This is a genomic window from Spirosoma panaciterrae DSM 21099 (genome assembly GCF_000374025.1).
Lineage (GTDB): Bacteria > Bacteroidota > Bacteroidia > Cytophagales > Spirosomataceae > Spirosoma > Spirosoma panaciterrae.
The window spans coordinates 230,686-288,356 of the sequence record NZ_KB893172.1 but is presented as its reverse complement, the minus strand read 5'-3'; the positions used below and the strand labels follow the sequence as shown (position 1 = coordinate 288,356).

54 protein-coding genes (2 of these 54 only partly in view) are annotated in these 57,671 nt (G+C 49.8%); 38 read left to right on the top strand and 16 right to left on the bottom strand.

Features of this window, described 5'->3' with window-relative positions:
* The 14 genes from B153_RS0101125 to B153_RS0101060 all read left to right on the top strand — a co-directional run.
* On the top strand, positions 1 to 452 hold the end of the coding sequence (locus tag B153_RS0101125) for an aldo/keto reductase (RefSeq protein ID WP_020594809.1). The gene continues 520 nt to the left of window position 1, outside the view; 452 of the gene's 972 nt are visible here — the last part of the coding sequence; its start codon lies beyond the left edge, outside the window; the stop codon is at positions 450 to 452.
* A 140-nt stretch (positions 453 to 592) separates the two neighbouring features.
* Positions 593 to 1,276, top strand: a complete 684-nt coding sequence (locus tag B153_RS0101120) for a response regulator transcription factor (RefSeq protein WP_020594808.1) — start codon at positions 593 to 595, stop codon at positions 1,274 to 1,276.
* Entirely contained in the window at positions 1,273 to 2,544 is a 1,272-nt protein-coding gene (locus tag B153_RS0101115) for a sensor histidine kinase (RefSeq protein WP_020594807.1), read from the top strand. Before B153_RS0101120 ends, B153_RS0101115 begins: the two co-directional genes overlap by 4 nt.
* Before the next feature lie 214 nt (positions 2,545 to 2,758).
* Positions 2,759 to 3,178 carry a PqqD family protein gene (locus B153_RS0101110; RefSeq protein WP_020594806.1) on the top strand — a complete coding sequence of 140 codons (420 nt, stop codon included), beginning with the start codon at positions 2,759 to 2,761 and terminating at the stop codon, positions 3,176 to 3,178.
* Positions 3,160 to 4,245, top strand: a complete 1,086-nt coding sequence (locus B153_RS36430) for a phosphoenolpyruvate carboxykinase (ATP) (RefSeq protein WP_020594805.1) — start codon at positions 3,160 to 3,162, stop codon at positions 4,243 to 4,245. The genes B153_RS0101110 and B153_RS36430 overlap by 19 nt, the downstream gene beginning before the upstream one ends.
* The gene (locus tag B153_RS34445; RefSeq protein ID WP_083928153.1) at positions 4,226 to 4,969 is read left to right on the top strand and encodes a glycosyltransferase family 2 protein; all 744 of its coding nucleotides are present in this window, start codon (positions 4,226 to 4,228) and stop codon (positions 4,967 to 4,969) included. Before B153_RS36430 ends, B153_RS34445 begins: the two co-directional genes overlap by 20 nt.
* Entirely contained in the window at positions 4,966 to 5,658 is a 693-nt protein-coding gene (locus tag B153_RS0101095; RefSeq protein WP_020594803.1) for a glycosyltransferase family 2 protein, read from the top strand. Before B153_RS34445 ends, B153_RS0101095 begins: the two co-directional genes overlap by 4 nt.
* A gap of 2 nt (positions 5,659 to 5,660) precedes the next feature.
* The gene (locus B153_RS0101090) at positions 5,661 to 6,797 is read left to right on the top strand and encodes a nucleotidyltransferase domain-containing protein (protein ID WP_020594802.1); all 1,137 of its coding nucleotides are present in this window, start codon (positions 5,661 to 5,663) and stop codon (positions 6,795 to 6,797) included.
* 3 nt (positions 6,798 to 6,800) lie between these two features.
* A complete protein-coding gene (locus B153_RS0101085) occupies positions 6,801 to 7,607 on the top strand; it encodes a lipid II flippase family protein (protein ID WP_020594801.1) in 807 nt (268 codons plus the stop codon).
* 68 nt (positions 7,608 to 7,675) lie between these two features.
* Complete coding sequence (locus B153_RS0101080; protein WP_020594800.1) at positions 7,676 to 9,865, top strand: TonB-dependent receptor; 2,190 nt, start codon at positions 7,676 to 7,678, stop codon at positions 9,863 to 9,865.
* A 310-nt stretch (positions 9,866 to 10,175) separates the two neighbouring features.
* Positions 10,176 to 10,562 (top strand): hypothetical protein, encoded by a 387-nt coding sequence (locus B153_RS0101075; protein WP_026261824.1) that lies wholly within the window; start codon positions 10,176 to 10,178, stop codon positions 10,560 to 10,562.
* Between the two features lie 343 nt (positions 10,563 to 10,905).
* The gene (locus tag B153_RS0101070) at positions 10,906 to 11,568 is read left to right on the top strand and encodes a Dps family protein (protein WP_026261823.1); all 663 of its coding nucleotides are present in this window, start codon (positions 10,906 to 10,908) and stop codon (positions 11,566 to 11,568) included.
* Positions 11,569 to 11,704: 136 nt separating this feature from the next.
* Positions 11,705 to 14,002, top strand: a complete 2,298-nt coding sequence (gene katG / locus B153_RS0101065) for a catalase/peroxidase HPI (RefSeq protein WP_020594797.1) — start codon at positions 11,705 to 11,707, stop codon at positions 14,000 to 14,002.
* A gap of 158 nt (positions 14,003 to 14,160) precedes the next feature.
* Complete coding sequence (locus B153_RS0101060; RefSeq protein WP_020594796.1) at positions 14,161 to 14,646, top strand: hypothetical protein; 486 nt, start codon at positions 14,161 to 14,163, stop codon at positions 14,644 to 14,646.
* 30 nt (positions 14,647 to 14,676) lie between these two features.
* Here B153_RS0101060 and B153_RS34440 read toward each other — a convergent pair whose 3' ends face one another.
* Both B153_RS34440 and B153_RS0101050 read right to left on the bottom strand, forming a co-directional pair.
* A complete protein-coding gene (locus B153_RS34440) occupies positions 14,677 to 15,963 on the bottom strand; it encodes a sensor histidine kinase (RefSeq protein WP_020594795.1) in 1,287 nt (428 codons plus the stop codon).
* 214 nt (positions 15,964 to 16,177) lie between these two features.
* Positions 16,178 to 16,900, bottom strand: a complete 723-nt coding sequence (locus B153_RS0101050) for an SDR family oxidoreductase (protein WP_020594794.1) — start codon at positions 16,898 to 16,900, stop codon at positions 16,178 to 16,180.
* Between the two features lie 97 nt (positions 16,901 to 16,997).
* On the opposite strand from B153_RS0101050, the gene B153_RS0101045 reads away from it, so the two are divergent.
* The 3 genes from B153_RS0101045 (at position 16,998) to B153_RS0101035 (ending at position 21,151) form a co-directional block, all read left to right on the top strand.
* Positions 16,998 to 17,924: a tryptophan 2,3-dioxygenase family protein gene (locus B153_RS0101045; protein WP_020594793.1), complete on the top strand. Its 927-nt coding sequence runs from the start codon at positions 16,998 to 17,000 to the stop codon at positions 17,922 to 17,924.
* A gap of 192 nt (positions 17,925 to 18,116) precedes the next feature.
* Positions 18,117 to 18,485 (top strand): hypothetical protein, encoded by a 369-nt coding sequence (locus B153_RS0101040; protein WP_020594792.1) that lies wholly within the window; start codon positions 18,117 to 18,119, stop codon positions 18,483 to 18,485.
* 191 nt (positions 18,486 to 18,676) lie between these two features.
* A complete protein-coding gene (locus B153_RS0101035; protein WP_020594791.1) occupies positions 18,677 to 21,151 on the top strand; it encodes a TonB-dependent receptor in 2,475 nt (824 codons plus the stop codon).
* A gap of 117 nt (positions 21,152 to 21,268) precedes the next feature.
* Here B153_RS0101035 and B153_RS0101030 read toward each other — a convergent pair whose 3' ends face one another.
* Both B153_RS0101030 and B153_RS0101025 read right to left on the bottom strand, forming a co-directional pair.
* On the bottom strand, positions 21,269 to 21,808 hold the full coding sequence (locus tag B153_RS0101030; protein ID WP_020594790.1) for a YdeI/OmpD-associated family protein: 540 nt from the start codon (positions 21,806 to 21,808) through the stop codon (positions 21,269 to 21,271).
* A gap of 70 nt (positions 21,809 to 21,878) precedes the next feature.
* A complete protein-coding gene (locus tag B153_RS0101025; protein ID WP_020594789.1) occupies positions 21,879 to 22,976 on the bottom strand; it encodes a helix-turn-helix transcriptional regulator in 1,098 nt (365 codons plus the stop codon).
* A gap of 213 nt (positions 22,977 to 23,189) precedes the next feature.
* On the opposite strand from B153_RS0101025, the gene B153_RS0101020 reads away from it, so the two are divergent.
* The 6 genes from B153_RS0101020 (at position 23,190) to B153_RS0100995 (ending at position 28,184) form a co-directional block, all read left to right on the top strand.
* Positions 23,190 to 23,585 carry a pPIWI_RE_Z domain-containing protein gene (locus B153_RS0101020; RefSeq protein ID WP_026261822.1) on the top strand — a complete coding sequence of 132 codons (396 nt, stop codon included), beginning with the start codon at positions 23,190 to 23,192 and terminating at the stop codon, positions 23,583 to 23,585.
* Between the two features lie 130 nt (positions 23,586 to 23,715).
* Positions 23,716 to 25,074, top strand: a complete 1,359-nt coding sequence (locus tag B153_RS0101015; protein WP_157634538.1) for an ADP-ribose polymerase — start codon at positions 23,716 to 23,718, stop codon at positions 25,072 to 25,074.
* 1 nt (position 25,075) lies between these two features.
* Positions 25,076 to 25,324, top strand: a complete 249-nt coding sequence (locus B153_RS0101010; RefSeq protein WP_020594786.1) for a hypothetical protein — start codon at positions 25,076 to 25,078, stop codon at positions 25,322 to 25,324.
* 109 nt (positions 25,325 to 25,433) lie between these two features.
* Positions 25,434 to 25,886, top strand: a complete 453-nt coding sequence (locus B153_RS0101005; RefSeq protein ID WP_020594785.1) for a pPIWI_RE_Z domain-containing protein — start codon at positions 25,434 to 25,436, stop codon at positions 25,884 to 25,886.
* Between the two features lie 143 nt (positions 25,887 to 26,029).
* Complete coding sequence (locus B153_RS0101000) at positions 26,030 to 27,643, top strand: amidase (protein ID WP_020594784.1); 1,614 nt, start codon at positions 26,030 to 26,032, stop codon at positions 27,641 to 27,643.
* 178 nt (positions 27,644 to 27,821) lie between these two features.
* Positions 27,822 to 28,184 carry a VOC family protein gene (locus B153_RS0100995; RefSeq protein ID WP_020594783.1) on the top strand — a complete coding sequence of 121 codons (363 nt, stop codon included), beginning with the start codon at positions 27,822 to 27,824 and terminating at the stop codon, positions 28,182 to 28,184.
* 148 nt (positions 28,185 to 28,332) lie between these two features.
* Here the strand turns inward: B153_RS0100995 and B153_RS0100990 are convergent, their stop codons facing one another.
* Together B153_RS0100990 and B153_RS0100985 are read right to left on the bottom strand one after the other, a co-directional pair.
* The gene (locus tag B153_RS0100990; protein WP_020594782.1) at positions 28,333 to 29,706 is read right to left on the bottom strand and encodes a neutral/alkaline non-lysosomal ceramidase N-terminal domain-containing protein; all 1,374 of its coding nucleotides are present in this window, start codon (positions 29,704 to 29,706) and stop codon (positions 28,333 to 28,335) included.
* A 62-nt stretch (positions 29,707 to 29,768) separates the two neighbouring features.
* The gene (locus B153_RS0100985; RefSeq protein WP_211221644.1) at positions 29,769 to 29,972 is read right to left on the bottom strand and encodes a Wadjet anti-phage system protein JetD domain-containing protein; all 204 of its coding nucleotides are present in this window, start codon (positions 29,970 to 29,972) and stop codon (positions 29,769 to 29,771) included.
* A gap of 321 nt (positions 29,973 to 30,293) precedes the next feature.
* Between B153_RS0100985 and B153_RS37520 the strand changes: the two genes are divergently transcribed.
* The 5 genes from B153_RS37520 (at position 30,294) to B153_RS0100960 (ending at position 35,936) form a co-directional block, all read left to right on the top strand.
* Positions 30,294 to 30,482: a hypothetical protein gene (locus tag B153_RS37520; protein WP_157634536.1), complete on the top strand. Its 189-nt coding sequence runs from the start codon at positions 30,294 to 30,296 to the stop codon at positions 30,480 to 30,482.
* Positions 30,483 to 30,551: 69 nt separating this feature from the next.
* Positions 30,552 to 30,974, top strand: coding sequence for a hypothetical protein (locus B153_RS0100975; RefSeq protein ID WP_020594779.1), 423 nt, complete (start codon positions 30,552 to 30,554; stop codon positions 30,972 to 30,974).
* A gap of 569 nt (positions 30,975 to 31,543) precedes the next feature.
* Positions 31,544 to 32,533, top strand: coding sequence for an AAA family ATPase (locus B153_RS0100970; protein WP_020594778.1), 990 nt, complete (start codon positions 31,544 to 31,546; stop codon positions 32,531 to 32,533).
* Positions 32,534 to 32,725: 192 nt separating this feature from the next.
* Positions 32,726 to 35,077, top strand: coding sequence for a S8 family peptidase (locus B153_RS0100965; protein ID WP_020594777.1), 2,352 nt, complete (start codon positions 32,726 to 32,728; stop codon positions 35,075 to 35,077).
* A 4-nt stretch (positions 35,078 to 35,081) separates the two neighbouring features.
* Positions 35,082 to 35,936: a DUF3037 domain-containing protein gene (locus tag B153_RS0100960; protein WP_020594776.1), complete on the top strand. Its 855-nt coding sequence runs from the start codon at positions 35,082 to 35,084 to the stop codon at positions 35,934 to 35,936.
* Positions 35,937 to 36,104: 168 nt separating this feature from the next.
* Here B153_RS0100960 and B153_RS37965 read toward each other — a convergent pair whose 3' ends face one another.
* The 7 genes from B153_RS37965 to B153_RS0100925 form a co-directional block, all read right to left on the bottom strand.
* Positions 36,105 to 36,269: a hypothetical protein gene (locus B153_RS37965; protein WP_020594775.1), complete on the bottom strand. Its 165-nt coding sequence runs from the start codon at positions 36,267 to 36,269 to the stop codon at positions 36,105 to 36,107.
* The gene (locus B153_RS38670; protein ID WP_020594774.1) at positions 36,266 to 36,394 is read right to left on the bottom strand and encodes a hypothetical protein; all 129 of its coding nucleotides are present in this window, start codon (positions 36,392 to 36,394) and stop codon (positions 36,266 to 36,268) included. The genes B153_RS37965 and B153_RS38670 overlap by 4 nt, the downstream gene beginning before the upstream one ends.
* An 88-nt stretch (positions 36,395 to 36,482) precedes the next feature.
* Entirely contained in the window at positions 36,483 to 37,301 is an 819-nt protein-coding gene (locus B153_RS0100945; protein WP_020594773.1) for an RpnC/YadD family protein, read from the bottom strand.
* A gap of 98 nt (positions 37,302 to 37,399) precedes the next feature.
* Positions 37,400 to 37,915 carry a DUF3375 family protein gene (locus B153_RS0100940; RefSeq protein WP_020594772.1) on the bottom strand — a complete coding sequence of 172 codons (516 nt, stop codon included), beginning with the start codon at positions 37,913 to 37,915 and terminating at the stop codon, positions 37,400 to 37,402.
* Positions 37,916 to 37,929: 14 nt separating this feature from the next.
* Positions 37,930 to 38,106 (bottom strand): hypothetical protein, encoded by a 177-nt coding sequence (locus B153_RS37515; RefSeq protein ID WP_020594771.1) that lies wholly within the window; start codon positions 38,104 to 38,106, stop codon positions 37,930 to 37,932.
* 68 nt (positions 38,107 to 38,174) lie between these two features.
* The gene (locus tag B153_RS0100930) at positions 38,175 to 39,527 is read right to left on the bottom strand and encodes a sensor histidine kinase (protein ID WP_020594770.1); all 1,353 of its coding nucleotides are present in this window, start codon (positions 39,525 to 39,527) and stop codon (positions 38,175 to 38,177) included.
* A gap of 3 nt (positions 39,528 to 39,530) precedes the next feature.
* Positions 39,531 to 40,511, bottom strand: coding sequence for an acyl-ACP desaturase (locus B153_RS0100925; protein WP_026261820.1), 981 nt, complete (start codon positions 40,509 to 40,511; stop codon positions 39,531 to 39,533).
* A 152-nt stretch (positions 40,512 to 40,663) separates the two neighbouring features.
* Between B153_RS0100925 and B153_RS0100920 the strand changes: the two genes are divergently transcribed.
* The 3 genes from B153_RS0100920 (at position 40,664) to B153_RS38820 (ending at position 42,013) form a co-directional block, all read left to right on the top strand.
* The gene (locus B153_RS0100920; RefSeq protein WP_020594768.1) at positions 40,664 to 41,416 is read left to right on the top strand and encodes a lysophospholipid acyltransferase family protein; all 753 of its coding nucleotides are present in this window, start codon (positions 40,664 to 40,666) and stop codon (positions 41,414 to 41,416) included.
* Positions 41,417 to 41,478: 62 nt separating this feature from the next.
* Positions 41,479 to 41,703, top strand: coding sequence for a hypothetical protein (locus B153_RS0100915; RefSeq protein ID WP_020594767.1), 225 nt, complete (start codon positions 41,479 to 41,481; stop codon positions 41,701 to 41,703).
* Positions 41,672 to 42,013: a type II toxin-antitoxin system RelE/ParE family toxin gene (locus tag B153_RS38820; RefSeq protein ID WP_425423138.1), complete on the top strand. Its 342-nt coding sequence runs from the start codon at positions 41,672 to 41,674 to the stop codon at positions 42,011 to 42,013. Before B153_RS0100915 ends, B153_RS38820 begins: the two co-directional genes overlap by 32 nt.
* Before the next feature lie 3 nt (positions 42,014 to 42,016).
* Here the strand turns inward: B153_RS38820 and B153_RS0100905 are convergent, their stop codons facing one another.
* Complete coding sequence (locus B153_RS0100905; protein WP_020594765.1) at positions 42,017 to 43,408, bottom strand: sigma-54-dependent transcriptional regulator; 1,392 nt, start codon at positions 43,406 to 43,408, stop codon at positions 42,017 to 42,019.
* 221 nt (positions 43,409 to 43,629) lie between these two features.
* On the opposite strand from B153_RS0100905, the gene B153_RS0100900 reads away from it, so the two are divergent.
* Positions 43,630 to 45,321 carry an ArnT family glycosyltransferase gene (locus B153_RS0100900; RefSeq protein ID WP_020594764.1) on the top strand — a complete coding sequence of 564 codons (1,692 nt, stop codon included), beginning with the start codon at positions 43,630 to 43,632 and terminating at the stop codon, positions 45,319 to 45,321.
* A gap of 202 nt (positions 45,322 to 45,523) precedes the next feature.
* Complete coding sequence (locus B153_RS0100895) at positions 45,524 to 46,771, top strand: efflux RND transporter periplasmic adaptor subunit (protein ID WP_020594763.1); 1,248 nt, start codon at positions 45,524 to 45,526, stop codon at positions 46,769 to 46,771.
* Positions 46,772 to 46,879: 108 nt separating this feature from the next.
* Here the strand turns inward: B153_RS0100895 and B153_RS0100890 are convergent, their stop codons facing one another.
* The gene (locus tag B153_RS0100890; RefSeq protein ID WP_026261819.1) at positions 46,880 to 47,242 is read right to left on the bottom strand and encodes a four helix bundle protein; all 363 of its coding nucleotides are present in this window, start codon (positions 47,240 to 47,242) and stop codon (positions 46,880 to 46,882) included.
* A gap of 95 nt (positions 47,243 to 47,337) precedes the next feature.
* Between B153_RS0100890 and B153_RS0100885 the strand changes: the two genes are divergently transcribed.
* Positions 47,338 to 48,015: an ABC transporter ATP-binding protein gene (locus tag B153_RS0100885; RefSeq protein ID WP_020594761.1), complete on the top strand. Its 678-nt coding sequence runs from the start codon at positions 47,338 to 47,340 to the stop codon at positions 48,013 to 48,015.
* A 58-nt stretch (positions 48,016 to 48,073) separates the two neighbouring features.
* Positions 48,074 to 50,434 carry an ABC transporter permease gene (locus tag B153_RS0100880; RefSeq protein WP_020594760.1) on the top strand — a complete coding sequence of 787 codons (2,361 nt, stop codon included), beginning with the start codon at positions 48,074 to 48,076 and terminating at the stop codon, positions 50,432 to 50,434.
* A 104-nt stretch (positions 50,435 to 50,538) separates the two neighbouring features.
* Here the strand turns inward: B153_RS0100880 and B153_RS0100875 are convergent, their stop codons facing one another.
* Complete coding sequence (locus B153_RS0100875; RefSeq protein WP_020594759.1) at positions 50,539 to 50,982, bottom strand: hypothetical protein; 444 nt, start codon at positions 50,980 to 50,982, stop codon at positions 50,539 to 50,541.
* Positions 50,983 to 51,016: 34 nt separating this feature from the next.
* Here B153_RS0100875 and B153_RS0100870 point away from each other — a divergent pair, with 34 nt between their 5' ends.
* The 3 genes from B153_RS0100870 to B153_RS0100860 form a co-directional block, all read left to right on the top strand.
* Positions 51,017 to 53,434: an ABC transporter permease gene (locus tag B153_RS0100870; protein WP_020594758.1), complete on the top strand. Its 2,418-nt coding sequence runs from the start codon at positions 51,017 to 51,019 to the stop codon at positions 53,432 to 53,434.
* Between the two features lie 87 nt (positions 53,435 to 53,521).
* The gene (locus tag B153_RS0100865) at positions 53,522 to 55,960 is read left to right on the top strand and encodes an ABC transporter permease (RefSeq protein WP_020594757.1); all 2,439 of its coding nucleotides are present in this window, start codon (positions 53,522 to 53,524) and stop codon (positions 55,958 to 55,960) included.
* An 87-nt stretch (positions 55,961 to 56,047) separates the two neighbouring features.
* Positions 56,048 to 57,671, top strand: partial view of an ABC transporter permease gene (locus B153_RS0100860; RefSeq protein ID WP_020594756.1) — the 5' portion only. The gene runs 797 nt beyond the window's last position; 1,624 of the gene's 2,421 nt are visible here — the first part of the coding sequence; the start codon lies at positions 56,048 to 56,050; the stop codon falls past the right edge of the window.

Here is a 57,671-nt window from a genome sequence, read left to right as displayed (position 1 = left end):
CCGGGCTGATCGATGCCGTTCAGGTGATTTACAACATCTTCGACCAGAACCCCGAGGACAACCTCTTCCCGCTTTGCCGCGAACTGAACATTGGTGTCATTGCCCGTGTACCGTTCGACGAAGGCACGCTGACCGGCACCTTTACCAAAGAAACCACCTTTCCGGCCAATGACTGGCGTTCTACGTATTTCGTCCCCGAAAACCTCAACAGCAGCGTCGACCATGCCGATGCCCTGAAACCGCTCATTCCGAACGGCATGACCATGCCCGAAATGGCGCTACGGTTTATTCTGAGCAACCCCGACGTACACACTACCATACCCGGCATGCGGCAGATCCGGAACGTAGAAGCCAACATTGCAGCCAGCGACGGAGCGGGTCTTTCGCCCGAACTTCTGCATGAACTGAAAGGCCACCGCTGGGACCGGACACCCACCGAATGGAGCCAATAGCGGAAGAGAGGTAGAATGTAGGATATAGGATGTAGGATGTATAGTATAGGATATGGGGCCGTTTTGTAGATACCCTTATATCATATATCATACATCCTATACCCTATATCATACCTCCTACTTCTCTCTTACATTTGTTTATGAAAATTCTTTTGGTTGAAGACGAACCTGCGTTGCAGCGATCGGTACAACATTACCTCGAATCGGAAGGCTACACCGTTACGACGGCCCTGACCTACCACCAGGCCGCCACCAAAGCGAATGATTATGACTACGATTGTGTAATAGTCGATTTAATGCTGCCCGATGGCCATGGACTTGACCTGGTTCGCGAACTAAAAAATCGGCAATCGGCAGCCGGTATTATTGTGATCACAGCCCGAGATGCGCTGGCCGATAAACTGACCGGACTCGATGCCGGGGCCGACGATTACCTTACCAAACCGTTTCATCTGCCCGAACTCAATGCCCGCTTACGATCAATATTACGTCGACGCCTGTTTGGCGGGCAGGCCTCCGTACGAGCGGGCGAGCTTACCCTTTGGCCCGACCAGCAGCGGGTCTGTATTCAGGAAGTCGATATTAAGCTGACGAGTAAAGAATATGAACTGCTTCTGTTTTTTGTTACCAACACCGACCGAATCTTATCGAAGTCGGCCATAGCCGAACACATTTGGGGCGATGCCATGGATACAGCCGACTCGCATGAGTTTCTGTACACACACGTCAAAAATCTGCGCCGGAAGCTGATGGCCGCTGGTTGCCCCGACTACGTTCAGACGCGCTATGGAGCTGGTTATGTTTTCTCGACACGCCCGCTATGAGCCTGCTTGGTCAAACTGCCCGTTACCTGTTGCTCTCGGCCTTTGTCATTGCCCTGATCGGCTCGGTTGGCTTTTACATTCTGATTCATCGAACCATTCAGCGGGAAGTGGATGAAATTCTGATGAACCAGGTCGACCAGGTAAGGCAACAACTCCGGAAACTGGCCCCTGATGCCGTTTTGCGAGCCGATTGGGACGACAATCCACACATCGACCGTATTGCGCTTACCCCCCCCTCCGCTCCGGTCTTTTCGGATATTATGCTTCCCAATCCGCTGGATTCGACCGAGGCATCGCCCGTCCGGCAGGTAAAAACGATCATTACAGAACATGGACAAACGTATCAGATAACCGTCCGGCAGGCCTATTACGAATTCAACGAATTAGCCCGAATCATATCGGTAGGGGTCATCTGGAGCTTTTTATTGCTTATGGGCTTATCGGTACTGATTGGCCTGGGGCTGTCGCGTCGGTTGTGGCGTCCTTTTTATGCCACGATCAATCAGCTTGGCCAGTTTCAACTCGACCAGGCGACCCATCCCTCATTCCCAGACAGTCGGATTCGGGAATTTGACCTGCTGAGCCAATCCCTACAGATGCTGACCCAGAACGTACGGAAGCAGTTTTTGCTACAGAAACAGTTCACCGAAAACGCATCACACGAGCTGCAAACGCCTTTAGCTATAGCCCTGACCGAACTGGACACGCTGATGCAATCCGACAATCTACGCGAAGCCGATCACCTCCATCTACAGCGGGCTACCGACGCACTGAGCCGACTAAGCCAGCTAAACCGATCGTTATTACTACTCGCTCAGGTCGAAAACGATCAGTTCTCTACTAGCCAATTACTGAATATTAGTGAGCTGGTCACGCAGTATACCGACGAGTATGCGTCTTTTTTTGCCCACAAAGGCATGAGCGTAGAGCGAGCCCTATTTCCACAGGTTACGCTACAGATGAATCCGCAATTAGCGGGTGTGCTATTGAATAATCTCTTTAAAAATGCCGTTCGGCATGGGACACCAGACGGTATTGTTCGCATCGAATTAACCGACCGAACGTTACGTATTCAGAATACCGGCGAGCCACTTCCCTTTGCCGATAGTCAGCTTTTCAATCGGTTTGTCAAAAACCCGGCCCGGCCCGACTCAACGGGATTGGGCCTTGCGCTTGTCAAACAAATCTGCGATCGGTACCAGTTAGGTCTTCAGTATACCTATGATACCACGACGGCTTCTCACTGCTTTCAACTTACCTGGCAATAGCTAATCAACTACTAGTCAACCTTTTTAATAAACCTTTAAGCTGAGGTGATATAAATACCGATACATTTATTGGTATTTACTAGCCAGATTAACCGATTTTTGCTTTTAATGTAATGTTAGTGCCTGAAGTAGCATAATCTTTGATAGAATCTCTATACAAGAAGTTCATCGAAAGGCCAATTTTATACCGTAATACTGTCACCTATCCCTCTGTATGCCTACCAATCAATACTGTATTTCTCCCGCCATCGTCAGCGAGCATTTCGATGATGAGGTCATCATCGTCAATATGAGTCGAGGCCATTACTACAGCCTTCGGGGTTCGGCCGCCGTGGTGTGGCAGGGGCTTGAAGCAGGAACGTCTAAAGATGGCCTTCTTGCCTACCTGGCAGGCACCTACGCGACCAATGAAGCGGAGCTTAGTAAACCGCTCAACAGCTTTCTCGACCAACTGGTCGATGAAGAGCTTGTGCTGGAAGGAACTCCTTCCCAGACCTCTCCCCTTCCAGTTCGTACACTATCTAAACCATTTACGCCCCCCTTACTGGAGATCTATACCGATATGGCCAGTCTCCTGACGCTCGACCCAATCCACGACGTTAGCCCGGTTGAAGGATGGCCCATCAAAAAATAGATGCACATCAGCCTTCTACTCGCTCGTCAGGTGAAGCGCATTTTACTCAGTTACTGGCCGACCGCTGCCGATCCTTTCAGCCGCAATTATCGGCTCGTTCATTTGGCTTTGATAGTCTGTCTTTAAGGGTCATATTCATTGGCGAAAGTCATCAGGATTTTTTCACAAAAGCAATTGCTCATCGGGCAAGCCCCCCGCTCCCGAATGGTTTAACCGTTTACGTTATTAATCATAAAACTTCGGGCGTGATGCTTCCTCAGCCCTGCTGGGACTGGCAACAGGCCGATGGGCATGGGATTATTTATGGACTGGCAGCAGGCTACAGCGCTACCTTTCAGCAGGATACAGGCGTGTTTACCTGGATAGCCCATACCGAACAACTGGCTTTTGTATGGGGAACTGACTTTGCTACAGTACCCGAATGGGAACGTAGTTTTCCGTTTCGGTACATCCTGCATAAATGGTTTGAAGAGCAGAATCGGTATGTACTGGTACATGCCGGAGCGGTTGGCACAACAGCCGGTGGTGTGCTGCTCACAGGCCGTGGTGGTTCAGGTAAATCGACCAGCACGCTGGCCTGTCTGCAAAGCAGGCTTCAGTATGCGGGCGATGATTTTGTGATGATTGATCTGGAGGCCCTGTTTGTCCACAGCCTGTACAACGTTGCTAAACTCGAACCTGGCAACCTGAGCCGTTTCCCCGCTCTTCAGCCCCTGGCCAACGAATACCCCGCAACAGACGGACAGAAACTTCAGTTCTATCTGCATCAGCATTACCCCAGCGTTGTCACGAAAGGCTTCCCCTTAAAGGCCATTATGCTGCCTCATTTTACGGGTGGTACGCACACTAGCCTTCGCCCGGCTACCCCTGCCGATGCGCTGAAAGCCCTGGCCCCGTCGACGCTGGCCCTTCTCCGCGCCGATCAGCGGACTTTTCAGAAAATGGCTCGTTTGGTCCATCAGATACCCTGTTTCTGGCTGGAAACCGGCACCGACCTGACCCAGATCCCCGAAGCTATTGACTCAACCTTACAATCGCTGCCAACCGATGCAACCGCCCCTTGTTAGCGTTATTATGCCGGTGTATAACGCCGAGCGTTTTGTGGCCGAAGCCATTACCAGTGTACTGAACCAGGGAATGGATGCCATTGAGGTCATTTGTGTTGATGATGGTTCTACTGACCGATCGGCCGAAATTATACAGAGCTTCGATTCGAGAATCCGCTATGTACGGCAGGAAAACCGGGGCCCTGCGGCTGCCCGCAACAAAGCCTTTTCGTTTGTAAATGCCCCGTTTGTTACCTTCCTCGACAACGACGATGTATTCCCTGATTATAAACTCAAACGTCAGTTGGCCCTATTCACTGAAGACCCATCGCTGGATGTCGTTTTCGGCAAAACCCAGTACGTTTTTCTGGATGGGTCTAATCCCGAACGCTTTCACTTTCCCGATCAGACCCAGACCGTATGGAATATCCTGCTTGGAGCCGGTTTGTTTCGGACGAGCGTCTTTGAGCGGATTGGCCTGTTTAATGAAGAGCTGAAAATCGGTGAAGACCTGGACTGGTATAATCGGGCCAAAGAGCAGGGCGTTCGTATGCGTACAACCGATGACGTGATGCTCTACTATCGACACCATAGCGCCAACTACACCCGCGATCAGGACCTGGTCAAAAGTACACTGCTTAAAGCGATCAAATACTCCCTTGATCGGCGCCGAAGTGAGACGGGCGTGCAGGCACTCCCCCAGTTTTCGGACTTTCAGCAACCTATGAACAACGATACTCTATGAGCTTGTCTGTCAGCGTAGTTATTCCTGTCTATAATGCCGCCCCCTACATCAAGGAATGCATCGAATCGGTTTTGGCACAAACGCATCAGCCACAGCAGATTCTTGTGATAAACGATGGCTCTACCGACCAATCGATGGAAATGTTGCTGCCTTACGCACAAAAAGGGCTGATCCAATTACAAACGCGTGAAAACCGGGGAGTCGCTTCCACCCTGAATGAAGCCATTGACCTGGCCGAAGGCGACCTGATTGCGTTTCTGGATGCAGACGATGTCTGGCTGCCTCATAAATTACAACAACAGGTTGACTGTCTACAAACGAACCCATCGCTCGATGCCTGCTTTGGGTACGTCCGGCAGTTTATCAGCCCCGATCTCCCTCCAGCCGTTCAGGCAGGAATTCAATGCCCGTCTGAGGCTCAACCGGGCTGGCTAAAGCAAACGATGCTGATTCGCCGGAGCGCTTTTCAGCAAACAGGGCTCTTCAGTACTAAGTACCATACCGGCGATTTTATCGACTGGTTTATGCGGGCTACAGAGGCTGGTTTCGCCTACACCATGCTCCCCGTCACAGTAACCCTCCGCCGATTGCACCGAAGTGGGCTGGCTTCGCAGCAACAATATCAAAAAGAGTTTGTGCATATCCTGAAAGCCGCCCTCGATCGACGCGCAAGCCATTCCTCCCGATAACCATGGCCATCAACAGCCCTACATTTGCCATTCAGCCTGAACAGATTCTTTTGCTGAAAGCCGCCCTTTTTCCAGCTCAGGAAGCGCTTTCCTATTGGCATCAATGGAAAAAAGAGCGTGGACTGGATCAGTTTATTCCGACCAATATCAATTTGTTGCCCAGCCTGTTCGACCCTCTGGATGGTGACTCACAACGATTGATGCCCCTCGTGTATCGTAACCTGGAAAAATCCGGCGATCCACTCGTTGTCCATCTGCGGGGTATTTATCGGTATACCTGGATGAGTAATCAGCGATTCTTACTCAAAATGAGCCAGGTTATCCGTGTTCTCCATCAGAATGAGATCGAAACCATTGCCCTGAAAGGGATTCCGCTTTCGTTGCTGTACTATGGTGATATGGGGGTTCGGCTGATGTATGATCTGGACGTACTGGTACCGACAGCCCAGGCCGAACAGGCGTTACAAGCCCTTCAGGCTCCTCCACTCTCCCTTCAATCGAGTCCATTTGAAACAAAACACCGCCACACCCTTCATGCCATGCATTTATGGGACGCCAATGGTGTGGATGTTGATCTGCACTGGAACCTGCTCTATGAACATAGTTACGCTAAGGCTGATGTGCCTTTCTGGCAAGCTCGCCAACCAGTCAAATTAACGGATCGTCAATCAACCTATGCTTTATCGCCAACCCATCAGCTATATCATAATCTAGTGCATGGCTATGATTGGAGCGAAACGCCTGCCATTCGCTGGATTGCGGATAGTTATGTAATCTATACAAATCCGGCCTTATCCATCGACTGGCACGCTTTACTCGACCTGGCTAGGCAATATAATGTCAACTATCCTGTTCAACAGGCGTTAAAATTGCTGGAGAGCGAATTCCGCTTAACCCTACCTTCCGATGTTAAGGAACGGCTAAAATCCATGACGTTGAGTACCGCCGAAACAACCTATTTTTCCTTAGTACGAAAACGCTCATCCAACAAGGCCATAAAGGCCATTCGCTATGTACAGAAAAACTGGCTGGCTTACCGTCTGTTCCGCAAGGGCAAGTCCGAGCTTTCAATGAGCCGCTGGATGTATCGCCAGGTACGGCTCCGACTCGATTGGAACAAACGCGATTTGCCTTTCTAGCTCATGAGTTCCCAAATTTTACTGGTTGCCCTGTTTACGTTTGTGATTCACCTCGTCGCTACGCTGTCGTTGAGCGTTCGGGTGGTAGGGCTTCAAACGTTACGATGGGCGGTCTCGTTTTCGTTATTCAATGTTATGGCCCTCGTTTCCCGGTTGGCCAATACCTTACAGGCTCCGTTGCTGGCCAAAACTGTGGAATTAAATATTCAGGCGGGCCGCTTTGATCAGATTGCCGATTTTCGGTGGATACTTGCCTTTACTACGCTAGCCACAGTAGCGGGCGGTCTGGTATTTCCGTCGTTTCAGCGGCTGATGACCCGCCTGGTCGAGAGCTATTATCAACACCGTTCATTCAGCAAATTAGTCGTTCGTGGTCTATCTGTATCGAGTGTTCGAACCCTTCCTGCACATTTGAAGTGGCCCGATGCTGCCAACTGGCAGGCCATTCGGCAGAGCCCCAATGTTCCGATACGCATCTTCGTGCTCAATGCTCTGGCCAATGCCATTATCACGGTTGGGGTTTTGGCTACCCTGTACGCGGGCTACATTAATCCCGATTTACGAGCAACAGCAGCCTCTATGTCGGGCTTGATCAACGGCATTGCCACCATCATTCTGGTCCTCTTTGTTGATCCAGACATTGCCCTCCTGGCCGATGAAGTAACGGCAGGGCAGCACAGTACGGGGTATTTCCGACGATACATCATTCTGATTTTGCTGGCTCGTTTAACCGGAACCCTACTGGCACAGTTTCTGCTGGTTCCCTTTGCCCACCTGGTTATCTGGCTGGCGCAGCATCTGTACGCTTAGCCATAGAATCCGCTTCTTCAAATTCTCTTCATAATTGCTTCCGAAACTTGCCGGAAATACAACCAATTATGAAGAAACTCATCCTGCTTTTATTAGGGGCACTAGCCATACTACCGGCTTTCAGCCAGCGGATTATCCGGGTTGAAGATAGTCTGACCCACGAACCCGTTATTGCGGCTACCATTCGCACCCCGTCAACCATCAAGCCGATTGTGGGAGCCGTCACCGATGCGCGTGGCTTTGCTAAAATGCCCCCACTCCCAACCTATGCAACCACGCTCACCGTCAGTGCCGTTGGGTACAAAACCACCAGCTTTCCCATCGAGATGGGAAGCGATACGCTGATTTTCCAACTGCACAGCGAGGAAGAATCGCTCGATGAAGTAACGGTTACGTCCACCCGTACCAATTCACGTATCGAGGATTTGCCAATCAAAGTGGAAGTGCTGGGCCAGGAAGATATGGACGAAGAAAGCGCCGTAGTGCCGGGAAACGTCAGCAGTATTCTGGGCGATATTTCAATCATCCATGTCCAGCGAACCTCAGCCGTCAACGGTAATCAGGCCATTCGGATGCAGGGGCTTGATCCAAAATACACGCAGATTCTGCGCGATGGACTCCCGCTTTACGAAGGTTTTTCGGGCAATCTGGGTGTACTGCAAATTCCACCGCTCGATCTGAAACAAATTGAAGTTGTGAAAGGCTCCGTCTCGACGCTATACGGTGGTGGCGCTATTGGGGGGATGATCAATATCGTGTCGAAAGCCCCGACCTCCGACACACCCGAATTTACGGCCCTACTCAATCGGTCGAATCTGAAAGAAACAAATCTCAATGCCTACTATTCGCAACGGTATGGCAAAACCGGCCTGACCCTTTTCACAGGCTATACCAACCAGCAAGCTGTCGATGTAACGGGTGATGGGTACACCGATAGCCCGGAAATCAAGCAGTTCAATTTTCACCCCAAATTTTTCTGGAATCCGTCCGACCATACCCGGCTGAACGTTGGGTATGCCTTTACTACCGAACACCGCGAAGGCGGGTACCTGCCTGCGCTGGAAGGAACACAGCCCAACGCCTATAAGAACATCACCGACTTACAACGCCACACTGTCGATTTCGATGCCAGCCACAACACCTCCGAAACCAATTCACTGACGTTCAAAGGTGCGTTGAGCACCTTCCATCGGCAGAACACCGATTATCGGAAATTGTCGGATGGGAAGCAATCGTCGGTTTATCTGGAAGCGAATGATCTGGTTCGTTTTGGTAAAAACCAGTTGATTATGGGCGCCAATCTCACCGTCGAGGCCTTCCGCAAGAATCCCGACAGCACCCGGCTGGTCGATTATACCTACAATACAATCGGAGCCTTTGTCCAGGACGATTATCAGGTATCGGAGAAGGTGGCTTTACAGGCTGGTCTGCGTCTCGATCACCACAACACGTTTGGCAATTTTCTTCTACCCCGACTATCGGTAAAAATTAAGCCGTCCGATCCGTGGACAGTCCGACTAAGCGTTGGTACGGGTTACAAAACCCCGAACCTGTTTGTCAATCAAACACCAGGGCAGTTGGGGGTCAGCCTGATTTTCCCACGGTTATTGCCGATTGATGTGAACGCCGTAAAAGCCGAAAAATCGGTCGGTACCAACCTTGACATTGCGTACTCCAAAACCTTCGAGAGCGGTTTTTCGGTACAGGTCGATCAGGCATTTTACTACACGTATGTCAACTCGCCAGTTGTGTCAGCCTTTGCCAGCGTTTCCGGTAACCTGGGGGCTTATACGCAGCTCATCAATGCCCCTTACAACCTGTTCAGCCTGGGCACCGACACCTACGTACGGCTTGAATACAAAGCCTACGAACTTTATTTTGGGTATAACCACACCCTCGCTCGTCGCGACGGCCCGACCGACAACAGCTACCTACCCCTGGCTCCACAGGACAAATTCTCGACCACCGTTGCCTGGGAGAACGAGCATTTTCGCTTGGGCATCGAGAGCAGCTACGTAGGAACGCAGTACCTCTACAACAACGAAAAAGTGCGGAACTACTGGTTCTTTGCCGGGGCTGCCGAATACCACTACAACGACCACTGGCGACTGGTACTGAACGCGGAAAATCTGTTCAACATCAAACAGGCTAACTACGAAACCGTCGTTACCGGCCCGGTCAATCAACCAAGTTTCCGCCCCATCTGGGCACCCCTCGAAGGCCGAATTGTGAATGTAGCGCTGAAGTATACGTTATAGAGGTAGGAAGCGGAAGGCAGAAAGGGCAAGAGGATTTTAAACCGACAGTGGCTAGCCAGATGGCTACTCATTGTCGGTTTTCGCCATACAAGAATCTATTAAAGATAACCACTCCTATCCGTTCTAAAGATCGGGGCCCCAACGGCGCAAGGCCAATATCATAAAAACCTTTGGCTATCAACGAAATACACAAGAGACACAGTTAGCCTTGTTGGTATATGTAATAAGAATACTTCCAAATTGCAGGGATTACTGATTTTCAAAAAACATTCAACCGAACACCTTGTTAGTTGGAAATACTCAGAAAATCATGAAGTCATTCGTTGCGTTTATGTTGGCCTGCCAGATGTTGGGAAGCAGTCTCTTACCCGGCTTCGGCATCGATCAGTCTACCCGGCTGGTCGATCTGGTACAGCATTATCGGCAACACCGGCAAACCGAACCAGACTTAAGTTTTCTTGATTTTATGGTGATGCATTACGGCGCTAATTCAGAGCATCAGAAGCACCCAAAGCATAGTCATCACAATTTACCAACCACGGGGCACTCCCTATCTGTGTTCATGCAGGCATCGCTCCGACTGATACCCACAACAGCCATTCAGGAAACTATATACGTAAAATCGATCTTTCCCGCTAAGGCCGATTTGTATTCCTTTATGATTGCTTTCGCCCTGATCAATCCGCCCCGACGGTAGGCAACGATACATCCTGGCCGCATTGCGTCCAGACAGCAAGGGTAGTGCTCTGCCGTTTATGAGCATGATTCAATAGGTTGTCCGTGTAGCATCAACCCGTCCTCTAGAGGCCTGTATCGATCCAATTTATATTCCCAGACGAGGGTTAACAGCCTCAAATCTGGCAGAGTCGCTCTTCTTACAGCGTTTTATCGAATTGGCTTTCCGGTGCTATTCCGTCGAATAGGCATATGGCATTGCCCTACAACAACCCCTGACCGATTGCGCCCTATACCCATTCGATCGTTCCTGATTCACATTACCAGGTTTCTTTTTTCATATATCGTTTAATATCCAATTTCTAATGCTTACTCAACAAAACACGCTGAAAATAACAGCCCTTGGCGGTCTGTTATTGATGTCTCTTATGGCTCAACCAGTACGCGCACAAAGCCGTCGTTCGCCCAGTCAATCTCCGGCTGCGCCCTCTACAACTACTCCCGCCAATCAGGGTACGGCTTCAGGCTCTGAACTGGGTAACTACCGGAATGAGCGGGCCGATGCCTGGATTCCGCTAGAGGCCGAAAAACGGCAGGCCATCAATACTGATCTACAAGCCACTGTTGTCGAGCTACTTGAGCTCTACCACGACGCTAAACAGTCGCACTGGAATTTGCGGGGGCCGCTGTATTTTCCCTTGCATGAAACCTTGCAGGCATATGCGGATCTGTACCTCGACCAGGCAGATTTACTAGCCGAACGACAGCTCCAGATTGGTATGCCAGCCGATGGGCGAACCGAAACAATTACCCAGACCGCCAACCTGCCTAAATTCCCAGGAGGTCCTTTATCTGATCGGCAGGTGCTGGAGATCATGACCGAACGAATCTATACCATCGCCAAACGCGTGCGGGCCCGAATCGAAAGTACAGGTAAAAACGGCGACGAAGTTACATCGAACAAGTTTCAGGACTTGAGCTACCTATTGGATAAACAGGTTTGGCAGTTCCGGGTGCATATGCAATAAAGAGCCTGCCGTATCAACAAACCGTTTTCGTTCGATCGGTACACAAGGAGCCTAACTCACCAGCTCCTGCGGACTCTTCTATTCCTCAATCCATTACAGACTAATTCACAGGTTTCATTTAATAGACAGATTCACCATGAAAGACATGCAGAACCCAGAGGGACTTGCACAATGCCCATTCAGAGGAACACGAATCGGAGGGGCCCTCGGAACGGCGCCACAAATTGATGACTGGTGGCCGAATCGGTTACCAGTCGAGTTGCTTCATCAGGAACAGCCAGCAGCCAATCCCCTGCAGGCAGAGAATTATAAGGAACTGTTCAATAAAATCAATTTTCAGCAGCTTAAGCAAGACATTAAAGCATTGCTGGTCGACTCGAAAGACTGGTGGCCGGCAGATTATGCCAACTATGGCCCGCAGATGATCCGGATGGCCTGGCACTCTGCAGGAACGTACCGGATTGCGGATGGCCGAGGGGGCGCAGGACAGGCCATGCAGCGGTTTGCACCGATCAATTCGTGGTGGGACAATGGAAACACCGACAAGTCGCGTCGGCTGCTCTGGCCCATCAAGAAAAAATATGGAGCGTCTTTATCGTGGGCCGATCTGATCGTGCTGACGGGTAACTGCGCTCTGGAAATCATGAATTTCCCCACTTTTGGCTTCGGTGGCGGACGCCGTGATGCCTGGGAACCCGACCGGAGTACCTACTGGGGGCCTGAGTTCTGGGGTGGCAAACCTGTTGATCAGGTTCCAGCCTCTACACACCACAAAGGCCATCCCGACGAAATGGTCAATAATAACCTGCGCTGGGTGGGTGGCCCTAAAGACGCCTATTTCGACCTGGAGAATCCGTTGGCGGCTACGCATCAGGCCCTGATTTATGTGAACCCCGAAGGGCCGGGCGGTAATGGCGATCCACAGGATTCGGCCCGCGAAATCCGCGAATCGTTCGCACGAATGGCGATGGGTGACGAAGAAACGGTGGCGCTGATCGCTGGTGGACACGCATTTGGTAAAAGTCATGGTATGGTACCAGCGGCAAAAATTGGTGCCGCCCCGGAAGCCGCCCCCATCCATGCCCAGGGGTTTGGCTGGCACAATCCGGTCGGTTCGGGCAACGGGGCAAATACCATGACGAACGGAATCGAGGGTTCCTGGACCCAGAACCCCACCCGCTGGGACAATTCGTACCTGGAAAACCTGTTCAGCTTTGACTGGAAAAAGATCCAAAGTCCGGCGGGGGCAACCCAATGGACGCCTGTTGATCCGAACGCGCCTAAAACTCCGGATGCGCACATTGCTGGTCAGATGAACAACCTGATGATGATGACGTCCGACATTGCTCTCAAAGTAGACCCGGAATACCGGAAGGTGTGTGAGAAATTCCTGGCAGACTTCGATTATTTCACGGATGCATTTTCGAGAGCCTGGTATAAGCTGACCCACCGGGATATGGGCCCCAAAGAACGGTATCTGGGCCCTGAAGTGCCTGCCGAAGACATGATCTGGCAGGACCCCCGCCCAAGCGTCAATTACGACCTGATCGATGATAACGACATTGCTGCGCTGAAACAGCGTATACTGGACAGTGGCCTTACCGTATCGGCGCTGGTTTCGGCTGCCTGGTCAGCCGCTTCCGTATATCGGCATTCCGATAAGCGGGGCGGGGCCAACGGTGCCCGTATCAGTCTGGCCCCCCAGAATACCTGGGATCTCAACCGGCCTGATGAATTGAACAAGGTTATCCAGACACTACGGGATATTCAGGATGGGTTTGCCGATCTGCAATTAGGCAACAAGCGGGTATCCCTGGCCGATCTGATCGTACTGGGAGGGTGCGTAGCCGTAGAAAAGGCGGCTCATGACGCTGGTGTTCCCATAGAGGTTCCCTTTACGGCTGGGCGCGTGGACACAACGCTGGAACTGACCGACGTGGAGAGCTTCAACTGGCTCAAGCCCGTATCGGATGGGTTCAAAAATTACCACAACGATACCGTAGGCTACCGGGTAGCTCCTGAGCGCATTTTTCTCGACCGGGCCCAGCTCCTGACCTTAACGGCTCCGGAATGGACCGTTCTGGTTGGTGGATTGCGTGTTCTGGATCAGAATTATGATTATTCAAAACATGGGGTGTTTACAGAGCGTCCGGGGCAGTTAACCAATGACTTCTTCCAGGTGTTGACCAGTATGGATTACGAGTGGGCACCTCAGAATCAACGGGAGATGTTGTTCAACATTAAGGAGCGAGCAAGTGGCGCTATCAAATACACAGCCACCCGTTGCGATCTGATTTTTGGGGCGAATGCGCAGTTACGAAATATAGCCGAAGTGTATGCCGCTGATGATGCCCAACAGCGTTTTGTCCATGATTTCGTGGCGGCCTGGAATAAAGTGATGATGCTTGATCGATACGACGTCAAAGACGAATAAATCGGTCCGGGAATATGTAACATGCCCAGTATCGCTCAAGATGGTACTGGGCATTTATTCTGGTTAATAAGAGCCCTATCGACAACCACTCGCATTCAAGTACACATATGATTTACTAACTTGACATCTGCTAAACCCTTTCCAACGATTATGAAAAAATGAAGCAATTCACTAAACTCATTTGCCAGGTCAGCTACTTTACTCTGTTGATGCTTCTTTTTCAGACTTGTAATGAGGCCCGTATGAAAGAGTTTCGTTTAGCAGGAGGCACAAAGGGGCGTTGGGAATGGGTGAGTACCACTACACCTACTCACATCTACACACCTCAATCTGTTGGCTATACGAAACAACTACAACTATCTTCAGATCTAAAAGGAACTTACATAGCCTATTACAGAAACGATACGTTACAATATCGATTTGAAGAATCCTCTAAAGACACGCTTCATACGTTTATCGATATTACTCGCAATACCGTTACGATAAAGTATAAGGTAGCAGGATTTATCAAGTACAGCAACATAAATCTTGACGGAGCAGTCTCTTCGATGACTGTAAGTGAGCCACTAAATCCCTACTCAATACAAGCCGATACGATCCATAGTGTTTATAAGAGTACCAATAAAGATCTTTATCCCTACTGATTTGATCGAATCTTATTCCACGTTAGGCGGCTAAGGACGAGATAGAAAGACCTCGTGTTCATCAATTGTAACAGCTGCATCCTGAACGGGCAAATAAATGAGAAAGGTAGTTCCCTGACCGGGTTCGCTTCGGGCCGTCAACACCCCACCGTGATTGATAACGACCTTCTTACAGATAGCGAGGCCAACACCCGTACCCGCATACTGACTCCTGACGTGTAGCCGCTGGAAGACTTCGAAAATACGATCGAGGTACTTTTCTTCAAACCCAATCCCATTATCGGTTACCTCAATGCAGTGGTAGGTCGCCGTTCGTCGGGCAGGTTTGATTGCAGCCGGTAGTTGACCAGCCGTGAGCGTCTGGCAACGGATGTGGATTTGGGGGGCAACATCGGGACGATGAAATTTCAGGGCATTGCTCAACAGGTTCTGAAACAACTGCTCCAGTTGCACCGCATCGCCCAGTATGGTTGGCAATGGATCAATCTGTATCTGGGCCCCTAACTCAGCAACAACTAGCTCCAATACATCCAATACTCTATCCAGTAGCGCATTCAGCGACACCGCGCCCCCTTTGTCCTGCTGTGTCGAAATGCGGGAAAACGTGAGGAGATCACGAATCAGGGTCGACATACGGCTGGCCCCAGTTCGCATTCGTTCCAGATACCCCAATTCTTCGCTACCAATTACTCCCGCCAGCCGCGTCTGCAACAGATCCCCAAATTGCTGAATCTTGCGCAGGGGTTCCTGCAAGTCGTGACTGGCCACATAGGCAAACGTTTGCAGATTTGCATTGGAGCGACTCAATAAGTCATTCGCTTCTTCCAGCTCTTCATTGATAGCTGCGTACTCCTCGTTACTGGCAATCAACCTCTGGTTGGCGGTAGTCAGTTCGTCGGCTAGCTGTCGATACTGCTCCTGGTTCTCTTTGAGCTGTTCCCGGGCAATCACCTGCTGCGTAACATCCGTGGCTACCACCACCACATCGACATTTCCTGCTTCATCGTGAATGGGCGCATACACAAAATTGACGTATGAAGTGGGTTGCCCTTCACGCGTATATGGCGCTTCGACGCCTTTGATGGGCTGGTTGGTACGGCGTACCTCCGCCAGCAATTCTTCCAGACCTATGCCCGCAATATTGGGAAAGGCCTCAAAAACAGGCTGACCAATAACGGACGGATGATCCGTAGGAAGCTGCCATATTTCGTACATGGCCGCATTGACCAGCTTGATACGGTAGTCTGGCCCTTCCAACAAGGCGGTTGCCACGGGTGCCTGTTCAAAAATACGGGTTAACCAACGTTCAGGAGTCATTCAAGGTAATGATTAAGCACATACAAGCCAGGGCTCGGCAACCAAAACCAGACTGAAATGCATAGTCAGGATAGTGGATTTTCTGCTACTTACCCAAACGCATGTTTAACGATATAGTTTGATCAGGCGCTGAAAACACCACTATCTTACCTCCAGATTGTATCGGCAGTCCACCTTTTTCACCCTCTCTTCCCCTACTCCCTCTCGTCCTTTTTTAGTACTCCTGCGACAACGGGTGAATCATAAATTCATCCACAACTACATGGGCCGGACGACTGACAATAAAGAGCATCGACTCGGCCATATCTTCGTTTTTGAGCCAGTTCTGAGACGTTTCGTGACCGTGACCTTTGGCATGAAAATGTGAATCGACCAGGCCTGAATAGACCCCCGTTACTTTGATACCAAACGACCGAACTTCCTTCCGTAAAGCCCCCGTAAAGGCTTCCTGTGCGTACTTGCTGGCCGTATAGAGCGCCCCTCCTGCAAAGGTTCGCTTGGCTACGTCCGAAGCAACGATCACTATATGACCAGAGGCTTGTGCTTTTAGATGCGGCAAAGCGGCTTTGGTAAGCAGGAAAGTTCCTTTTACATTGGTAGCCATCAGATCATCCCACTCGGTAGCGGTGAGTTCATCTACGTTTTTAAAAACGCCATAGCCTGCATTGTTAATCACCACGTCGATGTGCTGAAACTGGTCGATCGCTGTTTTCACCACAGCTTCCATATCGTCTTCGTTGGTAACGTCGCCGGGAACGGCCACAATTTTGCCTCGGACATGGCCTTCCGTAGCCTGTTTTTCAAGCTCGGCCAACTCGTCGGCATTTCGGGCAGTTACGACCACATTGGCACCGTGTTGAGCGAGTAATAGAGCCGTGGCCCGGCCAATACCCCGCGACGCTCCAGAAATAATGATGGTTTTGTTTTCTACGTTCATATAGGTTTGCTAAACGCAAAGCGCGTAAAGGATAACACAAAGTTCGCAAAGAAGTGATTGCCTGCGAACTTTACCGGAAATTCATCAACCAACACCCATGCACGACGCACTTACTAACAAACTCGCCCAGCTCGAACAGAAGTTTGCGGCTATGGGACAGGATATGACCTCCTACCTCGAAGGGCTACTGCAAGCCGACTACCTGACGTATTGGGATTATATTCACCTCGAAACCCTGCTCTCCTTACAGAATCCTAAAACGGCCTATCCCGACGAGTTGATTTTCGTGACCTACCACCAGATCACGGAATTATACTTCAAGCTCGTTCTGCACGAAATTGCCCAGATCGCCCAGGCCGCCCCTCTGACGGCTGAGTTTTTTACGGCCCGAATGCAACGCATCAATCGCTACTTCAAGCTGCTCGAAGCCTCATTTGAGGTGATGATTATGGGCATGGAGCGCGAGCAGTTTCTTAAATTTCGGATGGCCTTGCTCCCTTCCAGCGGATTCCAGTCAGTGCAGTTTCGCGAAATCGAAATCGTTTCGACAGACTTCCGAAACTTATTGGTATCGGCTCCCGACGATCCCGCTTACGTGAGCGACCTGTACGAGTATCTGTACTGGAAGCTCGGCGCCACCGAATTGGCTACGCAGCAAAAAACACTCACGCTCCGGCAGTTTGACCAGCACTATAAAGCCAGTCTGATCCGTCTGGCCGAAGCCTATGAAAACCAAAACCTGAACCACCGACTTCTGCAGGTAGCAGCAGCAGGACAGGCTTCCGACGAATTGGCCAGTACCCTACGGGAATACGACTGGCGGGTAAACGTTCGCTGGAAGCTGGCTCATTTGCGGTCGGCAGTGCAGTATCTGCACAAAGAACCAGAAGACATCAAGGCAACGGGTGGTACGAACTGGCAAACGTATTTGCCACCTGTTCAGCAGCAACGTGTATTCTTCCCCTCGCTATGGTCGGCAGAGGAACTACAAAATTGGGGCCGATCCGCAGAACCACCTGTTTGACGTTTCCACTGTCGCCCTTCCCTCCGCTCGGTCTTTGAAGACAAAAACCAGGGAGTCAGGGTATGGATAAGTAGTAATTTTCATAGGCCAAAGTCCATTTAATCAACATAAATCAGTTTTTTTAGACGAGTCTAAACCTTATTGGCAAAGCCCTTGTATATTTGTTACGGACACTCTGATTACCAGTAGTTAATGCTCAATCGGCTCCATACGCATCGGTTGCACGTCGCCCGGATACTGCTTGGCCTGTTTCTGGCTATGTGGCTCAACGGAGTTGTGTTTCGCCACGCGCACCGACTGAATGATGGACGACTGATTGTTCACGCGCACCCCTACTGGCCATTTGGCAAAGGGCCTGTATTGCCCAATACGCATACGGCTCAGGAGATTTTACTGCTCGATCTGGCGGCCAATCTGCCTATTGTTATCAGCAGTTTCTTTGCCTTCCTGTTTCTCCTCAGAATACGTCTGCACGCGGCTTTCCTGTTTATCTGCCGACCATTTCAGGCATATTCGCTTTTCTATTGCTTCTCACATCGAGGCCCTCCCGAGGTTCGGTAATTTCCTGATTCGTAGCGGCTATTGATTCCTGAATCAGTACGTCGCTATGCATTTTACTGGCCTATACCCTCCCCGCCCTAACGAGGACATCCGGACGTTATCAGACGCTTTCGATTCGCGCTGTCTGCTTCCCTGTTTGTTCTGCGGTCAGGAGCCAGGCTGGATTACTCAACCAAACAATTTCCTCCTGAATGAAAGCATTTTTCCTATTGCTCCTGCTCGGCCTTACCGAGGGGCTACTTTTTGCGCAACCTGCTCCCACCCGACTGATTCGCGGCTCCGTCACCGATGCCGATAGCCACAAACCGATTCCATTCGGCAACATTAGCCTGGTCGGGCAAACCAAAGGGGCCATTACAGACGCGCGTGGCCAGTTTTCGCTCGCCATCAAGGCCGATACACTGGTCCACCAACTTATTATTTCATGCGTAGGCTTCAAGTCGGACACTCTTACGATAACGCCCGGAACCGACCTGTATACGGCCACTTTATTATCCGTTGTCAATTCACTGAACGAAGTGGTCGTAACGGGCGTAACCCGAGGAACCCTGCTCCGCCAAAACCCGGTAGCCATTCTGGCGATTTCGCACCGGGCCATCGAAGGAACGGCCAGTAGCAATATCATCGATGTACTCGTCAAAAATGCCCCCGGTCTGAACGCGGTCAAAACAGGCCCCAACATCTCCAAACCCTTTATTCGTGGGCTGGGCTACAATCGGGTACTGACACTGTATGACGGCGTTCGGCAGGAAGGGCAGCAGTGGGGCGACGAACACGGTATTGAAGTCGACAATTACAACATCGAACGGGCCGAAGTCATCAAAGGGCCAGCCAGCCTTATGTACGGTTCGGATGCACTGGCCGGGGTAGTGAGTATGATGCCGGTCTACCCCAAAGACACCGAAGGCAAACTCAAAGTGGGCTTTGTTACGGAATATCAATCCAACAACCGGCTCCTGGGCGAATCGATCAGTCTGGCATCTGGCGGCTCGCGCTGGGCCTGGAACTTCCGGGGCTCTATCCGGGCAGCTACCAATTACCAGAATAAAATTGACGGACGGGTGTACAATACGGGCTTTTCGGAACGCACCCTGACTACCATGGTCGGTTATTCCGGCCATCAGGGGTATTCACGTTTTGGAGCCTCGCTTTACGATAATCTACAGGGCATTCCCGATGGCAGCCGCGATTCGCTGACTCGTCAGTTTACCAAACAGATTGCAGAGGGAGATAACGACGATATTAAAAATCGCCCGATTGTTCCGGCCAGCGAACTATCCTCTTACCACCTCAGCCCTTTGCATCAGCACATTCAGCATTATCGGCTGCATACCAACAACCACTACCAGATCGGCAATGGCGAAATTGACGTTCTACTGGCGTTTCAGCAAAACGTTCGACGGGAATACAGCCATCCAACCCAGGTCAATCAGCCCAGTTTGTATGTACGGTTGAACACCCTGAACTACGGTCTGCGTTATAACCTGCCGAACCTGGGGCAACTGGCTACTACGGTTGGTGTCAATGGCATGTATCAGGCCAACAAAAACAAGACCGGAACGGCATTCCCTATACCGGATTATCATCTATTTGATGTGGGCACGTTTGTTTTCCTGAAATGGCAGGCGGATAAATTAACCCTGAGCGGTGGACTACGCTATGACAACCGTAGCCTGAATGGAGATGATTTCTACGTTCGTACCAATCCAAAGACAGGTTTCGACGAACACGTTTCCCTGCCCGATACCGCAGGATCTACGTTGCAATATCCTCGACTAAAGCAATCATTTACAGGCATTTCGGCTAGTCTGGGCCTGACGTACGAGTTTTCGGATAACCTATCACTGAAAGCCAATATTGCCCGTGGGTACCGCGCTCCCAGCATCACCGAAATTGCGTCGAACGGCCTGGACCCTGGTGCGCATATCGTGTACATCGGCAACCGGAATTTTCAGCCCGAGTTCAGTATTCAGGAAGACATTGGCCTGACAGCTACCTACCCCGACGTCAACTTTGGCGTCAGTGTCTTTAACAATTTCATTCTGAACTACATCTCGCTGGCGCAACTGGTCGACGATAAAGGTGAGCCTGTTGTAATTGTACCGGGCAACAAAACGTTTCAGTACCAGCAATCGTCGGCGCAGCTTTTCGGCTTCGAAACGCAGTTTAGCCTTCACCCAACCACCTGGAAGGGCTTTACCTTCGACAATACGGTAGCGGTCGTTTATGGCTACAACCGGGGCTCACGCTATACCGATACGGGTGTTCAGGGTGAATACCTGCCGTTTATTCCGCCCCTGCGTATTTCGACAGGTGTTAGTCAGCAATTACCCATCAAACGCCAGTGGCTGTCAGACGTTACGGTCAAAGCCGACGTCGATTACAACGCCCGCCAGAATCGGTATCTGGGGCTGAACGACACCGAAACCCCAACGGATGGCTATACGCTCGTGAACGTTGGTCTGGACAGTCAGATTCACATCGGACGCGACCGACCTGCTTTGCGGTTCCTGTTTCAGGTCAACAACCTGTTCGATACGGCTTACCAGTCGAATTTGAGTCGGTTGAAGTATTTTGAATATTTCTCCCAATCCCCCAACGGGCGTCTGGGCATGTACGGCATGGGCCGAAACATCTGCCTTAAACTGACGATTCCGTTTAACTAGTCTGAACCGGGATTTTTGTGATTGAACTGACTGACTTTGATTTGACTTTTCGCTTCTTTGAAGCGCCTGAATCAATTTAAAATCAAAGTCAGTCAGTTCAATCACAAAAATCCTGGTTCAGACATTCTTCTTAAAATACCGGATCATTTCGCCGAAGTTCATCTTCATGGCGAGTCCGGTGATGGCCTGCGTGAGTCGTTTGGTTCGGGTCTCGATGGTTTTGGCGTCTTCGATCCAGTTTGAGAAGTAGTTTTGATGACCTCGACTCAGGGTTTGAAAATACGCCTTTGCCACTGGTTCATCGTCCAGACAATCGAGTAAATCGGCCGAGATCGGCATGGGGTCGTTATCCACTTCGAGCGTCACCCGCACAGAGGCACCTTCCTCTTCTTTACCCATTCCCCGACGCATAGCGGCATTAACAGGCATCATAAAGCCCCCTTCCAGCCCGTCGGTAATACGCGCAACCGTTTTGCCCAAAGGCAACAGCGCAATCTGTTTGATCGGATAATGATCCAGTGTCCCTTTTACCCGGAAGCTTGTTTTCTGACCGGGTTTTAGTTCATCCGAAACAGCCATCGGAATTTCGAGATACGTCCAGCGGGTCTTATCGCCTTTCTCACCGAATTTTTGCAGGATAGTGGTAAATGTGGGCATAAATCAGATGCTAAATAGAACCCGGATTGGTAGGATGACTATGATTAATTAAGATCTGAGTAAATCATTATCATCCTACCAATCCGGGTACTATTTTTTTATACTTCGCCAGTGTAGCCTCCAGCGAAGCTTTCATTTCCTTGACGAGACTTTCGGGCTGTAGCACCGTCAGGTGTTCGCCATAGCTGCGCAGGTGCATGAGCAGATCCCGATTGGGAGCCAGCCGAAGCCGTACCACGCACTCGGTTTCGGTATCGCTCAGCACTTCCTGGGTCTGGTGAATGGGTTTTGCCTTCACGTATCGACCAAACAACGGACTGAACGACAGAACAATTTCTTCAACCGGGCCGTGGCTATCGGTGATGCCATAGATATGCTCGAACAGTTCGCTCACACTAGCCAGTACGGCGGGTGGAACGTCGCAGGGATCGTCCAGCAATTCGAGTTCGCTCATCCGGTCGAGCGCAAAGGTTTTTTCACGGCCACTGGCGGCATCGTAGCCAATCACATACCAGATATCGGCCACTTCGCGCAACAGAATTGGGTGCAGAATCCGAAGTTTTGGGCGTTCGGGCGCTACCAGAACAGTTCCTTTACGAGCGTTCGCACGCGCCTTACGGTGCGCCTGACTGGTCATCGACACGGCCTCTTCGTGCTTGAGATACCGAAATGCCACCTGCCGATTCTGGTTGACGGCCCGAATCAATACGGGCACATACTGCCGATTTCCGCCCAGAATTTTCTCTTCGACATACACCACCCGACGCGTAGGCGCATCCGTTTTCACCTCCCGAATGATGTCCAGACTTTGCCGAACCCGTTGCAGGGCATTGTCGAGTTCATCGGCTACGGAGGCCCCCTGCGTGGCGGCCAGTACTTCGCGGGCCTGTTCGAGCGCATCCATATCATCGGGCGTAAGCATCAGGCTTAATAACCGAAACTGCGGATCGGTATAATAGTAGCCATTCAACCGTTTGTCGTAGGCAATGGGCGCGTCATGATCTTCACGCATGCGCTGGATGTCCTTTTCGAGCGATGAAATGGACCGGATACCACATTTGTCCTGACAAAGCTCGAAGAGCTTCTGCTTGGAATACCGCCGTGGGTAACGGCTAATGATTTCGTCAATGAGTCGATACCGTTGGAAAGCCGAGCGGGTGATGGGCATAAGAGCTTGGGGTTTGGGGGTAAGGGCAGGGGGGTAAGGGCATAGGGCATAGGGGTAGGTGCAAAATCAAGTTTTACCCCACACCCCATGCCCTTAGCCCTCTGCCCTTACCCCACACAAAGCAACAAAAATATTTTCCAACAAAAAAGAAGGCCGTAAATAGATTACGTTTTTGGAGGTATATTTTTGAATCGGACATTTACTTAGACAATCATGACTCATACCTCACGTCCGCGCACAGAAACTCCAGCTTACACAGCACGCCCGTCGCTCTCGACCCGGCAATTGGTTGATCTCGAACTTGGCCTGTTTTTATTGCAGCAGGTGAATCCGACAGCGCCCCCAACGGCTCTGCCCGATCTGCTCCAACCCGACGACGAACTCCGCTCTACCCTGACGCCCCGTCAGCAAAAATACCTCAACCGGGGCCGATTGCTCCTCTCGCATTTTACCAATTATCGACACTGGCAAACCCTGCTTCAGGTCTATGCAGCCTCGCCAGGACATCGGTTAGCCTACGACCTAAGCCGCGATTGCAGCCATTTCTCCGAAAAAACCGTTGGCTTTTCCCGCAATCGCCTGGGCGTACTGCGCAAGATGCTGGCGTAAAGGTCACGTATAGTCAAGTAGTCGTCAGGCATGGTAAAGCGTTGTCAAGGCTATGCCTGACAATCCCTGACAACTTCCTGACTACGTCTGACCACACTCGACAACCTATTGACCACTATCTAACACGACCATGATGCTGAACCAGTTGCTACAACGGGTATGGGGCCCTTCTTCCTCGAGCCTATCCGGCAAGACCATCCCTTTTCACCCAACCACACCAGTGCCATCTGCCGACACAACAACGCCCGAACCCACCGACGCAGCCACTCCGGTTACCCGAACCGTGAAGTTGATCATGGTAACGGCTGGAAATAATAACAAATACTACGAAATGTGTGAGAACGAAGATGGTACGTTCACTGTGCATTATGGTCGGGTGGGTGGCATACGGACTACGGTTAGTTACCCGATGGCACATTGGGACAAAAAATTCCGCGAGAAGGTGGCGAAAGGGTATGTAGACCAGACCCATCTTTACGCCCAGAAAAGCCTGGCTACCGATGCCAGCACGATTCCGAACCTGGCCGTTCGAACGCTGATGGCTCGACTGCTGGACCTGGCCAACCAGTCGATTTACCAGAACTATGTTGTAACGGCTCAGCAGGTGACACGCAGGCAGGTCGAGACCGCCCAGCAACTGCTCGACGAACTGGCCGGGCTCCTGAAGCTGGGCATGGATACGGAAGCTTATAACGCCAAACTTCTCGACCTGTTCAAAGTGATTCCGCGCCGGATGACCCACGTAGGCCATCATCTGGTTCATGAAGCCCCTCAGTCGGCCAGCGAGTTACAGCCCCTGCACGACCAGCTTGCAGAGGAGCAATCGACACTGGATGTGATGCGGGGTCAGGTCGAACTGGCTCCGGAACCAACCAGCCCGGAAGCCACGCAGCCCAACCTGCTGGAGTCGATGAACCTGACAATTGAACCCGTCATTGACGATACGGTTCTGAAGCAGATCAAGCGCATGATGGGGTCGGATGCCGCTAAGTTCGATGCTGCCTTCAGTGTACGCCATGCCGTAACTGATAAGGCTTTCGAGACATACGTTCGTCAGCAACCCAACCGAAAAACCGTTGCGCTCTGGCATGGTAGCCGCAGCGAAAACTGGCTGTCGATCCTGAAAACGGGACTGGTATTACGTCCGGCCAATGCGGTCATTACGGGCAAAATGTTTGGCTACGGTATCTACTTTGCCGACCAGTTCAGCAAATCGCTCAACTACACCTCGTTGCATGGATCGGTATGGGCCAATGGGCGGCAGCGCGAAGCGTATCTGGCTATCTATGAAGTGCATGTGGGCAATCAACTGGAGATTTCAACGCACGAATCGCACCATATGTCGCTGGATGCCGATGCCCTGAAACGCATCGATCCGAGTTATGATTCGGTATTTGCCAAACAGGGAATCAGCCTGCAAAAGAACGAATTCATTGTTTACAACCAGGCGCAGTGTACGGTTCGGTACCTCGTCAGAATCAAGTCGTAAGATGAAAACCAAACGCAAAAAGCTCGAACCACTGGCCATTCGATTTGCCGCTACGGCGCTTATTCTGGCCGAAGGCAGCACCACCACCCTCGACGTCAAAAACTTCCTGCGTCAGCGCGGATACGAAGCTCGCCAGGCCGACATTTCGCAGTGGATGCTCGTCATTGGTTTATGGGAAAACTGGTCCATTCAAAGCAACGGGACGCACCGTATTTACAATTTCCCGACGTTCAGACCGTCGTTGCAATAGATAGGGAGCAGGAGGAGCAAAAAAAAGTGAAAATTTTTAGTACAACGTAAAAAGATTACGTTCTGAGTGTGTGAAATTTGATTCAAGAACAGTAAACAACAACAGACCAATGAACACGCTCCTCACCACCGCTCCCGCAACCCGCCCGGCCCTTGCCAGCTTACTACGCTGGCAGGAGCCGCTGGCGACTCGCCTTCGGTTTCGGCATGCCCTGCCAGGGATGGTGGCCAACCGATTGTTGAACGTTGAATTAGGTTTATACCTGCTGGCCGAACTGGTTCCGATGGCTCCTCCTCAGTCGCTATCCGACCTGCTCAATGGCCAGGGGTTTGTGTACCGGCAGCGGCCAATCTGGTCGCCCCGCCAACATCGCGCCTTGAATCAGGCTCGTATCCTGCTGGCTCCCTATCTGGACCGCAATGCCTGGTTGAAAGCGTTAGACAAATACGAACATCTTCCTGCCGACTTACGGATTTTCAATCTGAACGGCAATCTCCGCACCGATCTCAGCGGCTACCTTCTCCGCGAACGCGTAGGGTTGTTCTCGAAGGCGCTGGCTTAATAAGTTGAATCGATTACCCAACCAGAATCGAGTGGTGTCCATGATGCCACTCGATCTTTGTTTTTAAGGAATCAGGTGATCATAGCTGATAAAATACATTAACTTGTGGGCTTGTGTCAGCCTTCATCTTCTACGCGTATTGTATGAATCGCCGGAGTTTTATCAAAGCCAGTTCTGTTGTTTCGGTCTCCACCACTATTGCCGCCTGCGTTTCCCCCACAACTGCCCATACCGAAGACAAGTCGACTCCGTTCAAAGACGAGTTTGTACTCAACGAACTGACGATTCACGATCTGCAACAGAAAATGCAGTCGGGCGAATACACTGCCGAAGCCATTACTCAACTGTATCTGGATCGTATCGATGCCATCGACAAAAAAGGTCCTCGACTGAATGCCGTTATTGAAATTAACCCCGACGCCCTGGCGATGGCAAAAAAGCTCGATCAGGAGCGAAAAGCTGGGAAAGTACGAGGGCCGATGCATGGCATTCCCGTACTTGTCAAAGACAACATCGACACCGGCGATCAGATGATGACCACGGCCGGATCGTTAGCCCTGGAAGGACACAAAGCGACTCAGGATGCTTTTGTGGTGGCTCAACTGCGCAAAGCAGGAGCCGTTATTCTGGGTAAAACCAACCTGAGCGAATGGGCCAATTTTCGATCTACTCGTTCGAGCAGCGGCTGGAGTAGCCGGGGAGGTCAAACGCGCAATCCGTATGTACTGGATCGCAATCCAAGTGGCTCCAGTTCGGGCTCAGGTTCAGCCGCATCGGCTAATCTATGTGCGGTGGCCGTTGGAACCGAAACCGATGGCTCCATCATTGCCCCCTCCTCCCATTGTGGCCTGGTCGGACTCAAGCCGACGGTGGGGCTGGTTAGTCGGAGCGGCATTATTCCCATTTCGCATACACAGGACACCGCCGGGCCTATGACCCGCACCGTAACCGATGCCGCTATTTTGCTGGGAGCCTTGGCTGGTATCGATCCTGCCGACACCGTAACCCTCGAAAGCCGGGGTAAAAGCGTCACCGACTATACCCAATTTCTAAAAGCCAACGCCCTGGCAGGCAAACGGATCGGCATCGAAAAATCGTTTCTGAACGGGCATGAAGGTGTTGTAGCGCTGTATAAAGAAGCCATTGAACTCCTGAAAAAACAGGGCGCTACCGTTGTTGAAATTGAACTAATGAAAGAACTCCGGGAGATGGGTGGAGCCGAATTTACCGTATTGCAATACGAGTTTAAGGACGGTCTGAATAGCTACCTATCGAAAGCAAATGCGCGGGTGAAATCGCTGGCCGAGGTGATTGCTTTCAACAAGCAGAATCAGGCAAAAGCCATGCCGTTTTTCAAACAGGAAACCCTTGAAAGCAGCGAAGCTAAAGGCGATCTGACCAGCAACGAATACACCGAAGCGTTAGCCAAAACCCGTAGCTGGCGACAACGAATCGACCAACTGATGACAGCGAATAAGTTGGACGCCATCGCTGGTACGAGCATCGGCCCAGCCGGTTGCATCGACCTGATCAACGGCGACTACGACACAGGTTTCTATTTCTGTCCACCAGCCGCCATGGCTGGTTACCCCCACCTGACCGTTCCGATGGGCTCCGTTCACGGTCTTCCCGTCGGCTTCTCGTTCATCGCCGGAGCTTATCAGGAAGGAACTTTATTAGCAATGGGTCATGGGTATGAACAAGCTTCGAAAAAGCGGGAGCGACCGGGGTTTATGGAGTCGTTAATGGCTGTCTAAAAGCAGAGCCTATACGTCACAGCCAAGGAATTTGGATGAGTTAGCTACCCGATTTCTGGACTGTACTTAGCCATCTTCATACGCAATAATCCTCCTCTTTCATGCAAGTAAAAATGATTGAGCCATTAATAGGTTTTGCATAGTACTATTTTATACCTTTATCCGAAAACTAGCTAGTATGGATAAAAACTGGATACAATGGTTTGAAATACCTGTTTATCAGTTCGACAAGGCCAAAGCCTTTTACGAGGCCGTTTTTCAGGTCAAACTACAGATTGTTGATCTGGGGGCGCTGACAATGGCCATGTTTCCGCCAGAAATAGCCTCGGGAGCACTCTGTCAGGGTGAATGGTACCGTCCATCTTCAGATGGGGTTACCCTGCATGTACTCGTTGCCGATATTGACCAGGCACTTCAACAAGTTGAGCAAATGGGCGGCCGTGTTTTACAGCCGAAAAAACAAATATCGACCGAACTAGGCTACATGGCCCTTATAAACGATTGTGAAGGAAATCGCCTGGCATTGCGTGCGCCACACTGACTGATTGCCTCTCTGTAGATTCATCAGATCTAGTACTTTGGCAGGTTAGAGAGATAAATGAGTAGTATGTTAACTTCAATTATGTTCACAAAAACACGATTTGAACGCATTCAACGGCAACGGACACTAGGCAAAAGCCTCCAACTCCCTACGGCTTCAGTTGAAGGCTAGCGTACATCATATCGAGCAGGCCGTTGACAATGGCGGTTTCGGCAAAGCCGGGCTTGAGCCGCGACGAAACCACTTCAAACGTATAAGTCCCGAAAGCGGCATCGTTGGGAATATAACCCGAGCGGGCAAAACCGTTGGTCAGCGTTACCATCATCGTGTTAGCGAAAGGCGATTCTTTTTTTAGTCGAGTCCAGATGGGGCTGAATACTTCGCCGTTGACGGCCGTAAAGGCAATGTCGCCCACCCGAATCAGCCCGAGCCGGATCGGAATCGAGTCGGCGTCGGCATACGTACCCGCGTAGCCTGCCCGACCTTCGTCCAGCCGCTTGCGTCCGGGGCAGTGGATAGTGCGCTGATCGGTCTGCACAATGGGGTTGCTTATTTTTCGTTTGATGCCCCGCATCGTGTGCAACACTTCCTCGCCCAGCAGTTGACCCATCGACAGCAACATCTGCTTTTGTTGCTCCATCAGTTTAATCACTTTAGGGTCGTTCCGGTCCAGTCCTTCGCCACCGGGAGGCATTTTGTTGCTGATGTCGATGCCCCGTTTGGCGTACTCCTTAATGCGAATTTCGCGCAGGTCGTAGGTCTGCTGGTAGTAGATCGGGTTCTGATCGCCACAGGCACCCGTCGACCAGAGGGCTACGGTTTCATCGTCGAAGTTGTTTTCCAGATAGCGCGACGCGGCTCCCGGCACATCTCCGCTGACCTTATCGAACATCCCGGAAATGACCCCGTGCATGGCGTAGTTGTAGTAGATGGCAATGGGTTTACCGGCCAGCGATTCGAAGGTAACCACAGCCACGGTTTTGTCGGATGGCCCATCGTAGTTGGGACCTTCCCACCACCGCCGGGTTTCGGGGTCAATACTATTGCGGTTCACGTTGATGTACGATACTCCTTCACCGTAGCCCACGCGGGCGGGTTGCAGCTTGTCTTTCGCCAGTTTAACGGCACTGGCAATCTTAGTCTCAAAAGCCTCGCCACTAATCCCAAACGGCACACTGTGCGTATGGGTGGCCGTTAGCTGAATGTTCTGAACAGGAATGCCCGAAAGCGCCTTAATCTTCGCCAGAATCCGGTCGGCCATTTCGTCGTTGATGCCCCCAATATCCACCGACACGAGAGCTACGGTATTACTGCCATTGTTGATGACAACAGCGCGTGAGTAGATGTTGTCGTTGATCCCGAAATACGGTTTTTTCAGCTCGCTCAGGGCGGGTGTTATGTCTACTTTGGCCGCACCAACGGAAAGCGAAGTCGGTGGGGTAGACTGGGCTATCACTAGATTTACGGTGCTGATTAGCCCGATCAGCAACAGGCTTATCGTACAGTTTAGCAGCTTTTTCATAGGTTTAGTCGTTTAGGCTGGTTAGCCATCAAAGGTAGATTAACCATAAAGATACCCAATAATCAGCCCCGCGTATGGTCTCCATTGGGCAATCGCTCCCTCACCCACTCCTCCCCTAACCGCCCCTGCTCCACGCGCCACCCGTTTTGATCGAACTGCTGAAACAGGTTACGTTCCTCATCGGTCAAATACGGTAATTCCGTTACGGGGGTTGATTCGCCCTGGCTGAGTAGCTGTCGATGTGCATCGAACGTAGCGCGGTGCATGAGAAAGAGCATTCCATTTACACATTCCCCAACCCCAATCTCCCCTATCTTTACGCCCTCAACACAAGCTTTCTGCACATGGCGTTACCCGGTAAACTCGCCGACCTGTTTGGCCAGAACAACTCATCTAAACTTCCTACCGTCAAATGATTACAACAACTTAGCTACAAAATCAGTTGGGACCCGCTCGACGATGGAACAGCACCGCCGGAGCTTAAGTCGCAACGGGCAGGTTTGTATGAGGCTGTGCGAAACCGACCCAACCGGCGGCAGGTAGAGTAGTTGCAGAATCTGGTTTAGCAGTATCCCAACATACCTATATTGAAAAACTACCTGATGCTGGCTTATGAACTGACGGGGCAGAAAAGCCGCGCCCGCGAGTTGCTGGCCCCCACGGCCGGACGTAACGATAAAGTATCGGTTCGCTACACGGATGGGAAAGTGGTGAAGGACGTGAAATACAAGAAAGTCGAAGCCGATATTCAGGTAGGAAAATGTGTATTGGTGTGATCGATTATCTAGCCCTAAAGCGTTTACGCCAACATCGGGTATAAGACATGAAGAAATAGTAAAAAAATTATGCGTGTAGAAGACTTATCGCCCGAGACACTCGACCGAATAAAGGGCAGCCGTTGGGATCGGATTATTGAGAAACACAAAGGCCCTGAAACGTGGGCGTGGAAGTTTAAAACGTACTCGCCGGACGATATGATTTTCCGCTGGGAACCCAACTTCGACCCGGTTGCCGCTCGCCCACAGTTCCTGTCGATAGGCGATTATTGGATACTTTTACCCATCAGCCGAAGCCACCATCCGAATATCACCTTTCTGCATCACTTTCGGAGCGAAGACCACGCCAAGTTGGTTGTCTACCTCAAAGACACTACCTACGACGATAGTCTGTTCGGAGCCGGATTTATCGCCATAGGTGACCTCCAACCCGAAGGCTTTTACCTGACCACGCTATACCATGAGTGGTTTATTATTGATTACGATGCATAGGCTAGGACCCTGATTAGGAATAGCCATACTCCGTCCCTGTAAGCATCCTAAGGCCTCTTTCGCATAGCCTAACTGTTCAAAAACAGCAACTGTGCGATACAAATCGGGGTGGATTGGCAGGTCTGGCAACCCATTCCAGGGTACGTTTCTAACTGAATTGATCCGATAAAGTGGTTCATCAGCCATTAAAATCCGCCTTTTTTAAGGTTAGCTAGGCAAATGTACCTCAAAAATGAGGTCGTTGATGGCAGTTAACCTTAAAAAGTGCGTTTTTTGAGGTTAGCTATAAGTATATCTTAAGTTTGATGTTATCATCAGCATTAAGCCTTAAAATGTACATTTTCCGAGGTCTGCTGGTTATACATCTTGCACCCAGCAGACCTGTAACTATATCGCATATTAGAAAATTACCTCGGATGACAGAATCATATTTTTTTCTTCCGAAAGCCCTATTTATAGCTGCAAATCGTAGATTATTACGTTAATTTACCTTAAATTGGGGTAGATTGAACTGTTAAAAATTTACCTTCAGAACCATCATATAACGGAGATTTTCGTTACAAACGATAATGAATCAAGACCTAATGACTCGTTTATTTCGCTCTATTGAGGGCAACCGAGACGATGACATCGTGAAGGTGGCATATCGGATCGTGGAGGACGAGCGTAATAAAGGGCATGACCGACTAGCTGACCGACTAACCGATATTTTAGAGAAAAATATTAAGCGGCAGGGCTTCCAAGGTGAGTTAAAACGGTTAATACCACAAGGGGTATCGATCCCAACAGACACACGTAACAAGCTACCTCTAGCAACACCGGTTGAACGAGAGTTGCTAAGGCATGAGATGATATTGCCTAATGAAGTAGAAACAAAAATTCAGCGAATAGAAAAAGAGTATGTAGCGCGAGAACGGCTTGCACGCTATGGATTAAAACCTAAGAAAAAAATTCTTCTTTACGGACATCCTGGCTGTGGTAAAAGCATGAGTGCTGAGCGAATTGCGTGGAACATTGGGTTACCATTTCTCAAAGTCCGATTTGAAGCGATAATTTCTTCTTATTTAGGCGAATCGGCGACTAATTTGACCAAGTTATTTGAATCGCTGAAAACCTACCCTTGCGTATTATTACTGGACGAATTCGATTTTATCGCTCAGTCACGAACAACAGCACAGGATGTAGGTGAAATGCATCGTATAGTAAATATTTTATTAAATTTACTGGAAGAGTACAACTCTCCAGGCTTATTGATCGCTACAACAAATCTGGAGAATGCCTTAGATAAGGCACTGTTTCGCCGATTCGATGATATTATTGAAATCCCAATGCCTGGTCAAACAGAGATTTGCCAATTACTAAAACACACTTTAGCTGCAATTAACGTGAATAAAGGTGTTGATTGGAATGAACTGGCTAAAGATATGCTTGGTTTCTCGGCGGCACTTATAGTAAAGATTGCAACGGATGCCGCTAAGATGACAGTGATTGATGGAGAGCAAATTGTTACACAAGCATATTTAAATAAAGCTTACGAAGAAAATAAACAGTACAGGTAATCTTTCAGATGGCGTTTCCACACCTCAGTCTTAAGAAAAAATATCAAGGCAAACCCCGGTACAACTGGTTCAGGTCCTAACGAAGATGAGCGTACTCTACAGAACATAGCAAATCGGCAGCGCCATGCAAGTCGTCTTCGTGACGCAACTGAAAATATACGTTCAAGCTGGTATGAAAATCTACAAGAACGTTTGGAGAAAGGGTTACCGGATTTACCGGATACCCAAATTATACCTGTCCTGTTAGAAGTCGATCCACGAAAATTTGATATAGAGACATTTCCATCTGCTTACAATATTGAAATAATTGCTGAAGAAGAGGATGGTTTCATTTTAGGCGCAAGTATTGACGATTTTCAGGGCCTTCGTAGAAAGATAGACGAATTCGCAACCAAAGAGAATCTAAAAGCTCAGGCTCGACTCTGGGATATCAACGACGGTCAGCAATGGAAGTTAAGTCGAATTTTATCGGAAGGTTTACTCGAAAAATGGGAAGCAATACAAGATACTGATGAATTCATCTTGGACATTGGTATCGCTTGTTACGTTAAAGTTCGAAATTATCCGACAAAGGGTCGTGACCAAAGCGAAGAAGCCTACCAGCGGGCAATTGATAGATGGCATGAAGATAAGTTGCTCGCGGAAGAAGATCGAATCAATATTGCGGATAACCGCCAAATAGCTTTTGAGAACTTATTATTCAGTTATGAAGGCTCAGAACTAATAGCTGGGCCAGTTGATTCTCAAGATAGTTTCGGATATCGGATACGTGTGTCGGGCAAATGCTTGAAAGATTTTGCGCTGAATTACCAGTACGTTTTTGATGTTGTTGAAGTAGAGGAAAATGATATACCTGCTACAGAGGCCTCCGGTTATGACACTGAAGAAACTCTAGATTTTGTTGCTCCATCGGCAAACGCACCAAAAGTATGCGTAATCGATAGCGGCATAATGGAAGGCCACCGATACTTATCCATTGCTATTGATGCTACTGCCTCAAAAAGCTTTCTGCCCGGTATAAGTGATGTCAATGATTATGTCACCGGCGGTGGTCATGGTACTCGTGTGGCGGGCGCTATCTTATATGCCAATAATATTCCTATTAGCGGAAACATTCAGCCTATAGCCTGGCTTCAGAATGCACGCGTTTTGGACGATGATTGTTATCTTCCTAAGCAGTTGTATCCGCCCAAACTGATGCGCGATATTGTTGATCAGTTTCCAGAAACTAAAATTTTTAATCTTTCCATCAATTATAAAGTGCCTTGTCGGACAACTCACATGTCTGCTTGGGGCGCTGCACTTGATCAGTTGATGTGGGAAAAAGATATTTTATTTGTTGTTTCTACGGGAAATTTACCCAAAAGTTCAATCCCTCACGCAAGCTGTATAGGTGTAAAGGATCATCTGGTAGCTGGCCGCAATTATCCAGATTACTTGTTAGAAAATGGAGGTCGGATATCAAACCCAGCGCAAAGTAGCTTTGCTATCACTGTAGGGTCAATTAGTGCTCTCACTTATGATGACGCAGGACGCCAGTCTATCAGTCAAGAAGGTCAACCTTCAAGTTTTACCAAAGTGGGACTTGGTATGTGGGGTACGATCAAGCCAGATGTTGTTGAATATGGTGGTGACCTTGTCAGACCGAAAACAGGTCCACTGCAGGTTTTTGAATTAGCTAACACTTCTCCTTTATTAGTTCGAGTACCTAGTGATGGAAATGGTGCCATTGGCCGTGACAGAGTTGGTACTTCCTTTGCAGCTCCTAAAATTGCCCACCTTGCTGCACAATTACAGAGCTCATTACCAAATGAGACAACATTAATGTATCGTGCATTAATTGCTCAATCAGCGCGGTTAACCAATAACAATTTCAGAACGCCTAACTTAACTCACCTCCGCACATGCGGTTATGGACTACCCGATATTCAACGAGCAACAGGTAATACTGAAAACCGTGTTACACTTATTGCTTCAGACATAATTCAAGCAGCGGAACTGCATTTATACAGCGTTACTATTCCTAATGAGTTACGTAGCCCTGGTACTGATTTTGATGTATTAGTTGAGGTAACATTGGCTTATAAAGCCCAACCCCGTCGCACTCGCCGACTAACTAAATCTTACTTGTCGACTTGGTTAGATTTTGAAACAGCTAAGTTAGATGAATCTTATGAGCAGTTCTTAAGGCGAGTAACTAGAGAAAAGTTTGACGATAATGATGATGATTTGACTGAGGAATTAATTATTCCAAACTCAACTATTCCTTGGATGATTCATGCACGGACGAACTGGGGTAGAATAAAACAGGTGAAACGGCAAGATAGCACACTTCAAAAGGATTGGTTCATCGTTAAATCTTACCAACTTCCTAGCGAATTTATGATAGCTATTCGTGGTCATAAAGGATGGGATAAAGATCCAGAAGCAAAAGCTCCATACGCTATCACTGCAAGTTTCGAATCGTTAGAAGCAGGAGTAAGTGTATATGAGAGAATTCGGATTGCTAACGAGGTAGAAGTACAAATTCAACAGCAGGTCTAATCGTGTGAACTCAGTCTTTTACTATAGCCTCCTACAATATCGGTACGCCCAGTCGCTGGGTGAAGTGCTGAACGTTGGGGTGTTGCTACTGTTTCCTGAGCAACGCACCGCTACGTTTCTTTACCCCGAACGATTAGGTCGTATTCGGAAGCTTTACCCTAAATTTTCCGAGAAAGTCATCCGCTCTTCTTTCAAGGGAATCGTTGCCCGTACTAATCAATTAACTAAGCAGCCGGAGGTCTTCGCGGATTACGAGGCCTATCCAAGGCAGCTCATTGATAACGAAATTCTGATTCGGGATAGTAGTGCGTTGCAGTTTGGCGAGCTAAAAACGGCTGTGCTGTATACAGAAGACTTGTCGGCCATCAGCGAGCAGTTTTATAAACTCTATCTCTCATTTTACGAGGAAAGCGAACACCAGGTTCGGCATGATGAAGGCTATTTACTGAAAGAATACCAGAAACGTCTTCAGCGTCAGCTCAAGGGGCTATTGTCAGGTGAAGCGTTTGACCGACCTGTCACTGTAAAGCCAGAGGGGACAAACTTTACGTATCAATTCGCATTTGCCTGGCAAAACGGGAGTTTTAATTTGGTAAAACCCGTGAGCTTCGATTTGAAGCTGGAGCAGTCAATTACGGACAAAGCGACCCTTAATGTAGGGCAGTTTACGCTTTTGCGCCCTTATGCTGAGCAACGTAACGCCCGCTTCGATGTGTTGGTAGCCCGTCCTAAAGATCGCCAATTGTTCAAGCCATACGATCAGGCTATTCAGCTTTTAGGCGACCAGCCATTTGTAAAAATTGTTGAGGAAGAACAGCTAGACACCTACGCCGAAAAAACGGCTGAAGCGTTGAGCTAATTCTTTATCTAACACAATCAACCCTTCCCGAATGTAATTAGCCAATTCCCAGAGAGTCGCTACACAAACATAAACCATATCTGCCTGTTCAATTCGTTTCCGGCAGTCGGTGATAAAGCTTTTTGATTGCGGGTCAGATAGTTCAGGACAATTGAATAATCTCGTCCATCAAAAATTAAAATTTCCTTCGCCCGTGTAAATGTCTTTGTCCCAGATGTTTTCAGGGCTTTTACCAAAAAATGGCTTCAGTGTAGAGTTGTCTAAACTTCGCTTTTTCTTTGGTCTGGTTGTTTTATCTGGCTCGCGTGCAGCAACTGGCTTTGTCGCTTTCATGATTCACCTGGTATGCGGATGGGCGTTTCGTACTGGTCGAGGAGTTGCCAATAGGTGCGGTCGTCGTCGTAAATAGCGTGCGACTGCAGGAGTTTAACAATGGCTGATGCGTAGGGTTTGGACATACGTGGTTGCAGGGAAAGGGCTGTAAACCGTAGGCACCAGTGGCCAGCCTGCCGCCAGAAACGTGAAATAGCTTGAGAGAAAGCCGGGTTACTCCCTATCGGCCATTTTTTGCCGGATTTTATCGACAAATTCAACAGAAACACCTGCTACATCAGCAACTTGCTCTACTGAAAGAGACGTTTTCGTAAGCAAATTTCTGACAACTTCCTCCTTAGCTTTTTCTTCGCCTTTATCCAAACCAATCATGTAAATGAAGTCTTTCTCGATGCTAAAAACATTGTCGAGGCTATCCATAGCTATATCTTTTAGATTATCACTCAAATTACGCAATTGCGCCAACACACGCAATTGATTGAAATACCGATTGAACGCAAAATCGCCATTTGCCGTTTCAGCAAGCCGATGGATGATGTGTCTAGCCGCTTCTTCAGGGTTTTCCTCTTTGAAATTACCTAGAATTCCTAAAATTACCTCCTCAGGTTGTGCCGACCGGAGAAAGATATGATAGTCGAGGTCAGCAAAAACGATGATCGGGAAATGAAATGTCAAGTATTCGCTCGTGATCCGGATAGGCATTGATGGCTTACGCGCTCCCAGAAAAATTACAAACTGGCGAACAGGCAATTCATATTTACGGGCCAGCATAACGTAGTACTCAGCCATTCGGTAGACCATCTTCGACTCATCGACCAGTTGAAATTCCAGATGAAGAACAAATGTATTTCCCTGGTTATCTGTGATTTTCTTTAACACATCCGGCTTACGCTCTTTGGTATGCTGTACGTCATCAGGCAATTCTTCCGATGAAACAGCATTTATTCCAAGAATGTGTTGCATCAAGCCTGGAATAACGGCCTCAATATTTTCCCGGAAAATCTTATCGTACTGGCTAGCTTGTTTTCCCATGCAACAAAAGTAGAGAAAACGCGCATAAGTAACCTAAAACGAAAACATAAGATATATATTGCTTTTTTGATAGCCCGGCGGCCCGGCTGTCAAAAAAACTACCGGCAAAATATAATCTCCGGAAACTCTGCCCTCCGGTTTTCTCCGATCATATAGCTATCTTGTTGATTATCGTTGATGAGGTGTTTGGTAGAAGCGGCCGCCAGACTACCATAAGCCATCAACTCGGCCAGACCGTACTTCAGACCAAACTCATCAATCACTTCCCGAAGCGTCACCTGCGTCTGCGAGCGGAGCCTGTATTTCACATTGGCCAGCAACACCGATTTATCGATAACGTACTGGTTCACAAGGGACTCATAGTTCGTTTCTTCCGTTTCGGCAATTGCCAACACACGCGGCTCAATCCGACTCTCCCGCTCCTGTAAGGATACAAATGGGTCGGACGACACATAGTCCGCCTTTCCGTCGATTTCCAGAAATGCGTCGTCGCGGGGAGGATTGTCCATAGCCGTAAAGGCCAGCGTTCGAATTTCGTTGATGAGGGTCAGCGATTTGCGTCGGTCGCGGAGGTGCTTTTCGGCAATGATCTTTTCCAGTTTCTGGGCCAGCAAGTAGAACGAGTCATTTACTTTCTGGCCTTCGGAATGCAGATAAAATTTGATTTTTCGGTTGTAATCCAGGTTTCCAGAAAATCAGCCAGATGGCCTGCCAGTCGCTCATGGCTTAGTGTAGGTGAATACTGCTCAGCTTTAAAGGCTTCCTGCAGAAAACACAGGATCAGCGTAGGATTTCGACTCCGCAACACCTTGATAACAAGGACATTTCACATGGATAGTATGATCTGATTTTATCGTAAGTATAACGAAAATATCAGAACGTCAGGCTGAAAGTACTGCCCTGACCGGGGGTAGATTCGGCGGTGAGTTTTCCACCGTGGAGCTGCATGATCTGGCGGGATAAGCTCAAACCAATGCCCGAACCCGTTTTCTTGGTGGTGTAGAACGGAATAAAAATCTGCTCCAACGCTTCGGGTTCAATGCCCGGTCCGTTGTCGGTCACGTGAATCACAACTTGTGGCCCTTCCGAGATAGCTTCCAGTTGAACGTGCGGATTGTCCATTCCATCCATGCTTTCTATAGCATTTTTGATCAGGTTGAGCAATACCTGTTCAATCTGCGATACATCGGCCCGAATGGCCAGGTTTGCGGAGCCTACATTTGTCGTAATCAGGCATTTGGGGGCATAAGGCTGCACGAGCTGCACCACATTACGGAGTAGTGGCTCGACAAGCACGTCCGCAAAAATCGGCTGGGGAATGGTCGTAAAGTTCCGGTAGGCATCCACAAACTGCATAATTCCCGCCCCCCGTTGCTGAATCGTCATCAACGCATCGTGCAGATCCGTTACCGACTCGTTTACGTAATTCGGAATAACACCCGGCTGCTCAGAGGCCAGGGGAATTAGATCGGCTTCGACAATGTCGCGCATGGTGCCCGCCAGCGACACAATCGGCGTAATGGAGTTCATAATCTCATGGCGGAGCACCTTTGTCAGGTTTTGCCAGGCATCGAGTTCGCGCTGCTGCAACTCGGTACGGATGTTCTGCATCGATACCACGGTTACCAGACGTCCGCGCAGCCGAACGGCGGTACAGCGCACCGACAGTTCGCCATCGGCGCCTAGCTGGTGGGATGTCGGCACGGGCGAGGCCGTGGTAGTTTTCAGTAATTGAGCGAGTTCGGGATGCGTCGGAATGAGATCATTCAGGGTACGAAGCCGGTAAATACCCAGCAAACGTAAAGCCGTCTGATTGACCAGCTCTACCTGCCCGGCGGCATCGAAAGTTAGCAAACCCACGCTAACGTGCTGCACAATGGTATTGACGTAATGCAGGTTGGCTTCTTTTTCGGCCCGTGCCTGTCGGAATGCATCCAGTACTTCGTTGAACTGGTCGTTCAGTTCATAAAAGGAAGGCCCCAGGTTGCTATCGGCCCGGAAAGCAACGGCAAAATCGGAATAACGAACCGACTCCAGAAAGCGGGTCAGTTTTCGGTTCAGACTGGTTACGAAACGGTATAGATTGACCGTCAGAATGATCCCCAGAATGGTTAACGAAAAGATAACCATTCCATTAGCTTCCTGAATCCAGAAGTAGGTAATCGCACTGGTCAGTACCACAACGCCCAGAATACGCCAGGCTATACCTATCGCGAACCGATTCATAAGCTAAGCGGCAATCCAGCTAAAGGGATATTCCAGGGCTGGAATTTTCGTCCGGTCGGCCACCCGGCGCAATCGTGCGGGAAGAGCCATCAGATAATCGCGGGCACGCTGGGCTTTGTCGTTCAGGTCGCCAATGGATTCAATTTTCCAATCCAGTAATAACGACTCGGCAATCTCGATATAATCCATGGTGGTATAGACACCCAGACGTTGGGCAGCATCGGAAAAATGGGCAAACGTTTCGCCTAGTTTCACACCCGTTTCCCGCAGGAAGTGCGCAGGCATCACAATCTTTTTGCGCATCATATCCTCCAGGGCCAGCATCATTTCGGAAGGATCGACCTCAAAAATTTTATTGACGAATTCTTTGTAGGCTTTATGATGGCGCATTTCGTCGGATGCAATGACCCCACAGATCTTCGACAACTGATTACAACCTGCCTGCTTGGCCAGCGTTGCCGTTCGGCGGTGCGATATGTTGGTGGCTAGTTCCTGAAAGGATGTATACACAAAATTCCGGTATGGGTCACGGCTGGTACCAATATCGAAGCCATCCGAAATCAGGTATTGCGTCGATACTTCCATCGCGTGCATATTTACCCGCCCCGACAGGTAGAGGAATTTGTTAAGCAAATCGCCATGTCGGTTTTCTTCGGCTGTCCAGCTACGAATCCAGCGGGTCCAGCTACTGTTCGGATTACCCTGATCGATCCCTTCCATATCCATCAGCCACGACTCGTAGGTAGGCAGCGCTTCTTCGGTGATGGTATCCCCTACCAGAACGGCAATATAGTCGTACGACAGTTCCCGGCAGCTTTCGCGCAGGAGCTTCACTTCGTCCAGAAACGACTCTTTGGTGGTATCAGGCAGCAGATCAGCCGGTTGCCAATAGTTTTCTATTGGTTTCAAAAACTGGTCGATGGAAGCATCGATGGTTTCTCCTACGTAACGCATCACCTCTATGCGTGTGCCTGATAAGCTCATGAACTATAAACAAAAAAATGAATGATTTGTCCTAACGACTGGGTAAAGTTCGGCAATATAACCGATTGAATCCGCTTGGTAGATGTTTTTTTACCTGACAAAAATCAGTTCATCGTTAATTTTAGGGCGCGAACGGTTTCGCCCTGATCTCTATGAAAAAAGTCCTGGATTATCTGCTGAGTTGTCTGTACCTACTGTACTTTGGGTTAGTACTGTGTATTTTCCACGTTTTACAGGTTATAGCCTTCAATGTATTTGGCAAAGAGGCCCACAAAAAAGTAGTTGACTGGATGAATGCCGCCATCGCCTATGGCTGGTATCTGACCGGCAGTCGTATTCACTACCAGGGCCAGCCTAATCTTCCCACCGACCGCCCGATTATTTTTGTGGCCAATCACCAGAGCATGTTCGATATATCACCGATCATCTGGTTTCTGCGTCGACATACGCCCATTTTCGTATCAAAAATCGAACTGGCCAAAGGTACGCCCGGTGTTTCGTACAACCTTCGCAAAAGCGGAGCCGCCCTTATCGACCGCAAAGATGCCAAACAGGCCCTTTCCGAAATTGCACGACTGGGTAAGCTGATTCAGCAAACCAATCGTTCGGCGGTTATTTTTCCCGAAGGCACTCGCTCCAGATCGGCCATTGGCGAGATGAAACCATTCATGCCAGGAGGAGTTATTACGTTGCTCAAACGGGCCCCCAATGCCCTCGTAGTTCCGATTGCGATTCGGGGAACGGGCCGATTCAATCCTAAAGGTTTATTTCCACTCACATCTTTCACCCAGATGTCGTGGACAGTATTGCCCGGTATCGAACCAGCCGGAAAAGCCCCGGACGAAGTCGTGCGGCTTTCACAGGAAGCGATTGGGAAGGAATTGGGGTTAGCCGTTGCGAGTTAGACTTATTCCATTTCACTTGAATTCTTTCTAACTAACTGGTATATTTCATAAAAAACAGCGGTATGACAACGATTGAAGTAACTGTTTTAGCCGACGAGGATCAGGACTTTGTCATAAACATTCTTAATGCCTTAGCCCAGAAACATATCATTGAGTTTGATCGCACAAACTCATTCCCTGCCGAAGGACCAATCTTGACTCATGATGAATTAAACGAACGAATTCTTAAGTCGGAACAGAGTAAGCACTATTCTTTTGAGGAAGCCAAAGCAAAACTTGGCTTATGAATACAAACGCTGGGAATTAGTCTTTACTGAGTTCTTTTTGGAACAGGTTGCCCTTATTCAGCAATACATAGCTCAGTTTTCTGAGAAGCGAGGGCGACAGTTGACGTCCGATCTCATGAATTTTATTGTCGAGCGGATACCGCTTAATCCATACGCCTTTATTGAGTATGACGTAATGAAAACGCCAGACGCTTCTTATAGAAGAGCCGTTTTCAAAAGCAACTATGCAATTATTTATCAGATTGATTCAGCACGGCTTATTTTCCTGGACGTATACCATACTAGTCGAAACAAAGGTAATTTAGAATGATATCTAAAGTCCAAACTTCTCCAGTCGTCGATATAATGCCTGCCGGGATAGGCCTAACTCCCTCGCTACGTCGGTAATGCTGCCCCGATGCTTTTGCATAGCCTGCTGAATCAGTTGCCGCTCCATATCCTCTAACTGGAGGGTTTCGTTCACAGGCGATGCGGCTGCCGATCCATTTTTAAACACAAAATTCGTAGGCTCTAATAACGTTCCCTGCGCCAATTCAGGACGAGCCAGAATGACCGCCCGCTCCACGGCATGTTGCAACTCCCGAACATTACCCGGCCAGCGGTACTGCTTCATCTCCGCCAGTAACGCTGGGCTTAAACCCGAAACAGAACGATTGTATTGTTTGGCGTACTTTTTCAGGAAGAATTCGGCCAGTGGACCTATATCGGTCGGGCGCTCGCGGAGAGGAGGCAAATGCAGTTCAATCGTATTGATCCGGTACAGTAAGTCCTGCCGAAACTGCCGCTCGGCCACACGCTCATTCAGGTCGGCGTTGGTTGCGCAAATCAGCCGTACGTCGATCGAGCGAGCTTTATTGGAGCCAACGCGAGTCACCTGCCGTTGCTGCAATACGGTAAGTAAACGGGCTTGCTGAGAAGGACTTAAGTTACCAATCTCGTCCAGGAAAATGGTGCCGCCATTGGCTTCTTCAAACCGTCCGGCACGGTCATCGCGGGCGTCGGTAAACGCGCCTTTCACATGGCCAAACAGTTCACTCTCGAACAGGCTTTCGGTCAATGCTCCCACGTCGACGCTGACAAAGGGTTTGTCGCTCCGATCCGAATGTTCATGAATAGCCCGAGCTACCAAATCTTTACCCGTGCCATTCTCCCCCAGAATCAATACGTTGGCATCGGTAGGGGCCACCTGTTCGACGGTCTCAAGCACGGGGCGCATGGCCGCACCGATAATATTCGTGTGCTTAGGCGACTTCTTATCGGCTACCTCCTTCCCATTTTTCTCTTTTTTGCCATTCAACGTTGCCAACTCATCGCCAGACTCCCGCCCTCCTTCAACCGCATTTCGGATCGTATCCAGGAATTTGTCGTTTTGCCAGGGTTTGAGTACAAAATCAACAGCCCCGGCCTTGATGGCCCGAACGGCCATTTCGACATCCCCATAGGCCGTAAACAACACGACCCTTGCTTTAGGATTGATGTCCAGAATACGCTCAAGCCAGGCAAATCCTTCCCGACCACTACTGACATCGCGCTGGAAATTCATATCAAGCACAATCGCGTCGTAGCGGTTATTATTGAGCAGAAAAGGTAATTTTTCGGGGTTTTTCTCGATGTCTACCGATGCGACATGGCGTTTGAGCAGCAATCGGGCCGCCAGCAGCACATCAGGGTCATCGTCGACCAGTAGGAGTTTGGCATCTTGCATATACTAAAGATAATGAATTAGCCGATTTGTTGCACACCGGTTCAGATTCAGGGGCGAATTTCGCATTTCTTCCGTACTTTGACCAGCAAATTGCATGAATGGTTGTTTGTGGTCATTAAATGGTCATTCATTGTCAATAGGCGGTCACAGGCTCGCTGAACGGTCAAAATTACCACTGTGATGGCCGATTGCATTCATGAACTCTCATTTTATATTCATCAATGACCCAAAGTGACCAGCCAATGCCAATAAATGACCGACTTTTTTATGCCCTGGTGGCTGTCGGCACTTTCCTGAATGCTACCGGCCTCTTCCCACCCATTATGGAACTCGACGGGGCGCTGTATGCCTGCATTGCCAAACAGATGGCGCAAACCGGCGATTTTGTGAACCTGTATGCGGTAGGTACGGACTGGCTCGACAAGCCCCATTTCCCGTTCTGGATTGCGGCTTTAAGTTACCGGATCTTTGGCGTAAATACCTTTGGCTATAAGTTCCCGGCCCTGCTTGCCTTCCTGAGTAGCGTTGTCTATACCTATCATTTTGCCCGACTCACCTACTCAAAAGCAGTGGCTCAGGTGGCTACCTTAGTGCTGCTAACGGCTTTCCATGGTGTGCTGTCCAATAGCGACGTACGGGCCGAGCCTTATCTAATGCCGCTGATTATTGGCCCTGTCTACCACTTTTACCGGGTATTTCTGGGTGGTCGGTTTTATCATCTCCTACTGGGTTCACTGCTTACGGGTTGTGCCCTGATGACCAAAGGCGTTTTTGTTTTGATTCCAATTGGAGCAGGACTGATTCTGCATTGGCTCCTGACGGGTCACTGGCGTGAACTGCTCCACGGGCGCTGGTATCTGGCTGTTGTACTGGCTGTTGTTTTCACTTTACCCGAAATCTATTGCCTGTATCAGCAATTCGATCTTCATCCCGAAAAGGTCGTTTTTGGCAAGACAGGCGTATCGGGCGTCAAGTTCTTTTTCTGGGACAGTCAGTTCGGGCGTTTTTTCAATACAGGGCCGATAAAAGGCGAAGGGGATAAATTCTTCTTCGTGCATACACTGCTTTGGGCATTTTTACCCTGGTCGCTGCCCCTATACGTAAGCGTTGGTCAGGCCGTTACGCGGTTAATCAAGCGACAGAACGCTTTGCCTGAATACGTTTCGCTAGGTTCCGGGCTGGCTACGTTTGCTCTGTTTTCGCTGTCGGGCTTTCAACTTCCCCATTATCTGAACATTGTGTTCCCGTTCTATGCCATCCTGACGGCTCAATACCTGGTCAGGCTGGTTCCTATTGCGGCACGTCGGTGGACTATCGGGCAAACGGTCATTGGGCTACTCATAACGGTCCTGGCTATTGGTTTGTTGCTGCTTGTGCAGCCCGCCCAGATGGTTAGTGCAATCGTATGGGTTGTTCTTATTACGCTGGCAACGTTCTATTTTTTCCGGCAGAATTCGCTCGAATCGCTCATGGGTCGTATGACGGGAGCCATGCTGGTCCTGGCCGTTACCCTAAACCTATTCTTGTATCCTACATTTTTACAGTATCAGGCGGGTATGACAGCCGCCCGCTACGCGAATGAACAACCCTTACTAGCCAAACAATCTACCATTCTGTACGAACCCGGTAGTGGCGTAGGCGGGGGAAGCTTCTGGTCATACGAATTCTACGCCGACGCCCCCACTCACTACGCCCGTACCGACTCTACACTACGAAAACAGCTCCATTCAGGAAAAAAACAGGTATTCCTTACAGCCGAAGATGCCGACTCACTCAGCAAACGGGGATTTACACTTCGCACACTAGCTGTTTTTCCGTATTTTCACGTTAGTCAGCTTACGTACGATTTTCTGAATCCGGCTACGCGTTCGCAAACTTTATCCCCCTACATACTGGCAGAAGCAACCGAGTAGCTGACAGGCTGATTAACCGCTCCCAAAAGCGGACAAAACCCGTCCGAAAGCGGACAAGCGGCTATGTTCTACAAAAGTTAAACTATTGATTATCAAGACCCCATTCCATCTGGCATGACTATTGGCACAGGATGTAGTAGCCAATGGGATCGGCGAATTGAATCGCTCATTAACTAATTCACTCATTGACAATTAAGTAACAATGGATCGCGTCTTACCTAAACGATTTTGGACAACACAACGCATTGCCATTTTTGGTGGTGGTGCCCTTCTGGTAGGCTTGCTAGCCTACACGTTTTTCTTTGCCGACCGACGTTCGAAGTTGAATGTTGAAAAAGATAAAATAACCGTATCGGATGTCACTACGGGCCCGTTTGAGGATTTCATTGCTGTTACGGGTGTTGTTCAACCGCTGAAAACCATCCGGCTCGATGCCATCGAAGGGGGCTATGTGACCCAGAAACTGGTTGAAGGTGGCAACATGGTTCAGAAAGGCGAAGTACTGCTCAAACTGGAAAACCAGAGCCTCAAACTGAGCTTCCTACAATCAGAAACGGAAGCCAACCGACTTGTCAACGACCTGCAAAATACCCGCCAGCGGATTCAGATCGAACGGTTTACCCTGCGCAAAACCCTGGCCGATGTTGATGCCCAAATCGCTCAGGCCAAAGACACCTACGAACGCCAGGAGAAGCTATATAAAGATAAAGTCGTTTCGGAAGAAGATTATCTGAAAGCAAAGCGGGCCTATGATCGGCTGATGAGCCAGCGGACTATTGAAATCGAAACGCAGAAGTATCAGGAAGAAAATGCCAAGGCGCAAATCAAACAATTGGAAGGCACCTTGCAACGTACACAGCGAAATGTCGCTCTTTGGCAACAGACACTGGATAACCTCGTCGTGAAAGCGCCCGTTTCGGGGCAGTTGTCAAGCATCGATGTAGAAGTTGGGTCGAACATCAACCGTGGCCAGAATATTGGCCAGATCGATGACCTGAATGGCTTTAAAATGCGGGTGGGTATTGATGAGCACTACATCAGCCGGGTATTTTCGGGTCTGAAAGGTTCGTTTGAATTCAACGGCAAAAACCATGAACTGGAAATTAGCCGGGTGTATCCCGAAGTAAAAAATGGTCGGTTCGAAGTCGATATGATTTTCCCGAAAGGCACGCCAGAAGGGATCAAGCGGGGTCAGTCGTCGCCGATTCAGTTGGAGTTAGGTAAAGCCGCTAAGGCGACACTACTGCCTGTTGGCGGTTTCTTTTCTGACACAGGGGGCAACTGGGTGTATGTCGTCGACAAGTCGGGCAAACGGGCCGTTAAACGATCAATCACGCTGGGTCGCAAAAATCCAGAGTTCTACGAAGTGCTGAGTGGCCTCGAACCGGGCGAGCAAGTCATTACAAGTTCTTATGAAAATTTTGGTGATAATGAGGTGTTGGAATTTTAAGGAGAAAAGGGAGGAGGGGGAATAAAGGGACGAGAGGGAAGACAGGCATATAAGATTTTGACAAAAATACTTTCTCCCTCTCATCCCTTTATTTCCCCCTCTTCCACTCTAGTTAAATTTCTCCATCCTCGTTTTGATTAAATTTTGCAACATCGACGATATGATTCGACTCTTTGCAAGCAGTTCATCACCAGATTTGGATGAGAGTATACCTACCCCAATCGCTAAGTGGATTTGCGTTCGTAATTCGCCATTAGAGCCTTTGGCAATACGTAGAAATCGAATGAACTCTTTGTTCGTATGTCGCTCAAATCCTTCTGCCACATTTGAAGGAACAGAAACGGATGAACGACGCATTTGGTCACGTAAACTATAATCTTTGCAATCAGCAAGTAATTTGTATACATCAATTGCCTGGGCTAAGCCCTTTTGCCAAACTAACAGGTCTTCAAACTTTTCAACTTTAGCCATGAAATCAGGAGTTAGGTAAGTACGGACTAAATATATGTATTTGTTTTTCCCTTTTGTCCCATCTTCCCTTTCCTCCCTTTCCTCCTTAAAAAACAATGATCCAGACAATTAACCTTCAAAAACTCTTCGCTACCGAAGAAGTAGAAACCACCGCCCTCAATGGGATAAACATGGAAGTTAAAGATGGCGAATTCGTAGCCATCATGGGCCCTTCGGGTTGTGGCAAGTCGACCTTGCTCAACATCCTCGGCTTACTGGACAATCCGAGCGAAGGTGAGTATAACTTCTATGGCACAGAGGTTGCCAAAATGACCGAACGTCAACGGGCTCAGCTCCGAAAAGGCTCAATTGGCTTTGTGTTCCAGAGCTTTAACCTGATCGACGAACTAACCGTTTATGAAAACGTCGAACTCCCTCTGTTGTACCTGAAAACCCCGGCCGATGAACGGAAAAAGCGCGTAGAAGAAGCGTTGGAACGGATGAGCATCATGCACCGGCGCAACCACTTTCCGCAGCAGCTCTCCGGTGGTCAGCAGCAACGTACCGCCATTGCCCGCGCTGTTGTCGCCAAACCCAAGCTGATCCTGGCCGATGAACCGACGGGGAACCTCGACTCGAAAAATGGCGAAGAGGTCATGAAGCTTCTGGGCGAACTGAACGAAGAAGGCACCACCATCATCATGGTAACCCACTCGCCTTACGATGCTGGTTTTGCCCATCGCATCGTCAACCTCTTCGATGGTAAAGTGGTGACGGAGAATTTCCACGTATAATCTGAACCGCTCCGGTGGCCCGCCGGAGCGGTTCAAACAAAGGCCACCCAGACTTTCTATGCTTCGCAATTACCTAAAAATCGCCGTTCGGAGTTTGCTGAAACACAAACTCTACTCGTCTATCAATGTATTTGGGCTGGCGCTGGGCATGGCTTGTAGTCTGCTGATTGGTCTGTGGGTCCGCGACGAACTGAGTTACGATCGTTTCCTGCCCAACGCAGAGGCCATCCATTTTGTACGAGTTAATTTTCCAACCCAGGCAGGCGACACGGTGACCAACTCGGTGACTCCCGGCCCTTTGCAGGAAGCGATTGCCCAGGATGTCCCCGAAATAGCTTCGGTCACCAAGATCAATTACGGACCGGAACTGCTCATTAAAGTCGGCGAAAAAGCGGCCAAGGAAAAAGGGCACTTTGCCACCGACGACTTCTTCGGTGTATTCGATTTACCCACCCTGTATGGCAATCCCAAAGCTGCCCTGCATCAGACCAACCAGATTGTCATTACCCGTAAGGTAGCCGAGAAATTTTTCCCGAATGGCCAGGCAGTTGGTAAAACATTGCAGTTAGACAACGACAAATTTTACGTCGTCGGAGCTGTCATTGACAATCTCCCGGCCAATTCTACCCTGCAATTCGACTGGTTGGTGAACTGGAAAGTGCAGGAGCAGGACTGGATGAAAAAGTGGGGCAACAATTCCTTCTACACATACGTCCGACTGAAGCCTCATACGACTGTTGCACAAGCTCAGGCGGCCCTGTCCCGTATTTATCCGCGCTTTGCCGGAAAAAACTTCGAAACGGCCCGCCCTACCTTGCAACCCATCACGGACCTGCACCTGTACAGCGAATATAAAAATGGCAAGAGCGTTGGGGGTCGGATTGGGTACGTCGCTGTTTTCTCCATTGTGGCGCTATTTATACTGCTGATCGCCTGCATCAATTTCATGAATCTGGCCACGGCCCGCTCGGCCACACGAGCGAAGGAAGTAGGGGTTCGGAAAGTAGTGGGCGCCATGCGCTCGGCACTCGTCGGTCAGTTTCTGAGCGAGTCAATTTTAACCAGTTTACTGGCGGCTATCCTGGCAATAGGCATGGTCTGGAGTGTATTATCGACGTTCAACGAGGTATTTAGTAAACAGTTGACGCTCAACATTGCCGAACCCGCTCTTTGGCTTATCCTAATCGGGCTGGTACTGATCACTGGTTTTTTATCGGGCAGTTATCCAGCCCTATTCCTGTCGTCGTTACAGCCGATCAAGACGCTAAAAGGGCGCTTACAGTTTGGCTCAGGCCCGGCCCTTTTCCGACGTGTGCTTGTTGTTTTTCAGTTCTCGCTTTCGATCTTCCTGATTGTCGGTATGCTGGCGATCGGGAAACAAATGAATTATCTGCGCACCAAAAACCTGGGTCTTGATCGCGAAAATGTGGTTTACGTACCGCTGGAGGGCGAAATTGCTCAGCCCAAAAAGGTAGAAGCGTTCCGGCAGGAAGTTATGCGAAAGCCGGCTGTTGCCTCGGCTACCACCACCATGTCGTTGCCCGTGAATATACAGAGTTCATCGGGCGATCTGACCTGGCCCGGAAAAGATCCTAAACTGGAAACCAATGTTTCCTGCATGTTTGTAGGAAGTGACTTCATCAAAACACTCAACATCAAGTTGCTGGATGGCCGTGATTTCCGAAACGGAAGCCTTGCCGATTCCACAAGCTACCTCGTCAACGAAGCAGCTGCCAAACTGATGGGGGTTAAAAATCCGGTAGGCAAAGAGGTTAGTTTCTGGCCGGGCAAAGGCCAGGTAATTGGGCTGATGAAAGATTTCCATATCAATTCGCTGCACCAGGCCATCACCCCCCTGATCCTCTGTTTCGACACCCGAAATACCAGCTACTTACTGGTGAAAACACACGCTGGCCAAACCCAGCAGGCTATTGCCGATCTGGAACAACTATCCAAAGAATTTAACCCGAACTATCCGTTCAACTACCATTTCCTGGACGAAGAATATGAGAGTCTCTATCGGTCTGAGCAGGTCGTCAATAAGCTAATCAATTACTTCGGCGCACTGGCCATTCTGATTTCGTGCCTGGGCCTGTTTGCCCTGGCGGCCTTCACGGCTGAGCAGCGGACTAAGGAAATCGGTGTTCGAAAAGTGTTGGGAGCCAGCGTATCGAATATCGTGGGGCTGTTATCGAAAGACTTTCTGAAACTGGTGGTTATTGCGCTGGTGCTGGCTTCGCCCCTGGCGTGGTGGGCGTTGAGTACGTGGCTCGATACCTTTGCCTACCAGACGCCACTAAGCTGGTGGCTATTTGGGGCTGCGGGTATACTGGCTGTTGTAATTGCCTTTCTGACGGTCAGTTATCAAAGCATAAAGGCCGCCACCATGAATCCGGTAACGAGTTTGCGAAGTGAGTAATCCGAACCTGGATTTATGTGATTTAACTGACCGACTTTGATTTTTTAACAGCCTTCGAAGAAGGCATCATCAAAGTCGGTCAGTTAAATCACATAAATCCAGGTTCAGAGAAAGGAGTTCAGATCCAGTTGGAGGATTTCGGAGAAGGATGATTCAGCAATGAGGCCACCATCGCCAAAGCGGTAGCGGTACCACTGCTGCGTTTTGTAGTTATAGATAAATCCTTCACGAATGCCATACAGGTTATCATCAATAAGTTGTACAATTTTTTGAATATCACCCTTTTGTCCATTCGTTTTGCAGACCTCAATAATGATTGGTGTTTCATCAGTTGTAGTATCAACCAGTGATAGATCGGGCACCGGACTCGCTTTCGTATCATCAAGCATCGTCTCTGGCAGGGGTTCCAATTGGATTGCTTTTTTATGATGGTATAGAACACCCAAACCAATGGTCAACTTGGAGATAATACGCTGATGATCGGCGGGTGCCCATACGCCCTGATCTTCGTTAGCAAGTACCAGTGGGTTTGTGGTTGGAAAATACATATGTAACGATTTTTACCAAATTTACTAAAAAATTATGTTCCGCAATTACCTGAAAGTCGCCTTCCGCACCCTCTGGAAAAACCGGACGCATACCTTCATCAACATCATCGGCCTGTCGGTAGCGTTTGGTACGGGCGTGCTGTTGTTTCTGACAGCGGCTTTTGAACTATCGTACGATCGGTTTCATGCCGATGCCAACCGAATTTTCCGGCTTTACTTCCTGTCGTCGAACCGCGATGGCTCATCCGACAAAGGGGCAACAATGCCGTACCCAATTGCGCCATCGCTCAAAGCCGAATTTCCTGAAATCGAAGGCGTGACCCGCTGGTTTGATCGGAGTGCCAGCGTCCGGCGAAACGACCAGACGTACAACAAAGATGTGCGGATGGCCGACGCCGATTTTTTGACGATGTTTACATTTCCACTCCTGAAGGGCAATGTACAAACGGCCATGAGCAACCTGAGCGACATTGTCATCAGCGAAAAAATGGCCCGTGAGATTTTCGGCAACGAAGACCCCATCGGCAAACCGCTCCAGCTACGATTCAACAACGCCTGGCAGGCTTTCACCGTAACAGGTGTGCTAAGTGATGCCCCAAAAAACTCGACGTTCGAATACGATGCGCTGATTCGTAGTGAAAACGCTGGCGATTATCAGGAGTTTAAAAGCCGCTGGGACCACGGAAACCACCATGTGTATATCAAGCTCAAACCCGGCACTGATCCACAAACGCTTCAGCGACGGACACAGGCGTTTATGGACAAATATTTTGCTTCCGATATTCAGGAGCGGCAAAAGCAGGGTTGGCCCAAAAACGAATTAGGTTTTCAGCAAAGTTTGCTGTTTCAGCCGCTGCTCAACGTCCATTTCGATACCGAAACCACCCAGGGTATGGGTATTAGTCGGACGTATGTAGTTACGCTGCTGATGGTCGGTCTGTTTATTCTGGCCATTGCCTGCATCAATTTTATCAACCTGACCATTGCCCAATCGCTCACACGAGCCCGTGAAGTAGGGGTCCGTAAATCGCTGGGGGCAAAACGGGGGCAACTGTTTGGGCAGATCTGGGGCGAAACGGTATTGGTATGCGCCATTGCCCTATTCATTGGATTAGGCATGGCATACGGCCTACTGCCTACTTTCAACCGATTGTTCAAAAGTAGCCTGACTCTGGCCGACTTCCTGACACCGTCCATTTTGGCCGTGACCGGATTGAGCTTTTTATTGATCACATTAATTGCCGGTGGCTACCCGTCCTGGTTCGTTACTCGGTTCAATGCCGTAGAGGTGCTGAAAGGAACCCTGAAGGTGAGTCGTCCGGGCTTGTTGCGCAATTCACTGATTGTAACCCAGTTTACGATTGCCTGCCTGCTCATTGTTTGTACGCTCATTATCCGTCAGCAAATCAGCTACCTCCAGCAAAAACCGATGGGTCTGGATAAAGAGCAGGTCATCAGCGTTCCGGTGGGCAATGAATTAAATGGCACCGATGTACTCAAAACAATGCGAACCCGGCTGGCCAATCAGCCCAATATCGTAGCCGTATCGGGTTCGGGAGTCAACATTGGGGCCGGGCTGGATGGCGGTTCGTCGCGAATGGTCTATGGTTTCCGGTACGGGCAGCGGGATGTAGCCTGCGACTGGCTCCGAATCGATACCGACTATCTGAAAACGATGGGCATCAAACTTCTGCAAGGTCGCGACTTTAGTACCCGTTTCAGCACCGATTCAAGTTCGTCGATCCTGATCACCCAAAGCATGGCCAAAGCTCTGGGCGAGAAAAACCCGGTAGGCAAGTTTATCAAGCCCGATAATAAAGAATTCCAGATTGTGGGCGTGGTGTCGGACTTTAATCTGTATTCATTACACCAGGAAGCCCGGCCTATTACGCTCCAGATGCAGGCCAACAACCCAATTCACTACATCCTGATCCGGGTGAATCCGCAAAATCTGGCGGGGGCTATGGAAACCATCAAGGCTACCTGGAAAAGCATTGCCCCCAAACAGGAATTCATCGGGTCGTTTCTGGACGAGAACACCCAACGCTGGTATCGACGCGAGCAACGGCTGGCCACAATTTTCTCATCGGCGGCCGGTATTGCCATTCTCCTGTCCTGCATGGGTCTGTTTGCCATAGCCCTGCTGACCATCCAGCAACGGACTAAAGAAATTGGCGTTCGCAAAGTGCTGGGGGCTTCCGTCACCAGCATCGTCACGTTATTGTCAAAAGATTTCCTGAAACTGGTTGTTGCCTCCATCCTGATCGCCAGCCCAATTGCCTGGTGGGTGATGGATAAATGGCTTTCCGACTTTGCGTATAAAATCGATATCGAATGGTGGGTTTTTGCGCTGACCGGGCTGCTTGCCGTGATTATTGCCTTTGCTACCGTTAGTTTCCAGAGTGTTAAAGCCGCCTTGATGAATCCAGTTAAATCACTGAAAACGGAATGAATGGCATAGGGTTCGGGGCATTGGGCATGGGGTTACTCCGACACCATACCCAACGCCCCGAACCCTATGCCATTATCCCTCTGTCCTATGCTTCTTAACTACGTAAAAATCGCCCTGCGTAATCTGTGGAAAGCCAAAGTCTTCGCAGGTATCAATGTTGCCGGGCTCGCTATGGGGATCGCTGCCTTTGTGCTGATTCTGGAATACATTAGCTTCGAGAAAAGCTATAACCAGTTTCACGCGAATCTTCCTCACCTGTATCGCGTCCTGCTTCAGGATGGCGAGTCGGGCAACCCTGAATCCTACGTCCCGTCGGCTGTTGCCCCGGCTCTGAAACAAAACTTCGCCGATGTCGCTGCCGTATGTCGACTGGCTGAAGTGCATAGAGGTATTGTCACCTTCCCCGACAAGGCCAATGGCACTCGATCCTTCAAGGAAGAAAATGCCCTCACAGCCGACGGCGATTTCTTCCGAATGTTTTCCTTTCCGATTGTAGCCGGTTCGGCCTCATTGAACCAGCCCAATACGGTTGCGATTTCGGCAACCAAAGCCCGAACGTATTTTGGAAAAGCCAATGCCGTTGGCAAGACGCTGACACTCAACAACCAGTTCGGAAAAGCCCTGTATACCATTACGGGTGTATTTGCCGATGTACCAGCCAACTCCGACCTACAGTTCGACATGGTGTACTCACTCTCGACCCTCGCAACGCCCGCTGGTCGGAATGGGAATGATTGGGCGAGACTGGATGCCTGGCAGGGCGCTTTTTCACAAACGATCGTGCAGCTCAAACCACAGGCCAATCAGGATTCTTTTGCTCAAAACGCACAGCAACTGCTTCGGAAAGCCCGACCCGAGTTGAAGGTTTTTTTCTCTTTACAGCCCATCCAGTACGTACATCTGGGCGACGGGCTTAGCGATAATCGACCCACCGAAGCCAAACTTGGATTCATTTACCTGCTGGGTGGTATTGCGTTACTGATTCTGACGATTGCCTGGCTGAACTACATCAACCTGTCGACGGCGGGAGCTATGAAACGTTCGAAAGAGGTGGGCGTCCGCAAAGTAGTTGGCGCCAACCGGGGGCAGATCATCAGCCAGTTTCTGAGTGAATCGGTACTGCTGAACCTACTGGCGCTGCTGGTCGCTTTCGGACTCATTATGTTGCTGCAACGACCTTTTAATACCCTGGTCGGCAAGGAACTTTCGCTTCGTGTTTTTCAGGAAAATCAGTTCTGGGTCGTTGGCTTAGGGGCGGTCGTTATTGGCGCCTTGGTGTCGGGAAGCTACGCGGCCTTTGTGTTATCGGGTTTTTCGATTCTGAATGCGCTGAAGAGTAGCAAGGGCAAATCGGGTCGGGGGTCACTCAGCTTTACCACGTCCGTTCGCCAGGGGCTGGTCGTGTTCCAGTTTGCCATTTCGATCCTGCTCCTTGTGGCTACGGTTGTCCTGTATCGACAACTGTCGTTTATGCAGAATCAGGACCTGGGTATGAACATGAAGCAGTTACTGGTTATCAAAGGCGCTGAAGTCGGTGACGAAGAAGCCCGACGCGCTGGCCGAACGGCGTTCCGTAATGAACTTGCCCGTTTACCGTATGTCGAAACCTATTGCAACTCGGGCAGTGTGCCGGGAGCCTTCTACAACTTTAACGCTGATGGCATTACCCGTCAGAATCCAGCACCCGGCGACGAAAAGAAAAGCTACGCCATCACCTATGCCGACGATCGGTATTTGCCAACCTATGCCATCAAACTGGCGGCTGGTCAGAATTTCACACCCGACATGTGCGACCAGGGGATGAAAGCCCTCCGGGTGCTGATCAATGAAAAGGCCGCTAAATCATTGGGATTCAGCTCAGCAAAGGCGGCCGTGGGGCAGAACGTAAAATTCGGTGAAGCGTTCGAGATCGTGGGTGTTCTGAAAGACTACCACCACGAATCACTCCAGAAAGCGATTCAACCCCTGCTTATTTTTCCCGGCTATCCTGCCAGCAACTATACGCTCCGCCTGGCCACCGATCAGATGCAGGCTAAAATCAGCGGACTGGAAAAGCTCTACAAACAGCTGTTTCCCGGCAATCCGTTCGAGTACTTTTTTGTCGATGAACATTACGACAAACAATACAAAGCGGAGCAGCAGTACGGCCAGATCTTTATCACGGCCGCAGCGCTGGCCATTCTGATTGCGTGCCTGGGCTTATTTGGCCTGACCACGTTTATGGCCGAACAACGGACCAAAGAAATTGGCGTCCGGAAAGTACTGGGCGCGTCCGTAAACAGCCTCGTTGTCCTGCTTTCGAAAGATTTCCTGAAGTTAGTACTGATTGCGTTCGTGGTTGCCTGCCCGATTGCCTGGTATGCCGCCAACCGATGGCTGGAAGACTTTGCCTACCGAACCACCGTCGACTGGTGGATTTTTGCACTGGCAGGCCTATTGGCGATTCTGATTGCCTTCGCCACGGTCAGTTTCCAAAGTATCAAAGCTGCTTTAGTGAATCCAGTTAAATCATTGAAAACGGAATAAATGGCATAGGGCAAAGGGGTAAGGGCCACTCTGAAACCTACCCCTTTGTCCTATGCCCCTTACCCTCTGCCCTTACCCCTTTGCCCCATGCTAACGAACTACCTCAAAATCGCCTGGCGGAATCTGACGAAATACCCGACTACTACAGGCATCAATCTGATCGGACTCACGCTGGGCCTGACGACCTGTCTGCTCATCGGCCTGTTTATTCACTACGAATGGCATTTCGACCGATTCCATCCATTGGGTACTCGGATTTACCGCGTTAACGAAATCACAAAAACGGGGAATGAAACCGAAAAATCGGGTATTGTGCCCTACCCCCTTGGAGCGGCCATCCGCACCGATTTCCGAGACTGGCCCGTTGTCGCCAGTATCCACGCCGAAGAAAATACCTCGGTCGTGTTATCGCCCGACAAAATTGTGTCGGAAGATCGGGTGCTGTTTGCTGAGCCACAGGTATTCGACCTGTTTGCCCTGACCATGCGGGTCGGTAATCCGCACACGATTCTGGACCAACCCAATCAGGTGATCCTGACCGAAAGCACCGCCCGTAATTTCTTTGGTACAACGGCCGCCATTGGCAAAACCTTTAAGCTGGGGCAAACGACCATGCTTCGGGTAGCAGGCATTATGGCCGATATGCCCGCCCAAACGCACCTGAACGCGAGCATGATCGTCTCGTACAAGACCCTGAAGTCGTATATGTCCTGGGATATTACGCAGTGGGGCTTACGATCAGCGGGTAGCGTCTATGCGCTTCTGCCCGAAGGCCGACAGCCAGAACAGTACGCGAGCCGACTGGCAACCGCATCGAAAAAGTATTTTGCAGACGAAAACAAGACGGGTAGCCAACGGCATCTGGTCTTGCAGTCGCTCGAAGATATTCACCTGAACCCCGACTTTGAGGGTACGGTCTATGTGCCACCCATTGCCCCCACTTACCTGTGGGTTTTTGGTATCATTGGTGTGTTTGTACTACTGATTGCCTGCGTCAATTTTGTCAATATGGCCACGGCACGCGCTACAACACGAGCCAAAGAAGTAGGGGTTCGGAAAGCGATTGGCGCTACATTCAATCAACTGGTCGGTCAATTTTTGGGGGAAGCGTTCTGGCTGTCGATGCTTTCGGCCGGATTGGCTATATTCCTCGCGTACCTGATTCTACCATCGCTCAACAGTTATTTACAGAAGCAGATGGCATTCGACGGACCAATGATCGCTGGCTTCATCCTGACACTGGCTTTCCTGACTACCCTGTCGGCGGGTACGTACCCTGCTTTTTTCATGGCCCGGCTAAAACCCGTAAAAGTGCTGAAATCCCGCGCTGAGGTAGGCCGGGGCAGCCAACGCTGGATTCGTCAGGGGCTGGTGGTTTTCCAGTTTTCGGTTTCGATCATTCTGGCGGTGGGCGTACTGGTCATCTATCAGCAGATGAAACTGTTCCGGGAAAAAGATCTGGGTTTCAGCCGGGATGCCGTTGTGACCATTCCCCTACCCGATACGGATAAAAATACGGCGGCCTTCCGGCATTCGCTCCGCGAAATTCCGGGTGTTGAGCAGCTTTCGTTTGCCATTGGTGCTCCCACCTCGCGCAACAACTTCACAACGGGTATGCACCCCGACCCGGCCAATCCGACCCAGCGGATCAATGTCAACGTAAAAGTGGTCGATGCCAATTACCTGCAAACCTACGGGGTAAAACTGGCCG

What these genes read in the sequence shown, in the direction of transcription:
- B153_RS0101035 (WP_020594791.1), top strand. Translation starts at nt 18,677, where the DNA reads ATGAAAGCATTTTTCCTATTGCTCCTGCTCGGCCTTACCGAGGGGCTA.
- B153_RS36430 (WP_020594805.1), top strand. Translation starts at nt 3,160, where the DNA reads ATGGCCCATCAAAAAATAGATGCACATCAGCCTTCTACTCGCTCGTCA.
- B153_RS0100905 (WP_020594765.1), bottom strand. Translation starts at nt 43,408, where the DNA reads ATGCAAGATGCCAAACTCCTACTGGTCGACGATGACCCTGATGTGCTG.
- B153_RS0100925 (WP_026261820.1), bottom strand. Translation starts at nt 40,511, where the DNA reads ATGAGCTTATCAGGCACACGCATAGAGGTGATGCGTTACGTAGGAGAA.
- B153_RS34445 (WP_083928153.1), top strand. Translation starts at nt 4,226, where the DNA reads ATGCAACCGCCCCTTGTTAGCGTTATTATGCCGGTGTATAACGCCGAG.
- B153_RS0101095 (WP_020594803.1), top strand. Translation starts at nt 4,966, where the DNA reads ATGAGCTTGTCTGTCAGCGTAGTTATTCCTGTCTATAATGCCGCCCCC.
- B153_RS0100880 (WP_020594760.1), top strand. Translation starts at nt 48,074, where the DNA reads ATGCTTCGCAATTACCTAAAAATCGCCGTTCGGAGTTTGCTGAAACAC.
- B153_RS0100990 (WP_020594782.1), bottom strand. Translation starts at nt 29,706, where the DNA reads ATGAAAAAGCTGCTAAACTGTACGATAAGCCTGTTGCTGATCGGGCTA.
- B153_RS0101085 (WP_020594801.1), top strand. Translation starts at nt 6,801, where the DNA reads ATGAGTTCCCAAATTTTACTGGTTGCCCTGTTTACGTTTGTGATTCAC.
- B153_RS0101110 (WP_020594806.1), top strand. Translation starts at nt 2,759, where the DNA reads ATGCCTACCAATCAATACTGTATTTCTCCCGCCATCGTCAGCGAGCAT.
- B153_RS0100995 (WP_020594783.1), top strand. Translation starts at nt 27,822, where the DNA reads ATGGATAAAAACTGGATACAATGGTTTGAAATACCTGTTTATCAGTTC.
- B153_RS0101045 (WP_020594793.1), top strand. Translation starts at nt 16,998, where the DNA reads ATGCACGACGCACTTACTAACAAACTCGCCCAGCTCGAACAGAAGTTT.
- B153_RS0100970 (WP_020594778.1), top strand. Translation starts at nt 31,544, where the DNA reads ATGAATCAAGACCTAATGACTCGTTTATTTCGCTCTATTGAGGGCAAC.
- B153_RS0101010 (WP_020594786.1), top strand. Translation starts at nt 25,076, where the DNA reads ATGAAAACCAAACGCAAAAAGCTCGAACCACTGGCCATTCGATTTGCC.
- B153_RS0101120 (WP_020594808.1), top strand. Translation starts at nt 593, where the DNA reads ATGAAAATTCTTTTGGTTGAAGACGAACCTGCGTTGCAGCGATCGGTA.
- B153_RS0101005 (WP_020594785.1), top strand. Translation starts at nt 25,434, where the DNA reads ATGAACACGCTCCTCACCACCGCTCCCGCAACCCGCCCGGCCCTTGCC.
- B153_RS0101000 (WP_020594784.1), top strand. Translation starts at nt 26,030, where the DNA reads ATGAATCGCCGGAGTTTTATCAAAGCCAGTTCTGTTGTTTCGGTCTCC.
- B153_RS0100870 (WP_020594758.1), top strand. Translation starts at nt 51,017, where the DNA reads ATGTTCCGCAATTACCTGAAAGTCGCCTTCCGCACCCTCTGGAAAAAC.
- B153_RS0100975 (WP_020594779.1), top strand. Translation starts at nt 30,552, where the DNA reads ATGCGTGTAGAAGACTTATCGCCCGAGACACTCGACCGAATAAAGGGC.
- B153_RS0101015 (WP_157634538.1), top strand. Translation starts at nt 23,716, where the DNA reads ATGATGCTGAACCAGTTGCTACAACGGGTATGGGGCCCTTCTTCCTCG.
- B153_RS0101025 (WP_020594789.1), bottom strand. Translation starts at nt 22,976, where the DNA reads ATGCCCATCACCCGCTCGGCTTTCCAACGGTATCGACTCATTGACGAA.
- B153_RS0101050 (WP_020594794.1), bottom strand. Translation starts at nt 16,900, where the DNA reads ATGAACGTAGAAAACAAAACCATCATTATTTCTGGAGCGTCGCGGGGT.
- B153_RS38670 (WP_020594774.1), bottom strand. Translation starts at nt 36,394, where the DNA reads ATGTCCAAACCCTACGCATCAGCCATTGTTAAACTCCTGCAGTCGCAC.
- B153_RS0101030 (WP_020594790.1), bottom strand. Translation starts at nt 21,808, where the DNA reads ATGCCCACATTTACCACTATCCTGCAAAAATTCGGTGAGAAAGGCGAT.
- B153_RS0100895 (WP_020594763.1), top strand. Translation starts at nt 45,524, where the DNA reads ATGGATCGCGTCTTACCTAAACGATTTTGGACAACACAACGCATTGCC.
- B153_RS0100900 (WP_020594764.1), top strand. Translation starts at nt 43,630, where the DNA reads ATGACCCAAAGTGACCAGCCAATGCCAATAAATGACCGACTTTTTTAT.
- B153_RS0101115 (WP_020594807.1), top strand. Translation starts at nt 1,273, where the DNA reads ATGAGCCTGCTTGGTCAAACTGCCCGTTACCTGTTGCTCTCGGCCTTT.
- B153_RS0101070 (WP_026261823.1), top strand. Translation starts at nt 10,906, where the DNA reads ATGCTTACTCAACAAAACACGCTGAAAATAACAGCCCTTGGCGGTCTG.
- B153_RS0100920 (WP_020594768.1), top strand. Translation starts at nt 40,664, where the DNA reads ATGAAAAAAGTCCTGGATTATCTGCTGAGTTGTCTGTACCTACTGTAC.
- B153_RS0101040 (WP_020594792.1), top strand. Translation starts at nt 18,117, where the DNA reads ATGCTCAATCGGCTCCATACGCATCGGTTGCACGTCGCCCGGATACTG.
- katG (WP_020594797.1), top strand. Translation starts at nt 11,705, where the DNA reads ATGAAAGACATGCAGAACCCAGAGGGACTTGCACAATGCCCATTCAGA.
- B153_RS0100875 (WP_020594759.1), bottom strand. Translation starts at nt 50,982, where the DNA reads ATGTATTTTCCAACCACAAACCCACTGGTACTTGCTAACGAAGATCAG.
- B153_RS0100915 (WP_020594767.1), top strand. Translation starts at nt 41,479, where the DNA reads ATGACAACGATTGAAGTAACTGTTTTAGCCGACGAGGATCAGGACTTT.
- B153_RS0101090 (WP_020594802.1), top strand. Translation starts at nt 5,661, where the DNA reads ATGGCCATCAACAGCCCTACATTTGCCATTCAGCCTGAACAGATTCTT.
- B153_RS0101020 (WP_026261822.1), top strand. Translation starts at nt 23,190, where the DNA reads ATGACTCATACCTCACGTCCGCGCACAGAAACTCCAGCTTACACAGCA.
- B153_RS0100885 (WP_020594761.1), top strand. Translation starts at nt 47,338, where the DNA reads ATGATCCAGACAATTAACCTTCAAAAACTCTTCGCTACCGAAGAAGTA.
- B153_RS0100865 (WP_020594757.1), top strand. Translation starts at nt 53,522, where the DNA reads ATGCTTCTTAACTACGTAAAAATCGCCCTGCGTAATCTGTGGAAAGCC.
- B153_RS0100985 (WP_211221644.1), bottom strand. Translation starts at nt 29,972, where the DNA reads ATGCACCGCGCTACGTTCGATGCACATCGACAGCTACTCAGCCAGGGC.
- B153_RS34440 (WP_020594795.1), bottom strand. Translation starts at nt 15,963, where the DNA reads ATGACTCCTGAACGTTGGTTAACCCGTATTTTTGAACAGGCACCCGTG.
- B153_RS0101075 (WP_026261824.1), top strand. Translation starts at nt 10,176, where the DNA reads ATGAAGTCATTCGTTGCGTTTATGTTGGCCTGCCAGATGTTGGGAAGC.
- B153_RS37965 (WP_020594775.1), bottom strand. Translation starts at nt 36,269, where the DNA reads ATGAAAGCGACAAAGCCAGTTGCTGCACGCGAGCCAGATAAAACAACC.
- B153_RS0100930 (WP_020594770.1), bottom strand. Translation starts at nt 39,527, where the DNA reads ATGAATCGGTTCGCGATAGGTATAGCCTGGCGTATTCTGGGCGTTGTG.
- B153_RS0101060 (WP_020594796.1), top strand. Translation starts at nt 14,161, where the DNA reads ATGAAGCAATTCACTAAACTCATTTGCCAGGTCAGCTACTTTACTCTG.
- B153_RS0100945 (WP_020594773.1), bottom strand. Translation starts at nt 37,301, where the DNA reads ATGGGAAAACAAGCTAGCCAGTACGATAAGATTTTCCGGGAAAATATT.
- B153_RS0101080 (WP_020594800.1), top strand. Translation starts at nt 7,676, where the DNA reads ATGAAGAAACTCATCCTGCTTTTATTAGGGGCACTAGCCATACTACCG.
- B153_RS0100890 (WP_026261819.1), bottom strand. Translation starts at nt 47,242, where the DNA reads ATGGCTAAAGTTGAAAAGTTTGAAGACCTGTTAGTTTGGCAAAAGGGC.